Source organism: Edaphosphingomonas fennica, assembly GCF_003034225.1.
GTDB classification, from domain to species: domain Bacteria; phylum Pseudomonadota; class Alphaproteobacteria; order Sphingomonadales; family Sphingomonadaceae; genus Sphingomonas_E; species Sphingomonas_E fennica.
Map to the genome: position 1 here is coordinate 57,672 of NZ_PHHF01000075.1, position 51,180 is coordinate 108,851.

At 67.6% G+C, this 51,180-nt stretch carries 48 protein-coding genes, 1 tRNA gene and 1 other RNA gene (1 of these 50 cut by a window edge); 21 read left to right on the top strand and 29 right to left on the bottom strand.

Annotated features, from left to right (window positions below; translation table 11 throughout):
* From CV103_RS17805 to CV103_RS17855, 11 genes are all read right to left on the bottom strand, one after another.
* A protein-coding gene (locus CV103_RS17805; protein WP_107395703.1) for an AMP-binding protein crosses the window boundary here: on the bottom strand, positions 1-376 show its 5' end (the start). It extends 1,184 nt beyond the left edge of the window; 376 of the gene's 1,560 nt are visible here — the first part of the coding sequence; its start codon is at positions 374-376; the stop codon falls past the left edge of the window.
* 11 nt (positions 377-387) lie between these two features.
* Positions 388-2,022 carry a carboxylesterase/lipase family protein gene (locus tag CV103_RS17810; protein WP_107395704.1) on the bottom strand — a complete coding sequence of 545 codons (1,635 nt, stop codon included), beginning with the start codon at positions 2,020-2,022 and terminating at the stop codon, positions 388-390.
* On the bottom strand, positions 2,022-3,353 hold the full coding sequence (locus CV103_RS17815; protein WP_107395705.1) for a spinster family MFS transporter: 1,332 nt from the start codon (positions 3,351-3,353) through the stop codon (positions 2,022-2,024). Before CV103_RS17815 ends, CV103_RS17810 begins: the two co-directional genes overlap by 1 nt.
* A 5-nt stretch (positions 3,354-3,358) precedes the next feature.
* Positions 3,359-5,686 carry a TonB-dependent receptor gene (locus tag CV103_RS17820; RefSeq protein ID WP_107395706.1) on the bottom strand — a complete coding sequence of 776 codons (2,328 nt, stop codon included), beginning with the start codon at positions 5,684-5,686 and terminating at the stop codon, positions 3,359-3,361.
* Positions 5,687-6,134: 448 nt separating this feature from the next.
* A tRNA-Gln gene (locus tag CV103_RS17825) sits at positions 6,135-6,209 on the bottom strand.
* 56 nt (positions 6,210-6,265) lie between these two features.
* Positions 6,266-7,177, bottom strand: a complete 912-nt coding sequence (locus CV103_RS17830) for a TIGR03619 family F420-dependent LLM class oxidoreductase (protein ID WP_107395707.1) — start codon at positions 7,175-7,177, stop codon at positions 6,266-6,268.
* A complete protein-coding gene (locus CV103_RS17835; RefSeq protein ID WP_015458221.1) occupies positions 7,174-8,883 on the bottom strand; it encodes an FAD-binding protein in 1,710 nt (569 codons plus the stop codon). The genes CV103_RS17830 and CV103_RS17835 overlap by 4 nt, the downstream gene beginning before the upstream one ends.
* Positions 8,884-8,888: 5 nt before the next feature.
* Entirely contained in the window at positions 8,889-9,659 is a 771-nt protein-coding gene (locus CV103_RS17840; protein ID WP_070934833.1) for an SDR family NAD(P)-dependent oxidoreductase, read from the bottom strand.
* A gap of 22 nt (positions 9,660-9,681) precedes the next feature.
* On the bottom strand, positions 9,682-10,578 hold the full coding sequence (locus CV103_RS17845; RefSeq protein ID WP_107395708.1) for a TIGR03619 family F420-dependent LLM class oxidoreductase: 897 nt from the start codon (positions 10,576-10,578) through the stop codon (positions 9,682-9,684).
* A gap of 225 nt (positions 10,579-10,803) precedes the next feature.
* Complete coding sequence (locus CV103_RS17850) at positions 10,804-11,250, bottom strand: nuclear transport factor 2 family protein (RefSeq protein ID WP_107395729.1); 447 nt, start codon at positions 11,248-11,250, stop codon at positions 10,804-10,806.
* A gap of 104 nt (positions 11,251-11,354) precedes the next feature.
* Positions 11,355-12,353 (bottom strand): NAD-dependent epimerase/dehydratase family protein, encoded by a 999-nt coding sequence (locus CV103_RS17855; RefSeq protein WP_107395709.1) that lies wholly within the window; start codon positions 12,351-12,353, stop codon positions 11,355-11,357.
* Positions 12,354-12,506: 153 nt separating this feature from the next.
* Between CV103_RS17855 and CV103_RS17860 the strand changes: the two genes are divergently transcribed.
* Complete coding sequence (locus tag CV103_RS17860) at positions 12,507-12,680, top strand: YegP family protein (RefSeq protein WP_015458226.1); 174 nt, start codon at positions 12,507-12,509, stop codon at positions 12,678-12,680.
* A 3-nt stretch (positions 12,681-12,683) separates the two neighbouring features.
* Here the strand turns inward: CV103_RS17860 and CV103_RS17865 are convergent, their stop codons facing one another.
* Both CV103_RS17865 and CV103_RS17870 read right to left on the bottom strand, forming a co-directional pair.
* Complete coding sequence (locus CV103_RS17865; protein WP_107395710.1) at positions 12,684-13,781, bottom strand: NAD(P)/FAD-dependent oxidoreductase; 1,098 nt, start codon at positions 13,779-13,781, stop codon at positions 12,684-12,686.
* Positions 13,778-14,737, bottom strand: a complete 960-nt coding sequence (locus tag CV103_RS17870) for an alpha/beta fold hydrolase (RefSeq protein ID WP_107395711.1) — start codon at positions 14,735-14,737, stop codon at positions 13,778-13,780. The genes CV103_RS17865 and CV103_RS17870 overlap by 4 nt, the downstream gene beginning before the upstream one ends.
* A gap of 47 nt (positions 14,738-14,784) precedes the next feature.
* On the opposite strand from CV103_RS17870, the gene CV103_RS17875 reads away from it, so the two are divergent.
* The 9 genes from CV103_RS17875 to CV103_RS17915 all read left to right on the top strand — a co-directional run bounded on the left by CV103_RS17875 (position 14,785) and on the right by CV103_RS17915 (position 23,161).
* Complete coding sequence (locus CV103_RS17875) at positions 14,785-15,255, top strand: A24 family peptidase (RefSeq protein WP_107395712.1); 471 nt, start codon at positions 14,785-14,787, stop codon at positions 15,253-15,255.
* Positions 15,256-15,292: 37 nt separating this feature from the next.
* Complete coding sequence (cpaB, locus tag CV103_RS17880) at positions 15,293-16,306, top strand: Flp pilus assembly protein CpaB (protein ID WP_070934843.1); 1,014 nt, start codon at positions 15,293-15,295, stop codon at positions 16,304-16,306.
* A gap of 1 nt (position 16,307) precedes the next feature.
* Complete coding sequence (locus CV103_RS17885) at positions 16,308-17,861, top strand: type II and III secretion system protein family protein (RefSeq protein ID WP_015458231.1); 1,554 nt, start codon at positions 16,308-16,310, stop codon at positions 17,859-17,861.
* Between the two features lie 23 nt (positions 17,862-17,884).
* Entirely contained in the window at positions 17,885-18,514 is a 630-nt protein-coding gene (locus tag CV103_RS17890) for a CpaD family pilus assembly protein (RefSeq protein ID WP_107395730.1), read from the top strand.
* Positions 18,514-19,788, top strand: a complete 1,275-nt coding sequence (locus CV103_RS17895) for a CpaE/TadZ family protein (protein ID WP_070934846.1) — start codon at positions 18,514-18,516, stop codon at positions 19,786-19,788. Before CV103_RS17890 ends, CV103_RS17895 begins: the two co-directional genes overlap by 1 nt.
* Before the next feature lie 5 nt (positions 19,789-19,793).
* Positions 19,794-20,768: a type II secretion system F family protein gene (locus CV103_RS17900; RefSeq protein WP_015458234.1), complete on the top strand. Its 975-nt coding sequence runs from the start codon at positions 19,794-19,796 to the stop codon at positions 20,766-20,768.
* A gap of 16 nt (positions 20,769-20,784) precedes the next feature.
* Entirely contained in the window at positions 20,785-21,777 is a 993-nt protein-coding gene (locus tag CV103_RS17905) for a type II secretion system F family protein (RefSeq protein WP_015458235.1), read from the top strand.
* A 67-nt stretch (positions 21,778-21,844) separates the two neighbouring features.
* The gene (locus tag CV103_RS17910) at positions 21,845-22,612 is read left to right on the top strand and encodes a class I SAM-dependent methyltransferase (RefSeq protein ID WP_107395713.1); all 768 of its coding nucleotides are present in this window, start codon (positions 21,845-21,847) and stop codon (positions 22,610-22,612) included.
* Between the two features lie 57 nt (positions 22,613-22,669).
* Positions 22,670-23,161, top strand: coding sequence for a hypothetical protein (locus CV103_RS17915; protein WP_245896936.1), 492 nt, complete (start codon positions 22,670-22,672; stop codon positions 23,159-23,161).
* A gap of 48 nt (positions 23,162-23,209) precedes the next feature.
* Here the strand turns inward: CV103_RS17915 and ppdK are convergent, their stop codons facing one another.
* From ppdK to CV103_RS17930, 3 genes are all read right to left on the bottom strand, one after another.
* The gene (ppdK, locus tag CV103_RS17920) at positions 23,210-25,876 is read right to left on the bottom strand and encodes a pyruvate, phosphate dikinase (protein WP_107395714.1); all 2,667 of its coding nucleotides are present in this window, start codon (positions 25,874-25,876) and stop codon (positions 23,210-23,212) included.
* 88 nt (positions 25,877-25,964) lie between these two features.
* Entirely contained in the window at positions 25,965-28,319 is a 2,355-nt protein-coding gene (gene glyS / locus CV103_RS17925) for a glycine--tRNA ligase subunit beta (RefSeq protein WP_107395715.1), read from the bottom strand.
* Positions 28,320-28,437: 118 nt separating this feature from the next.
* Positions 28,438-29,310, bottom strand: coding sequence for a glycine--tRNA ligase subunit alpha (locus CV103_RS17930; RefSeq protein ID WP_015458240.1), 873 nt, complete (start codon positions 29,308-29,310; stop codon positions 28,438-28,440).
* Between the two features lie 122 nt (positions 29,311-29,432).
* On the opposite strand from CV103_RS17930, the gene CV103_RS17935 reads away from it, so the two are divergent.
* From CV103_RS17935 to CV103_RS17955, 5 genes are all read left to right on the top strand, one after another.
* The gene (locus tag CV103_RS17935) at positions 29,433-30,341 is read left to right on the top strand and encodes a TraB/GumN family protein (protein ID WP_107395716.1); all 909 of its coding nucleotides are present in this window, start codon (positions 29,433-29,435) and stop codon (positions 30,339-30,341) included.
* A 122-nt stretch (positions 30,342-30,463) separates the two neighbouring features.
* The gene (locus tag CV103_RS17940) at positions 30,464-31,084 is read left to right on the top strand and encodes a 50S ribosomal protein L25/general stress protein Ctc (RefSeq protein WP_015458242.1); all 621 of its coding nucleotides are present in this window, start codon (positions 30,464-30,466) and stop codon (positions 31,082-31,084) included.
* A 134-nt stretch (positions 31,085-31,218) separates the two neighbouring features.
* Positions 31,219-31,659, top strand: a complete 441-nt coding sequence (locus CV103_RS17945; RefSeq protein WP_015458243.1) for a hypothetical protein — start codon at positions 31,219-31,221, stop codon at positions 31,657-31,659.
* A gap of 40 nt (positions 31,660-31,699) precedes the next feature.
* Positions 31,700-32,272 (top strand): aminoacyl-tRNA hydrolase, encoded by a 573-nt coding sequence (gene pth, locus CV103_RS17950; protein WP_015458244.1) that lies wholly within the window; start codon positions 31,700-31,702, stop codon positions 32,270-32,272.
* A gap of 10 nt (positions 32,273-32,282) precedes the next feature.
* Positions 32,283-32,885, top strand: coding sequence for a TIGR02466 family protein (locus CV103_RS17955; RefSeq protein WP_015458245.1), 603 nt, complete (start codon positions 32,283-32,285; stop codon positions 32,883-32,885).
* A gap of 36 nt (positions 32,886-32,921) precedes the next feature.
* On the opposite strand, the gene CV103_RS17960 is transcribed toward CV103_RS17955, so the two are convergent.
* Positions 32,922-33,104, bottom strand: coding sequence for a hypothetical protein (locus CV103_RS17960; protein ID WP_139181775.1), 183 nt, complete (start codon positions 33,102-33,104; stop codon positions 32,922-32,924).
* Between the two features lie 173 nt (positions 33,105-33,277).
* Here CV103_RS17960 and ychF point away from each other — a divergent pair, with 173 nt between their 5' ends.
* The 3 genes from ychF to CV103_RS17975 all read left to right on the top strand — a co-directional run bounded on the left by ychF (position 33,278) and on the right by CV103_RS17975 (position 36,231).
* On the top strand, positions 33,278-34,378 hold the full coding sequence (ychF, locus tag CV103_RS17965; protein ID WP_015458247.1) for a redox-regulated ATPase YchF: 1,101 nt from the start codon (positions 33,278-33,280) through the stop codon (positions 34,376-34,378).
* A gap of 86 nt (positions 34,379-34,464) precedes the next feature.
* The gene (locus tag CV103_RS17970) at positions 34,465-35,718 is read left to right on the top strand and encodes an alkaline phosphatase family protein (RefSeq protein ID WP_107395732.1); all 1,254 of its coding nucleotides are present in this window, start codon (positions 34,465-34,467) and stop codon (positions 35,716-35,718) included.
* An 81-nt stretch (positions 35,719-35,799) separates the two neighbouring features.
* A complete protein-coding gene (locus CV103_RS17975) occupies positions 35,800-36,231 on the top strand; it encodes an OsmC family protein (RefSeq protein ID WP_070934864.1) in 432 nt (143 codons plus the stop codon).
* 114 nt (positions 36,232-36,345) lie between these two features.
* Here CV103_RS17975 and purH read toward each other — a convergent pair whose 3' ends face one another.
* The 4 genes from purH to CV103_RS17995 form a co-directional block, all read right to left on the bottom strand.
* Complete coding sequence (gene purH / locus CV103_RS17980) at positions 36,346-37,935, bottom strand: bifunctional phosphoribosylaminoimidazolecarboxamide formyltransferase/IMP cyclohydrolase (RefSeq protein ID WP_107395719.1); 1,590 nt, start codon at positions 37,933-37,935, stop codon at positions 36,346-36,348.
* 90 nt (positions 37,936-38,025) lie between these two features.
* A complete protein-coding gene (locus CV103_RS17985; protein ID WP_107395720.1) occupies positions 38,026-39,771 on the bottom strand; it encodes a heparinase II/III family protein in 1,746 nt (581 codons plus the stop codon).
* Positions 39,768-40,430 (bottom strand): ribulose-phosphate 3-epimerase, encoded by a 663-nt coding sequence (rpe, locus tag CV103_RS17990; protein WP_015458252.1) that lies wholly within the window; start codon positions 40,428-40,430, stop codon positions 39,768-39,770. Before rpe ends, CV103_RS17985 begins: the two co-directional genes overlap by 4 nt.
* Positions 40,431-40,442: 12 nt before the next feature.
* Entirely contained in the window at positions 40,443-41,078 is a 636-nt protein-coding gene (locus tag CV103_RS17995; RefSeq protein ID WP_107395721.1) for an NUDIX hydrolase, read from the bottom strand.
* Positions 41,079-41,177: 99 nt separating this feature from the next.
* Between CV103_RS17995 and mscL the strand changes: the two genes are divergently transcribed.
* The 3 genes from mscL to CV103_RS18010 all read left to right on the top strand — a co-directional run bounded on the left by mscL (position 41,178) and on the right by CV103_RS18010 (position 42,573).
* A complete protein-coding gene (mscL, locus tag CV103_RS18000) occupies positions 41,178-41,597 on the top strand; it encodes a large conductance mechanosensitive channel protein MscL (protein WP_015458254.1) in 420 nt (139 codons plus the stop codon).
* Positions 41,598-41,632: 35 nt separating this feature from the next.
* Positions 41,633-41,982: a transfer-messenger RNA gene (gene ssrA / locus CV103_RS18005) on the top strand.
* Between the two features lie 318 nt (positions 41,983-42,300).
* A complete protein-coding gene (locus tag CV103_RS18010; RefSeq protein WP_015458255.1) occupies positions 42,301-42,573 on the top strand; it encodes a hypothetical protein in 273 nt (90 codons plus the stop codon).
* 88 nt (positions 42,574-42,661) lie between these two features.
* Here CV103_RS18010 and pnp read toward each other — a convergent pair whose 3' ends face one another.
* The 8 genes from pnp to infB all read right to left on the bottom strand — a co-directional run.
* Positions 42,662-44,986, bottom strand: coding sequence for a polyribonucleotide nucleotidyltransferase (pnp, locus tag CV103_RS18015; protein ID WP_107395722.1), 2,325 nt, complete (start codon positions 44,984-44,986; stop codon positions 42,662-42,664).
* Positions 44,987-45,183: 197 nt separating this feature from the next.
* Positions 45,184-45,453 (bottom strand): 30S ribosomal protein S15, encoded by a 270-nt coding sequence (gene rpsO, locus CV103_RS18020; protein WP_015458257.1) that lies wholly within the window; start codon positions 45,451-45,453, stop codon positions 45,184-45,186.
* 5 nt (positions 45,454-45,458) lie between these two features.
* Positions 45,459-46,355, bottom strand: a complete 897-nt coding sequence (gene truB / locus CV103_RS18025) for a tRNA pseudouridine(55) synthase TruB (protein ID WP_107395723.1) — start codon at positions 46,353-46,355, stop codon at positions 45,459-45,461.
* A gap of 57 nt (positions 46,356-46,412) precedes the next feature.
* Complete coding sequence (locus CV103_RS18030) at positions 46,413-46,850, bottom strand: DUF6491 family protein (protein ID WP_015458259.1); 438 nt, start codon at positions 46,848-46,850, stop codon at positions 46,413-46,415.
* A gap of 33 nt (positions 46,851-46,883) precedes the next feature.
* Entirely contained in the window at positions 46,884-47,444 is a 561-nt protein-coding gene (locus CV103_RS18035) for a GNAT family N-acetyltransferase (protein WP_070934873.1), read from the bottom strand.
* Positions 47,437-48,018: a thymidine kinase gene (locus tag CV103_RS18040; RefSeq protein WP_107395724.1), complete on the bottom strand. Its 582-nt coding sequence runs from the start codon at positions 48,016-48,018 to the stop codon at positions 47,437-47,439. The genes CV103_RS18035 and CV103_RS18040 overlap by 8 nt, the downstream gene beginning before the upstream one ends.
* Positions 48,019-48,302: 284 nt before the next feature.
* On the bottom strand, positions 48,303-48,731 hold the full coding sequence (gene rbfA / locus CV103_RS18050; protein WP_070934877.1) for a 30S ribosome-binding factor RbfA: 429 nt from the start codon (positions 48,729-48,731) through the stop codon (positions 48,303-48,305).
* Positions 48,732-48,790: 59 nt separating this feature from the next.
* Positions 48,791-51,180: translation initiation factor IF-2 (gene infB, locus CV103_RS18055; protein WP_245896937.1), on the bottom strand; the 2,390-nt coding region annotated here is incomplete at its 5' end.

Genomic DNA, 51,180 nt, shown 5'->3' on the forward strand with positions numbered 1-51,180 from the left:
CGGCGATGCGGGCCGCCAGCGGCAGCAGGTCCGCGCTGGCGATCAGCAACGACGCTTCCGATTGCGCGACCATGGAGGCCAGTTGCGGCGCGGTAAGGCGCGGGTTGAGCGTGTGGCACACCGCCCCCATGCCCATGACGCCATACCATGCCTCGACATGCGCGCGGCTGTTCCACGCGAGCGTGGCGACCCGATCCCCGAAGCCGATGCCGAAGCCCGCCAGGATCGAGGAGACCGCCAGGGCCCTGTCCCTGACCTCGGCATAGCTCAGCCGGTCGATCGTGCCGTCGTCGCGCGCCGTGACGATCTCGCTCTCCGGGTGCCATTTGGCGGCATGATCCAGGAACTTGTCCAGCGTCAGCGGATAGTCCTGCATGCTCCCCTGCCTCACTGGCAATCTCCGCTCTTGGCCGGGAGGACGGGGGAGGCAACGCCGGTATTCCAGTTCCAGGCGAGATTGCCGGCCGCGCGCCGACGGCAGACCGTGGCCTCGTGCAGAGCATACATGCTGGGGAACAGATAGGTGCCGGGCTGCAGTTTTCCGGCAAAGGCCATATAGTGCGCGCCGTCGCCATAAGGTTGCCAGTCCGGCTGGCCCGGCGCCGTGGGGCGGCCGGTCGTGGCGAAGGAGGCCCAATAGGCCATCATCGCATCGGACAGGCGGCGTTCCGCCAGCGTGTCGGGAATCTTCGGCCAGAAAGCCGGCGTCTGGCGGGCCGTGCCGAATACATAGGGAAGCTCGGCCGCATGGAAGGCGTGCATTCCGTTCTCGTCCGCCGCCGGATAGCCGTGATCGAACAGATAAAGGTAGGAATCCGCGCCGGCCCTGGCCTGCTTGATGGCGAGCCGGGTCGAGGTCCAGCCGTAGAGCGCGTCCCGCGTGGTGGCCAGCATGCTTTCGGCCACCGATGTCGCGGGATAAAGCCGCAGGAACGGATCGGCGAGATCGCCATATCGGCCGCGGATCGCCTCCTCATAGGCCGCCGCATCGGCGGGCGCGGGCGGCAACAGGAAGCGCAGCGTCCGGATTTCCCCGCTGTTGAAGCCCGCCATCAGCGGGACGCGCGCCTGCTCGCCGCGATCGAAGGTGTCGACGAGCTGGCGGGTCAGGATCTTGCCGTCCACCACGCCCCACGGCCCATAGCCGGCAAGGATGGCGGCCTGGGTCAGCTTCTCCGCCTCCATGGCGCGCAGTCCGGCGAGGCTAGGCGCGCCGAGCGCCTGCATGACCTGGGTGCCGGCCGCCTCGGCCGAAGGGGTGCCGTGGCGCTCCGCCTTCAGTTCGGGCGTCGTGATCATATAGGCGCTCTCGGCGATCGCCTTGTGGAACAGGCCCCGGGCCCGCGGGCTCGCCATCAGATACATCACGCTGAGCGCGCCGGCGGATTCGCCGGCGATGGTGACGTTGGCGCCATCGCCGCCGAAGGAAGCGATGTTGCGCCTGACCCATTGCAATGCCGCGATCTGATCGAGCAGGCCGTAATTGCCCGAAATGCCCTCGCCGGATTCGGCGCTGAGCTCGGGATGGGCGAGATAGCCGAGGATGCCGAGGCGGTAGTTGATCGATACGACGATCATCCCCTTGGCCGCGAGCCGGGCGCCGTCATACATCGGCTCATGGCTGTAGCCCGTGGTCAGCGCGCCGCCGTGGATCCACACGAAGACGGGGAGGCCGCGCGCCTTCTGGGGCGCCCAGATGTTGAGGGTCAGGCAGTCTTCGCTCATCCGTTCGGGCGGATTGGCATAGATGCTCTGCGCGCGGGGCCGGGGCTGCACGCAGGCCGGGCCGAAGGCGCGCGCATCGCGCACGCCCTGCCATGCCGGCAGCGCCACCGGCGCCTTCCAGCGCAGATCGCCGATCGGGGCGCGGGCATAGGGAATGCCACGGAAGACATCGACCTTGCCGGCTTCCATCCCTTCGACGGCGCCGTCGGGCGCCCGCACGACGGGTCCGGCATCGGCCGCGCCGGCGAGGAGAAGAGCGCCGAGAAGGAAAATGGGGGCACGCCGAAACATGCGCATCAAAGGTCTCCGGCTTCTTGCGCGGCGCGGCGGATGGCCCGCGCCAGCATGAAAAAGAGCAGCACCGCCAATCCGTAGAATGGCACGAGGGTGAGGAAGGCGAGCTGCAGCGAATTTTCGGGATGGGCGGCGCGGAACCAGTCGCTGGCGGCGCCCAGATAGGTCGGGCCGAGGCCCAGCCCGATCAGGTTCATGACGAGCAGGAGCAGCGCGCCCGCCATCACGCGCTCGTTGGGGCGCACCTCTTCCTGCACCAGCGCGACGGCCGGTGAGAGGTAGAAATAGTTGAGCGCCATCGGGATGACCGCCAGCAGCATCGCCATCCGCCAGCCCGGCGCCAGCACGAAACCGACGAAGAACGGTACCGCGAGGATCAGCCCGACGGCCGGGATGAGGGCGTAGGCCCGCTTGTCGCGCGACGCCAGCCGATCGACCAGCCGGCCCGAAAGGAAGATGCCGCCCCCCATGGAGACGAGGATGAGCAGCGAATACCACAACGCCACCTCCTCCATGGTCATGCCCTTCTCCTCCATCAGGAACAGCGTGGCGAAATTGGCGGTGGCATAGGTGATGAACTGGTTGGCTCCCGTGGCGAGCGCCACCAGCCGCAGCACCGGATTGGCGAAGAACATCCGGCAGGTCGCCATGAACGGCGCCATGGATTGCGGGCCCTGCCCGGCGGCGGGAGCATCGAGACCGCCGCGCACCGGCTCGCGAACCGTGAGCCACACGATCAGAGCCGTCACGACACCGACCGCGCCAAGCACCAGGAAGGCGTCGCGCCAGCTATAGGCGGCGGCGATCGACGCGCCGAACGCGACGCCGAGCGCATTTCCCAAGGGCGGGCCGAGATTGTAGAGGCCGAGCGCCGTGCCGCGCGTGCCGGGGCGGAAATAATCGGAGATGATCGCATAGGAAGGCGGCACGCCGCCCGCTTCGCCGATGCCCACCGTCATCCGGGCGATCGCCAGTTGCGGATAGGTCGCCGCGAACCCGCAGGCGACCGTCGCCGCGCTCCACAGCGCGCAGGCGAAGGACAGGACGCGCACGCGGTTGGAGCGATCGGCAAACCAGGCGACCGGGATCGAGATCAGGCAATAGAAGAGCGCGAAATAGAGCCCGCTGATCAGCCCGATCTGGCCGTGGCTGAGGTGCAGCTCCTCCCTTATCGGCTTCGCCAGGATCGACAGCAGCTGCCGATCCAGGAAATTGAGGACATAGACGAAGCAAAGCGCCGCCAGAACGAACCAGGCGCGAGCGCCCGGCTGCGTTCCGGCGGCGCCCCCGACCGGGTTTGCGACCCCCAGGGATTCAGATGCGCCGGCCGGCATGGGGATCAGAGCCCGTATCCGAGGCGGATGCCCACCGTTCGCGGCCGCAGCGTGCCGACCCGGCTTGCCATGAAGGCTTCGGGATGGATGTAGACGGCCGAGTGGTTGTCGAACAGATTCTCGACATAAAGCTGGGCCGACCAGGCCTGCCGCTTCACGCCCAGGCTCATATTGACGTTCACATATTCGTCGGTCTGGCCGAAGGTCGCCAGCGGCAGGTTGGGGTTGCCCGGCGTGTTCGGGAAGGTGTTGTTGTACGATCCCACATATTGCACGTTCACGGCCAGGTTCGCCTTCATATCATCGGCAAGGTCGAAGCCGTAATTGCCATAGATCGCCCCCTGAAGTCGCGGCGCGGACAGGCGGTGGCCCAGCACCGCGCCGGAAATGGCGGCTTCCTCGGGCGTCAGCTTGGTGATCTTCGAATCGTTATAGGCGGCGTTCAGGCCCAGATAGACGTCCTTGGCCGGGATGATGCCCATCTCCACCTCGAAGCCCTTGCTGCGGGCCGCGCCGACGTTCGTCGCGAACTGAACCGAATCCGAAACGCGGTTCGCCTGCGCCTGGATGTTGCTCCAGTCGATCAGGTAGAAGGCCGCGTTGATGGTGACGCGGCCGTCCAGCCAGCGGCCCTTGGCGCCAAGCTCATAGCTTTTGAGATCGTCCGAAGTCGCGCCGTAGGGAATGATGATGTCGTTGGGGTCCACCAGGCTCGGCCGGCCCGCGAAAGCATTGACGATCGGCGCGCGGAAGCCGGTCGAGAAGGTGGCGTAGGTCGTCAGCGTCTCGACCGGCTTGAAGGTGGCGCTGGCCTTCCAGGAGGGTTTCGATCCCTTGGCCTTGACCCCGGCGACCGCTTCATAAGGCGTGAACGTGTCGAAATGCCCCGGAATATTGTAGAGCGCATAGGTGAAATAATTGTAGCCGGCCGCCGTGGCGAGATAGCCCCCGGCCTCGGTGAAGCCCTGGGCCGAAATGCGGCCGTAGCGCATTCCCCCGGTCAGCCAGAAGCGATCGGAGAAGCGATAGGTCAGCTCGCCGAAGCCTGCGAGCTCCTCGCTGATCTGGTGCGTATACTGTTTCTGATAATATTGGTCCGGCAGCCCCGTCAGGTTGCGCTCCGCGAGAAATTCGAGCGACGAGCGATACAGATAGTCCACGTCGCGGCGACGGTGGAGGTAGAAGCCGCCGAGGACGAACTGGAACGGGCCGTCGAGGGTCGAGGCGAGGCGCGTTTCCTGGACGAACACCTTGTCATAGGCATTGGCATCGAGGCCGAAGGCGATCGGCGCGCCCGGATAGCTGCCCGCCGGGAACGACCCGGACAGGTCGGCGTAGAAGCGCTGGTCGAAATCCGAATAGGTGCTGGAACTGGTCAGCTTGGCGAAATCGAACTCATAGTCGATCGTCGCGTTGAGGATCGTCTGCTTGCCGGTGAAGCGATCCGGCTGATCGGAATAGCGCTTCTCCCGGCCCAGCGTCGGATCGGTGAGCGACGAATCCTTGGGATCGCTATTCTCGTAGGAACCCAGCAGGCGGATGGAGAGGCGATCGTCCGGCCTCCACAGCACGATCATGCGACCGCCATAATCGACCAGCGTGTTGGAGTTGTGGACGCCCGTCCCGACATTGTCGAGATAGCCTTCCTCGTGCCGGTAGAAGCCGACCGCGCGAACGGCGAGCTTGTCGCTCACCACCGGCACGTTGAGCATCATGTTATAGCGCTGCCGGATGGAATCCGATCCGGTCAGGCCGAGATCGACCAGCGCCGAGGTCTCGAAATCCCCGAGGTCGGGGCTCTTGGTGAGGATCCGCATCGCGCCCGACAATGAGCCCGATCCGAAAAGCGTACCCTGCGGGCCGCGCAGGAACTCGACGCGCTCCACGTCGAAAAGATTGGGATCGACCACGGTGGTGTTGCCGATCGTCGATACCGGCAGCTCGTCGATATAGACCGCGACCGAGCTTTGCAGGTTAGCGTTATAGCCGTTGGTGGCGATGCCACGCGCGGTGAAATTGTTGAAATTCTGGGTCGGGCGGTTGAGGATGACGCCGGGCGTCTCGCGGGCGATGCCTTCGAAGCCGACGATCCCCTTTTCCGTCAGCTGGCGCTGCTGGAAGGCGGTGACGCTGACCGGAACGTCCTGGAGGCGCTCTTCGCGGCGGGTTGCGGTGACGACGATATCCTCGGCCCGGATAGCCTGATCGCCGTTGTCATGCGCCAATCCCGACGCGGCACGCTCCGCCTCGGGCAACGCATCCTGCGCCCATGCCGGAGACGCAAGCAGCGCGACGGCGACCGCGGAAACCGACACTAAGCTTTTGGTGTACATGCTTTTCCCCTCCCCTTGATGCCGTCGCTTGCCGGACGGCTTTCGATGGGAGGCACTATGCGTTGCGACCGTCAGCCTGTCAATATTCACTCTCTCGCGTGTGAATATTGACAGGCTGACGGTGTGAATCCCTATCCACGCACCGGCCAATAGGTGCAGGAGCCGGCGTTCGGCGTGCGAGGCAGGAAGCTCACCGAAGGAGACGCAAGGCCATCCGGGCAAGCGAGGAACCCAACACGGTTCCGGCAACGCGATTCGGAAAGGTTGACGCGGAAACACGCCGCGTAAGGGCCTGCCGGAAGATCAGCGGCCCTGGGCTTCGGCGTGGTGAGGATGACGCTCGGACCGGAAATGAAACCGCTTAGGGGCGCATGGGCGAGGCTAGGGCACATGCCCGCAACCGATCATTTTCGAGGCCTATCACCCTGAAATAAGGCGATGATCAATCTGGCTGGGGCGGCAGGATTCGAACCTGCGAATGCCGGTACCAAAAACCGGTGCCTTACCACTTGGCGACGCCCCAGCATCACAAGCGGGCGCCCTTATAGCGGGCGATCGCGGTCTGGGAAGGGGGTTCGATCAGGGGGTGAGCGATGCCTTGAAGGCGGCCAGTTTTTCGACCAGCGCCTCCGCTCCGGCGCGGTCGCGGGCGAAGTGGAGGGGGAAGAGCTCGATCTCGGTGACGCCGGCTTCCACCATCGCGCGGGCATTATCGAGCGTGCGGTCCATGTCGGGACGGCCGTTGGCGCCCTTCGCCGCGCGGGGCACGGCGCGAATCATCAGGCTGGCGGGATCGCGGCCGCGTTCCGCGAAGGCATCGCGCAACCGGGCGATGCCTTCGGCGATCGAGGGCACGTCCGCCTGGATCGGCAGCCAGCCATCGGCATGGTCGGCGATGCGCGCGACGTTGCGTTCGCTGGGTGCGATGCCGAGCATGATCGGAATGCGCTGCTGCACCGGGAAGGGCCGGCTGTGGATGCGATCGAAGCTGACCGTCCTGCCATGATAGGCGGCCGGCGCATCGCGCCACAGCGCGCGGGCCACCTCGATCTGCTCGATCATCAGGCCGAAGCGCCCCTCCCACGGCACGCCGCTCGCCTCATATTCCTCCTTCTGCCAGCCGACGCCGAGGCCGATCGAGACGCGCCCGCCCGACAGCACGTCCAGCGTGGCGAGCTGCTTGGCCAGCAGCACAGCCGGGCGCAGCGGCGAGATGAGGATCGCCGTCTGCAGCCGCACCCTCTTGGTCGCCTGGGCGATGGCGGAAAGCAGCGCGATCGGTTCCCACCACGGCCAGTCGAGCGGCATGGGAAAGGGGCCGTAGGGATAATTTTCCAGCGCCTCGCCCATCACGACATGATCGGTCAGCGTCACCCCGTCGATGCCCATCTCCTCCGCCACCGCCAGCCAATCGATCGCGGCGCGGATATCGCCGCCGAACAGGGTTTCGAGGCCGATCAGACCCAGGCTGACGCGGATGTCGCGCTTCATATATTTGCCTTCGCGATGTGGCGCGCCGCGCGGCGGCCGGAAAAGACGCAATCCGCATAGGACAGGCCGGAGACATAGGTCTGCGAGGCGATGCCCACCGCCGTGCGGCCGGCGGCGTAGAGGCCGGGGATCGGCCTGCCCTCGCCATCCAGCACCTGCCCCGTATTCTCCTCCACGCGCAGGCCGCCGAAGGTGATGACGGGCAGCGGCAGGAAGCGGCTCGCGATCGAGATGTCCATCGCGTAGAACGGCCCGGTGGCGATCGGCTGCATGTCCTCCGGCTCCTTCTCGAAGGGGTCCGGCTCCTGACCCGCGGCCGCGCGGTTGTAGCGCGCGACCGTCGCCGCCAGCGCATCGCGATCCACGCCGATGCGATCGGCCAGCGCCGCCAGCGTCGGCGCCTTCTTGTAGTTGAATAGCAGGTTGAGCAGCGTCACATCGCGCTGGAAGGGCACCAGCACCGGATCGAAGGCCTGGCGGAAGGCCTGTTTGCGCGCGGCGGCATCATAGATCAGCCAGCCGGTGCCGCCATGATGATCGACGATATGCTCGCCCATCGTCGCGCCATAGACGGTCTCGTCGACGAAGCGTTCGCCCTTGGCATTGACGACGATCGCGTCGGACCAGGCCTTGGGCGGGTTGATGAAGCGCCAGGCGGAAACCTTGCCCATCAGCGCGGTCGATCCGCCGGCCGTCATCCCCATGACGATGCCCGATCCCTGATCGCCCAGCGTGCCGTTGGGCATGCCCGCCGCATAGGCCGGGGCATAACGCTGCACCATCTTCGGGTTCATGATGAAGCCGCCGGTGGAAAGCAGCACGCCTTCCCTCGCCCGGATCCAGCGGGTTTCGCGGCCATGCGCCTCGATGCGCATCGCCTTCTTCAGATAATGGTTGCCGATGCCGATGGTGATCGCGGCAAAGGGGATGGACGGCGGCAGCATCGCCAGGAAATGGTTGGCCCGGCGGATATATTTGGTGAAGGCGGCCGCATCCTTCGATCCCGGCGGGATCGAGAGCACCTTGAGGCCGACGACCCGGCCCGAGGCATCGATGGCAAGCTGCCGCGCCTCGGTGAGCGGGCGGAACTTCAGCCCCAGCCGAAGCGCGGAATCGCGCAGGGGATTGTAGATGCCGATGCCGACGCCCCATGCCTTCTTGCCGTTGGCGATATGGGCGCGGTGGCCGCGCGCGGCGGGCTTCGCCACCTTGCGGTAGCGGGCGACCAGCGAATTATCGGGGTGGTAGAGGAAGCGATCGAGCGGCGGATAGCTCGCCTTCTTCTTCCACACCGCGCTGTTGAGCTTGCCGCCATGGTGGAGCAGCCAGTCGACCGTGGAGACGCTTTCGTCGACGAACTTGCGCAGCGTGGAATCGGCGACGACCTCGCCCGCCTCCATCTTGAGATATTTGTACATCTCCTCGGGGCTGTCGTCCTCGCCGGCCTCCTTCTGGATCACCGTGCCGCCGCCCGCATAGAAGATGCCGCCATTGGCGGCGGTGGACCCGCCGCCTTCATAACGATCGACGGCGATGACGGAGACGCCGCGTTCCAGCGCCTCCACCGCGGCGGCGACGCCGGCCCCGCCGAGGCCGGCGATCACCAGATCGGCCTCCTCATCCCATGCGTGGGAGGAGACGTCGTCGAGGATCAACGGATCCTCGACATCCAGGCCGACTTCCTGCGCCTTCGCCGCGACCGCCATTCCGATCAGACCCCGAAGCCGCCCGAGACCGAGATCGTCTGCCCGGTGACGTAGCGGGCGCGGTTCGATGCGAAGAACACCGCCGCCTGGCCGATATCCTCCGGCTGGCCCCAGCGCTTCAGCGCCAGCAGCTTGTGGGTCTCCTTCACCCAGGCTTCGTCGAACACGCCCTGCTTGGTCAATTCGTGGAACATGCCCGCGTCGATCACGCCGACCAGCACCGAATTGGCGCGGATCTCATATTTGCCTTCTTCCTTGGCGATGCCCTTGATCAGGGCCTCGTTGGCCGCCTTGGGCGCCACCGAAAGCCCGTCCATCGCCGGCCACCAATCATGCCCGGCCGAACCGAGATGGACGAAGGAGCCGCCGCCATTCGCGCGGAAATGCTCGATCAGCACCTGCGATGCGGTGAAGAAGCCGAACACCTCGACCTCGATGGCGTTGCGATAATGATCCTGGGTCCATTCGGCGATGTGGATCTGCGGCACCAGCGGCCCGGCGCCCCACACCATCGAATGGACGCGGCCATGTTCCTTGGCGGCGGCGGCCACGGCGGCCTCGACCTGCGCCTTGTCCCGCACGTCGACCTGGTGGATCGACGCCTTCACGCCATGCGCGCGGATCGCCTCCGCCGTCTTTTCCGCCACGTCCTTCTTGGACCGGTAGCAGATCGCGACGTCCGTGCCCGACTTCGCGAATTCCACGGCGACGCCCTGGCCGATGCCGCCGCTGCCGCCGAACACCATCACCGCGCCTTCGGGAAAATCCTTGCTCATCCTTGTTTCTCCTGCGTTCGTTTCAATTCGCCTGGGCGATCACGCGCTCGGCATAGCGGCTGATCGCATCCTTCTTGACCTGCAGCTCGCGGAAGTCGGCGCCGTCGTCGGTGAAGCGTTCGACATCCCACGGCGTCGGCAGCCAGGGCATGGCCGAAAGATGGCCGCCCACCGCGTCCAGCGCCGCCACCGCGTCCGGGGTCAGCGGTTCGGCCAGCGACAGGATCGGGGTGAAGCCTTCGCGTGGCAGGCCCTGCTCGGCGCGAAGCGCAAGCATCCGTTCGACGATGGCGACATTGTCCGCCAGCGTCATCGGCAGGCCGAGCCAGCCGTCGTTGCGCGCGGCGCGGCGCAATGCGGGCGGCGAGGAACCGCCGCACAGCACGGGGATGGGCGATGCCGGCGCGGGCCGCATGAGCACGTCGCTGAACTGGAAGATATCCCCCGCGTGGCTCACGCTTTCGCCGGTCCACAGCTTGCGCATCACCGCGATCAGCTCGTCCAGCCGCTTGCCGCGCGTCTCGAACGGCACGCCGACCGCATCATATTCCTCCTTCAGCCAGCCGGCCGATACGCCGCACAGCACGCGGCCGGGCGCGAAGGCATCCACGGCCGATATGGCGCGCGCGGCGGTGAAGGGATCGCGCAACGCCGCGAGATAGATGTTGGTGGCGAGCTTGATCCGCGATGTGGCCCCGCCGATCACGCCCAGCGTGACCCAGGGATCGGGCCAGGGCGTCTCGATCGGCCAGAACCATTCGCCATTTTCCGAATAGGGATATTTGGTCGCGAACTTCGTCGGCATGACGAGATGGTCCGCAACCGTGACGCCGTGGAAGCCGCAGGCCTCCGCATGCTGGGCGAGCGGCACGAGTTGGTCCACCTCGGCCACGCCCATCAGCACCAGCCAGAACTTCATGGCCGCACTCCGCCCGCATCGCGGGATCGCGTCAGCGGCCTTCCGATCTTTTCCATGCGCCTCTCCCCCGGCATGCGCCTTTGCGCACTTCCGACATCCGAACGATGCGGCTTTTGTCGTCGAGGGTCTAGAGGAGAGGCGGCTTGCGAAAAAGAAGGGACGCCAGTTTGCGAAAAGCGATGGCCCGATCCGTCAATTCGGGCATCCCCGCCAAGCCCCGCGGGATCAGCCGGTGATGCCGTTGCCGGGCTTCACCGCCTTCAGCTCCGTCCAGTCGATCAGCAGCGTGCGCGCCGCGATCTTCCAGCGGCCGTCCTCGCGGCGGAACGCATCCTGATAGCGGATCGCCCACATGTCGTTGGTGGCCGTGCCGTCGGCATTGACGGTGATGTGGTTGGCGTAGCTCTTGGTCTCGCCGGATGCGCTGTCGCCCACGATCGTCACGGCCTGGGACGTGACCTGATGCAGCGTGCGCGCGAACATCTGGCCCAGCATCGCGGGAATGGTGCGGATGCTCGCCAGCCCTTCCATCCGGTTGAACGGGGTGACGATCACCGCATCCTCGGTGAACAGGCCGGCAAAGCCCGCCTCGTCCCCGGCATCGCCGAAGTTAGTGTAGTTTTCGACGAGCGCGCGGATCGCGGCGCGATCCTGTTCCTGCGTATCGGTCATGGCGGGCATCCCTTTTCGTTTCCCGCCATCTTCCGGCCGATGCCCGCCGAGGCAAGCGCCTCGGGCCGCATATGGCCCGATCGCCGCCGAATGAATGGCCCTAATCAGATAGAGTGATAGGCGCGATACCAATCGACGAAGCGCGGCACGCCGACATCGATCGGCGTGGTCGGCGCATAGCCGAGATCGTCGCGGATGGCCGAGATGTCCGCGTAGGTTTCCTTGACGTCACCCGGCTGCATCGGCTGGTAATCGCGGATCGCGGGGCGACCGCATGCCGCCTCGATCACGTCGATCAGGCGGCCCAATTCCTCCGAGCGGTGATTGCCGATATTGTAGAGGCGGTGCGGCGCGCGGCTGCCCCCGGCCTTGGCCTGGCCATCGTCGGGCGGCGGATTGTCCAGCGAAGCGACCACCCCGGTCACGATATCGTCGATATATGTAAAGTCACGCCGCATATCGCCGCCGTTGAACACGCGGATCGGATCGCCCGCCAGAATGGCGCGGGTGAACAGCCACACCGCCATGTCCGGCCGCCCCCACGGCCCGTAAACGGTGAAGAAGCGCAGGCCCGTGAGCGGGATGCGATAGAGATGGGCGTAGGTCTCGCTCATCAGCTCGTCCGCCTTCTTGGTCGCGGCATAGAGCGAGACGGGGTGGTCCACCCGGTCCTCGACCCGGAAGGGCAGGCTTTCGTTCGCGCCATAGACCGAGGAGGAGGAGGCATAGACCATCGGCACGCCGGGCCGCTCGCGCGCCACCTCCAGCATGTTGAGATGGCCGACCAGATTGGACTGCGCATAAGCGCGCGGATTTTCGATCGAATAGCGCACGCCCGCCTGCGCGCCGAGATGGACGATGCCCGATATCGCCGCCCCCGCCAGCGCGCGCGCCAGCGCCTCATGATCGGCGAAGTCGATCTGGGCGAAACGGAAGGCATCGCCGAAGCGGGTTTCGAGATCGGCGATCCGATCTTGCTTCAGCGCTACCGGATAATAATCGTTGAGATTGTCGATGCCGATCACGCGATCGCCGCGCGCCAGCAGCCGGGCCGCCACCTGCTGGCCGATGAAGCCCGCCGCACCCGTGATCAATATCGTCATCGCCGCTCCGTCCCAAAGCTTCGCCCCTTCTAGGGACGGGACGGGCGCGGGCGCAACCAGCCGGTTGGACAGGCGGGATATTCGCGATACTGTGCCCGCGCCGTAACGATCCGGCCGATGGCCTCGGCCATAGACTTCGGGAGGACGAAATCCATGAAGTTCACCGTCTACAAGGACAAGGCCGGCGAATATCGCTGGCGGCTCGTGCATGCCAACGGCAACATCCTGGCGACCGCGAGCGAGGGCTATTCCGCCAAGGCCTCCGCGCTCAAATGCATCGAGAATGTGAAGAATTCGGCCAGCGCCGAAGTGGTCGAGGAATCCTGATCCTCAGCCGAACCGGGCGGGGGAATAACGCTCCGCATCGATAGCGTGCACGGCATCGGGAACGGCGCCGCCGGTGAGCAGCGCCGCACCCAGCCATGCCGCCGCCGGTGCCGTCTGAATGCCGAACCCGCCCTGCCCTGCGAACCAGAAGAAACCGGGTGCGCGATCGTCGAAGCCGTAGACCGGCGCGCGATCGGGCGCGAAGCTGCGCAGGCCCGCCCAGGCATGCTCGCGCGCCAGCACGCGGCCGATGCCCAGCCGCTCGAAGCGATCGATCGCCACCGCAACGTCGATCTCCTCCGGCGCGGCGTCGCAGGGCGCGCTCGGCACCTCGTCATGCGGCGAGAGCCATAGCCGCCCGCCCGCTTCCGGCTTGAAATAGAATCGGCCGAGCGCGTCGATCACCAGCGGCAGATCGGCGGAGGCCGGCGGATCGATCGCGATCTGCACCATGGTGCGCCGGAAGGGCGTGATCGCGATTCGCCGGGCGCCGGCCATCGCCGCCACGTCCGTCGCCCAGGCGCCCGCCGCATTGACGACGATATCGGCCAGCACGGGCCCGGCGCGGGTTTCGATCCGCCAGCCGCCCTGCACCCGATCCATCGCCCGGACGGCGGCATCGGCCAGCAAGATTGTGCCCGCGCGGCGCGTCCGCGCCAGATAATCGGCATGCAGCGCCGCCACGTCGATATCGGCGCAGGTCGGTTCGGCAAGCCCCGCGTCCCAGCCGGGCGCGAGGCCGGGCAGGACGGCCGCGAGCCCGGCGCGATCCACCGGGTCCAGCGCGACGCCGGTGCCCGCGAACGCCGCCGCCATGCGCGCAAGCTCGGCCGCGCCCTCCCCGTCGGCGATATGCAGCGCGCCGCGATCCCGGAGAAAACCGCCGTTCCAGAGGTAGGCGCCCGATGCCGTGGTCAGCGGCTGCACCGCCGGCCCGCCATAGGTTTCCGACCAGAAGGCGGCCGACCGGCCGGTCGCATGATAGCCCGGCCGGCTTTCCGCCTCGATCAGCACCACCCGCCTTCCCCCGCCGCCGACTTCGGCGGCAAGCGACGCGCCCGCCATGCCCGCGCCGATGATGGCGATATCGGCCCGGATCATCGCGCATGCTCCGCGAGGAAAGCGTCGATCATCCCCAAGGCGGCCCGGCGGATATCGTCCCGCTCGCGCAGCAGCTCATGCGCGGCCGCCGGGAACCAGCGCAGCTCGGCATCCGGCATGCGGGCGGCGGCCCTGGCGATCGCGCGCGCATCGACCAGCCGGTCCGTGGGCGTCGCCAGGATCAGCGTCGGCGTCGCCACGCCTTCCAGCGTGCCGGGCGCGGCCAGCGCCGCCATCGATTCGGCCCCGGCGCGCAGCCACCCCCAGCTCGGCGCGCCCAGCGCAAGCTCGGGATGCCGATCCCGCCACCAGAGTTCATCCGCATATTGCGCAAGATCATGGGTAAGGTTGCGCTGCCGGTGGGAGGGGCCGTCGCCGTCACCCAGCCTTTCCGTCCATGCCGCACGTCCGGCAAGGCCCAGCCGGCAGGCCGCGCCCGCGATCCAGCGGACGGCCCAGCCCGGCAGCGGCCCGGCGGCATAGCCCAGCATCGGCGCCAGCAGCACGGCGGCATCGATCTGCGGATGCCGTTCCGCCAGCAGCCTGAGGAGGAGATGCCCGCCCATCGAATGGCCGACCAGCACATGCGGGCCGGGCGTGCCGGCAAGCCATGCCGCCACGAATCCGTCCAGATCCTCCACCCAGCGATCGAAGCTTTCGGCATGGCCGACGGCCGGATCGGCAAGGAATCGCCCCGATCCGCCCTGGCCGCGCCAGTCGAAGCCGGTGACGGCCCAGCCGCGATCGTGCCAGTGGCCGATCGCCTGCAGATATTTCTCGATGAAGTCGCCCCGGCCGGACTGGAACAGCAGGCTGCCGCGCGCGGCCCCGCCGGCGGGCGCCGGCCAGTCGAAGCAGCGCAGCGCCCAGCCGTCCGATGCCCGCCAGGAATCGATCCTCATCCCCACGGGCAGGCTCCGCCGGCCGCCGCTGTCGATATTCCGGGGCGCATCCATCGGCGCTGGTTACGGTTTGGCAAGGGTCCGCGTCTAGCCTCTTGGCCATGGGGGTAACGGGAATCATCATCCTTGGCGCGCTGGCAGCAGGGCTGCTCTACGCCGCGTGGGGCGACATCGCCGCGCGCACCATCCCCAATTGGCTGAATGCCGCGATCGCCATCGGCGCGCCGGCCTGGTGGCTGGCCCAGGGCCTGCCGTTCTGGCCGGGCATGGCAATCCAGCTGGGGCTCGCCCTGCTGGTCTTCATCGTCTTCGCGGGCTGCTTCGCGCTCAACATGATGGGCGGGGGCGACGTGAAGCTGCTGGGGGCGCTGGCGCTGTGGCTGCCGCCGCTGCCGCTGGTGCGCATGCTGGTGGCGATGGCGCTGATCGGCGGGGTGCTGACGATCGCGATGGTCGTCCTCCACCGCGCCCGCCGCGCGGAAGGCCAGCCGGAAATCCCTTATGGCGTCGCGATCTCCCTCGCGGCGCTGTGGGTGATGGCCAACGATATCTTAACCACCCCCGTTGCATGACGGGGCACCGTAAAGGGCCGAAGGGATCACGGGCGTCATGGATGTGAAGAAGCTTGCACTGCTGATCGGTGCGCTCCTCCTGGCAGGTGTTTCGGCCTTCGCGGCCAAGACCATGTTCACCGGCGCCGCCGCGCCGCAAGCCGCTGCGGCCATCGCTCCGCAGCCGACCGGCCCGGAAGTGCTGGTCGCCACCCGCGCGCTGCCGGTGGGCACGATCATCGAACCGGACAGCTTCCGCTACCAGCCCTGGCCGAAGGACCTGGTGGAGAAAGCCTATTTCATCAAGGGGCAGAGCGATCTCGCCTCGCTGACCGGAACGGTGGTGCGGGTGCCGATCACGGCCGGCGCGCCGATCACCCAGGGATCGCTGGTCAAGCCCGGCGATCGCGGCTTCCTGGCCGCCGCGCTGGGGCCGGGCATGCGCGCCGTGACCGTCTCGGTCTCCGCCTCCTCCGGCGTCGCCGGCTTCGTCTTCCCCGGCGACCGCGTCGATCTGGTGCTGACCCAGGACGTGACGGGCGGGGGCGACGGGCCGCCGCTCAAGGCGTCCGAAACGATCATCCGCAATCTGCGGGTGCTGGCGACCGACCAGCGCACCGACAATCAGGTGGGCGATGACGGCAAGACGGTGGTCGTCACTTTCTCCACCGTCACGCTCGAGGCGACGCCCAAGATCGCCGAGAAGATCGCCGTCGCGCAGACGATCGGCCAGCTCTCGCTGTCGCTCCGCTCGATCGCGGACAACACCTCCGAACTGGAGCGCGCCATCGCCGCGGGCGAGGTGAGCGTGCCCGAAAATGCCGATCCGAAGGCGGAAAAGCAGATGCTGCTCGCCATCGCCAACCGGCCGATCGATACCGACACCACCGTCACCGTCGGCGCAGACGTGTCGCGCTTCCAGCGCCGCACCGTGCCCGCCAAGGCCGATTCCGGCCAGCAGTCCGGCGGCCAGCCTTCCGCCGGCGGCAATTATGCGCCGCGCGTCGCGGGGCCGGTCGTGCGCGTCGCACGCGGCAACACCGTCACCGAAGTTCCCGTGGGGGGGAAATAAGATGCTAATTTCGAAGAGCAGCCACCACGCGGTGGGGCTGGCGCTGGCCGCCATGCTGGCCGCAGGGCTGGCGCTGGCCGACGCGACGCCGCTGGCGGCCGCGCCGTCCGCCACCGCGCCCACCGATCGGATCACGCTTTCGGTCGGCACCGGGCAGATGGTGAAGCTCGCCGGTCCGATGACCGACCTGTTCGTCGCCAATGACTCCATCGCCGACGTGCAGGTGCGCTCGCCCACCCAGCTCTACATCTTCGGCAAGGGCGCGGGCGAAACCACGGTCTACGCCACCAACAAGGCGGGCCAGGTGGTCTATTCCACCAATGTCCGCGTCGGCGCGAACTTCTCCAACGTCGGCCAGATGCTGAAGGTGGCGATGCCCGACGCGCAGATCGCCGCCATGCCGATGAACGGGATGGTGCTGCTGACCGGCACAGTCGCCACGCCGGGCGATGTCGAGGAGGCGCAACAGCTCGTCCAGGCCTTCGTCGGCAAGGACACGCAGGTCTTCAGCCGGCTGAAGACGGCCACGCCGATGCAGGTGAACCTGCAGGTCCGCATCGCCGAGGTGAATCGCGAATTCGCGAAGAGCGTGGGCATGAACCTGCTGAGCCGCGACAGCTCCGGCGGGTTCCTGTTCGGCATCGGCCAGGGCAAGCCGGGGACGATCACGACCATCACCAAGCCGGACGATCCTTCCGGGCTTCCGATCGGCAGCACATCTTACACCTTCAATTACAAGGACACGGGCACCACGCTCGGCTTCGCCGGCCACCTGCTGGGCCTGGACCTGCTGGGCACGCTGGATCTTGCGGAAAATGACGGTTTCGTCACCACGCTCGCCAATCCCAACCTGACGGCGCTTTCGGGCGAGACGGCAAGCTTCCTGGCGGGCGGCGAGGTGCCGATCCCGATCAGCCAGGCGCTGGGCACCGTATCGGTGGAATATAAGCAATATGGCGTGAGCCTGGCCTTCACGCCCACCGTGCTGTCCGACGGGCGCATATCGTTGCGCGTGCGGCCGGAAGTGTCGCAGCTTTCGGCGGCGGGTTCGGTGATGCTCAACAATTTCAGCATTCCGGGCTTCACCACCCGGCGGGCGGAAACCACGGTCGAGCTCGGCTCCGGCCAGGCCTTCATGATCGGCGGCCTGCTGTCCAACACCAGCAACAATTCCATCGACAAGGCGCCCTTCCTGGGTGACCTGCCGATCCTGGGCGCGCTGTTCCGTTCCAACTCGTTCAAACGCAACGAGACCGAGCTGGTAATCATCGTCACCCCCTATCTGGTGCGCCCGACCTCCGCCAGCGAGGCGCGGTTGCCGACCGACGGCCACAAGGCGCCCACCGATGCCGAACGGCTGCTCGGCTCCCAGACCTTCATGGGCAAGAGCGGCGAGCCGCGGCCGGGGCCGGTGCAGACGCCGCCCGTCACCGTGGCGCCCGGCGTCGGCGGCAACCCCGCCGCCCCGGCCGTCTCCGTCCGCCCCGGCGCTTCGGCAACGGGCTCCTCCCGCAAGAGCGCCGCGGCCCCCGCGCCCGGCTTCTCGTTCAATTGAGGCCCGCGATGGAAGGCAGAACCATGCGTCACATCCTTGCCACCGGCCTGCTCTCGCTGGCGATCGCCGGCTGCGGACCGGTCAATCGCGGCGTCGAATCGGTGAACCAGCCGGTCGTGAGCCGCGCCGATTATGTGTTCGACGTGAACGCCGATGGGCTGGCGTCGCCCGATAGCGCCGAAGGGCGCCAGCTGGACGCCTGGTTCGCCGCGCTCCGGCTGGGCTATGGCGACAGCATCGCGCTCGACGACCCGGCCCCTTATGGGCATGAGGGCGCCCGCGCGACGATCGCCGCCATCCTCGCGGATCATGGCATGCTGCTGGGCAATGCCGCGCCGGTGATGCCGGGATCGCCCGTCGCCGGCTCCATCCGCGTCGTCGTCAGCCGGTCCCGCGCCGAGGTGCAGGGCTGCCCGAACTGGAGCCGCCCCTCCCAGCCGGAATTCGCCGCGTCCACCATGTCCAACTATGGCTGCGCGGTGAACGCCAACCTCGCGGCCATGGTCGCCAATCCGGAGGATCTGGTGCGCGGCCAGGAAGCGTTCGGTTCCGATGCCCGCAGCGTCACCAAGGCGATCCAGTCCTACCGCCAGAAGGCCCCGACGGGAGCCGAAGGTCTCAAGTCCGAATCGACGACGAAAGGCAGCAAATAATGAACGCGCCCTTCCACGCCCGCGGCAGCGCGCTACGCGATCCCTTCTCCGCCTTCGTCTGCGACGAGGCCACGGCCGAGCTGCTGCGCCTCGTCGTCGCCGAAATGGGCTGGGCGCCCGAAAAGGTGAACAAGGGCGGGCTGCGCAATGCCGTCCAGTCGCTCTCCGTATCGGCCAGCCCCGGCATCCTCTTCGTCGACATGACGGAATCGGGCGATCCGCTGAACGACATCAATTCGCTGGCCGAGGTGTGCGAACCCGGCACGGTGGTGATCGCCGCCGGCCAGGTGAACGATGTCCGCCTCTATCGCGATCTCGTCGCCTCCGGCATCCAGGATTATCTGCTGAAGCCGTTCAATCCGGACCAGCTGCGCGATGCCTTCGCGCAGGCGCAGATGACGCTGGCCGGCCCGCGCGGCGGCGAGCAGGTGGTCGATCGCCCGCATCTTTCGGCCGCCGTGATCGGCGTGCGCGGCGGCGTCGGCGCCTCCACCCTCGCCTCCTCGATCGCCTGGCTGTTCGGCGAACGCTCCGGCCGCACCACCGCGCTCCTCGATCTCGACGTCCATTTCGGCACCGGCGCGCTCGCGCTCGATCTGGAACCGGGCCGCGGCCTTACTGACGCCATCGAAAATCCCAGCCGCATCGACGGCCTGTTCATCGAACGCGCGATGGTGAAGGCCAATGACAAACTGGCCGTGCTGTCGGCCGAAGCGCCGATCACCCAGCCGCTGCTGTCCGACGGATCGGCCTTCCACCAGTTGCAGGAGGAATTGCGCGCCGCCTTCGAATGCACCGTGGTCGATCTGCCGCGCGCCATGCTGATCCAGCATCCGCACCTGATCCACGATCTGCAGGCGGTGCTGGTGGTGACGGAATTCACCCTCGCCGCGACGCGGGATACGATCCGCATCCTCGCCTGGCTGAAGTCCAACGCCCCGCAGGCGCGGGTCATCCTCGTCGCCAATCGGGTGCCCACGGTCGGCGTGCCGGAAATCGCGCGCAAGGATTTCGAAAGCTCGATCGAGCGCGCCGTGGATTTCGTGCTGCCTTACGACCAGAAGACGGCCGCGCAGGCCGCCAAGCTGGGCAAGCCTCTCGCCGAGGTCGGCAAGACCGCCAAGATCGGCCCGATGGTGAACGAGATCGCCACGCGCCTGATCGCGGTGGTCGACGGCAAGGAAGCCGCCGACCAGCCATCCGGCAAGTCGCTGCTCGGCAAGCTGGGCGACATCAAGTCGCTGCTGCCCGCCAAGAAGCAGAAGCAGGGCTGAGCCCGATGGCGCTGGCGCCGATCCTGATCTTCGCGGCCGGCATCGCCGGCGTGCTGCTGCTGCTCTTCGCGGCCTTTTCCGGCCCGTCGACGGCCAAGGCGCAGACCCGCCGGCTGGCCGAGATCCGCGATCGCCACAACAAGAGCGGCGCCGGCGCGGTCGAAGCCCAGATGCGGCGCATCATCGCCCAGCGCGAAACCAGGCTGGACCTGGCCTTCAGCCGCTTCATCCCCAATCCGGCCCAGCTCCAGAAGCGGCTGGACATGACCGGCAAGGCGTGGACCGTCGGCAAATATGCGCTGACCTCGCTCGCCATCGCCTGCGTGGTCGCGCTGCTGATCCTCACGCGCGGCGCGCCGATCCTGCTCGCCATCTTCGTCGGGCTGGTGGTGGGCCTGGGCGTGCCGCACATGCTGGTGGGAATGCAGATCAACAAGCGCGTCGCCGCCTTCAACGCCAAGTTCCCCGACGCGATCGAGCTTCTGGTGCGCGGCCTGCGCTCGGGCCTGCCCATCTCCGAGACGCTGGGCGTGGTCGCCAGCGAGGTGCCGGGGCCGGTGGGCATCGAATTCCGTTCGGTCTCCGACAAGATGAAGATCGGCCGGACGATGGACGCCGCCCTCCAGGAAACCGCCGACCGGCTGGGCACGCCCGAATTCCAGTTCTTCACCATCACGCTGCAGATCCAGCGCGAAACGGGCGGCAACCTTGCCGAAACGCTCGCCAACCTGGCGGATGTGCTGCGCAAGCGGGCCCAGATGAAGCTGAAGATCAAGGCGATGTCGTCGGAATCCAAGGCATCGGCCTATATCATCGGCGCGCTGCCCTTCATCGTCTTTGCCCTGATCTGCTACATAAATTACGATTATATGGGCAAATTCTTCGTCGACGAGCGGCTGATGATCGCGGGCGGCGGCGGCCTTATCTGGATGAGCATCGGCGCCTTCATCATGCGCCAGATGATCAATTTCGAAATCTGATCGGGGAAGCGGGGACATGGAAGCGCAAGGCCCGACGCTGATGGGGGTGGATGTCTACATGGTGGCGACCCTGCTCGCCGCCGTGGCCACCTTCGCGCTGCTCGTCGCCATCTATGCCGCCACCACGGTGCGCGATCCGATGGCCAAGCGCGTCAAGGCGCTGAACGAGCGGCGGGAGCAGCTGAAGGCCGGCATCACCGCTTCCACCGGCAAGCGCCGGGTGAAGCTGAACGCCACCAACGAAACCGCCGATCGCATGCGCAGCTTCCTCAATTCGATGAAGGTGCTGCAGGACGAGCAGCTCAAGCAGGCGCAGATCAAGCTGATGCAGGCCGGCATCCGATCCAAGGATGCGGCGATCGCGGTGATCTTCGGCCGGCTGGTGCTGCCGGTGGTGATCGGCGGCGGCGTGTTCCTGGCGATCTACGTCTTCGGCTGGCTGGGCGATTGGAGCCCGTTCAAGAAATCGCTGATGGCGGCGGGATCGCTGCTGCTCAGCTACAAGGCGCCCGATCTCTACGTCCAGAACAAGATTTCCAAGCGCACGGCCGCGATCCGCAAGGGCCTGCCCGACGCGCTCGACCTGCTGGTGATCTGCGCCGAGGCCGGCCTTACAGTGGACGCCGCCTTCCACCGCGTCGCCAAGGAGCTGGGCAAGGCCTATCCCGAGCTGGGCGACGAATTCGCGCTCACCGCGATCGAGCTCGGCTTCCTCACCGAACGGCGCGCCGCCTTCGAGAATCTCGCGATGCGCGTCGATCTGGATTCGATCCGCGGCGTCGTCACCACCATGATCCAGACGGAGAAATACGGCACGCCGCTGGCCTCCGCGCTCCGCGTGCTTTCCGCCGAATTCCGCAACGAACGGATGATGCGCGCCGAGGAAAAGGCCGCCCGCCTACCCGCGATCATGACGGTGCCGCTGATCTGCTTCATCCTGCCGGTGCTGTTCGTCGTCATCCTCGGCCCGGCGGCCTGCTCGATCTCGGACAACCTCATCAACCGCTGATATGGGGAACCCGGCGGCGGGGCCGTGCGCTCTGCCGCCGGGAACCAGACCAGGCGGAGCGCATCCCGTGCCATCGATCCATGACGCCGCCGCCCGTGGCTATTCGGCGCGGGCGGAAACCTATCGGAGCGGCCGGCCCGATTATCCCGCGGAGGTCGCCGGCTGGCTCCGCGACGTGATCGGCCTCGCGCCCGGCCGTGTCGTCGTCGATCTGGGCGCGGGCACGGGCAAGTTCCTGCCATGGCTGCGCGGGACCGGGGCGCGGACCATCGCGGTCGAGCCCGTGGCGGCGATGCGGGACAAGCTGGCCACCGACAATCCCGACGTCGAATGCCTCGCCGGCACCGCCGAGGCCATTCCCCTGCCGCCGGCGTCGGCCGACGCGGTGATCTGCGCGCAATCCTTCCACTGGTTCGCCAATGCCGCCGCCCTGGCCGAGATACGCCGCGTGCTGGCGCCCGGCGGCATGCTGGGGCTGATCTGGAACGTGCGCGACGAAAGCGTGGACTGGGTGGCGCGGCTGAGCGCGATCACCGATGCCCATCAGGGCGATGCCCCCCGCTACAAGTCGGGCGCGTGGCGCAACCTTTTCCCGGCCGAGGGATTCGCCGCCGTCGGCGAGGCGCATTTCCGCCACGCGCATATCGGCCCCGCCGATCAGGTGGTGCTGGACCGCACGCTTTCTACCAGCTTCATCGCCGCCTTGCCGCCCGCCGGGCAGGAGGCGGTGGCCGCTCGGGTCCGCGCGCTGATCGCCTCGACACCGGCCCTGGCGGGAGAAGAAACCGCCTTCCCCTATGAGACCGCCGCCTTCGCCTTCCGCAAGACGGACTGACCGCGACGGAACGTCGGACGGCGGCAGCCGTTGGCCTCCACACGATCAGGAGAGGCGATGACGATGCTCAGCTTTTCGCCAAATCAATGGGCGGTGCTCGCGCTGGTGCTGGTGCTCGGCTGGCTGCTGGGGCTGCTGTCGCGATCCGGCGGCGCGAAATGGCGCCATCTCTACGAACAGGAACGCAGCGATCACCAGGCGACGATCGCCGATCGCGATGCCCGGATCGCGGCGGCCAACGCCCTGATCGCCGAGCTGGAACGGACGGCGCCCGCCATCGGCGCGGGCACGGCCGGCGCCATCGCGGCCGCCGCGCGCGGCGGCGTGGACGACCTCACCCGCATCCACGGCATCGACCGCAACGAGGAAGTTCGCCTGAACGAGGAAGGCTATGCCCGCTTCCGGGACATCGCGCGGATGAGCGATGGCGACGAAGCCGCGCTCGAAGGCCGGATGGGTTATGAGCCCGGCCGCATCGCCCGCGAAAACTGGCGCGGGCAGGCCGCCGCCCTCGCGGAGGGCCGGGCGCCGGAATATCGCCAGGCCTGAGGACCGCCCCTCCCCGCCCGCCGATCGGACGGAGAGGGGCGGCGCATCTCAGCCCTTCTTCTTCAGCGCCGCTTGCGCGGCGGCAAGCCTTGCGATCGGCACGCGATAGGGCGAGGCCGACACGTAATCGAGGCCGGTTTCCTCGCAGAAGGCGATCGACGCGGGATCGCCGCCATGCTCGCCGCAGATGCCCAGCTTGATGCCGGGCCGCGTCTTGCGGCCGCGCTCCGCCGCCAGCTCGATCAGCTCGCCCACGCCTTCGACATCCAGGCTCACGAACGGATCGCGGGCATAGATGCCCTTGTCGACATAGGTGGTGAGGAAGCGGCCGGCGTCGTCGCGGCTGACGCCCAGCGTCGTCTGCGTCAGATCGTTGGTGCCGAAGGAGAAGAATTCGGCGACCTCGGCGATCTCGCCGGCCTTGAGCGCGGCGCGCGGCAGCTCGATCATCGTGCCGACCAGATAGTCGATGGTCCGGCCCTTCTCGGCGAACACCGCCTTGGCGGTGCTGTCGATCACGTCCTTCATAAGCTCCAGCTCGCGCTTCGTGGCGACGAGCGGGACCATCACCTCCGGGATCGGCGCCGCGCCGCTCTTCTCCGCGACGGCGACGGCCGCCTCGAAGATGGCGCGGGCCTGCATCTCGTAGATTTCGGGGTAGGTGACGCCGAGGCGGCAGCCGCGATGGCCGAGCATCGGGTTGAATTCATGCAGCTCCGCCGCGCGCCGCTTGAGCGCCTCGACGCCGACGCCGGCCGCCTCGGCCACCTCGCTGAACTCCTCCTCCGCATGGGGCAGGAATTCGTGCAGCGGCGGATCGAGCAGGCGGATCGTCACCGGCAGGCCGGCCATGATCTCGAAGATCTGGACGAAGTCGCCGCGCTGTTCGGGCAGCAGCTTCTCCAGCGCGACGCGGCGGCCCTTCTCGTCCTCGGCCAGGATCATCTGGCGCACCGCGGTGATGCGCGCGGCATCGAAGAACATATGCTCGGTGCGGCACAGGCCCACGCCTTCCGCGCCGAAGGTGCGCGCGGTCTTGCAGTCCAGCGGCGTTTCCGCATTGGCGCGGACCTTGAGGCGGCGCACCTTGTCCGCCCAGCCCATCAGCACGCCGAAATCGCCGGCCAGTTCCGGCTCCACGGTCGCGACCTTGCCCACCATCACCTCGCCGGTCGATCCGTCGATGGTGATGACGTCGCCTTCCTTCACCTCGCGCCCGCCGACGCGGAACAGCCGCGCCTTGGCGTCGATGGCGAGGCTGCCCACGCCCGACACGCAGGGGCGGCCCATGCCGCGCGCCACCACGGCGGCGTGGCTCGTCATGCCGCCGCGCGCCGTCAGGATGCCCTTGGCGGCGTGCATGCCGTGGATATCCTCCGGCGAGGTTTCGACGCGGACGAGGATCACCGCATCGCCCAGCTCGGCGCGATGCTCGGCGGTGTCGCTGTCGAACACGGCGATGCCGGATGCCGCACCCGGCGAGGCGGGCAGGCCCTTGGCGATCACGTCGCGCGGGGCGTTGGGATCGAGCGTGGGGTGGAGAAGCTGGTCGAGCGCGGCCGGATCGACGCGGGCGACGGCCTCCTCCTCGCTGATCAGCCCTTCATTGGCCATGTCCACCGCGATCTTCAGCGCGGCCTTGGCGGTGCGCTTGCCGTTGCGGGTCTGGAGCATCCAGAGGTGCCCGCGCTCCACGGTGAACTCGATATCCTGCATGTCGCGATAATGCGTTTCCAGCAGGTCGAACACCTTGGCGAGCTGGCCGTAGACCTCCGGCATCGCCTCTTCCATCGACAGCGGCTTGGCGCCGGCGGCCTCGCGCGCGGCCCTGGTCAGATATTGCGGGGTGCGGATGCCCGCCACCACGTCCTCGCCCTGCGCGTTGATCAGGAATTCGCCATAATAAGCCCGGTCGCCCTTGGAAGGATCGCGGGTGAAGGCGACGCCGGTGGCCGATGTGTCGCCCATATTGCCGAACACCATCGCCTGCACGTTGACGGCGGTGCCCCAGTCGGCCGGGATGTCGTTCAGCCGGCGATAGACCTTGGCGCGTTCCGACTGCCACGATCCGAACACCGCGCCCACCGCGCCCCAGAGCTGCTCATGCACGTCCTGCGGGAAGGGCTTGCCCCACTGCTCCTCGACGATCGCCTTGTAGCGCTTGACCAGCGCCTGCCAGTCGGCGGCCGAAAGCTCGGTATCGAGGCTGTAGCCCTTGTCCTCCTTGGCGATCTCCAGCGCTTCCTCGAACGCGCCGTGATCCAGCTCCAGCACCACGTCCGAATACATCTGGATGAAGCGGCGATAGCTGTCCCAGGCGAAGCGATCGTCGCCGGAAATCGCGGCCAGCCCGGCCACCGTCTCGTCATTGAGGCCGAGGTTGAGCACCGTGTCCATCATCCCCGGCATGGAAGCCCGCGCGCCCGAGCGGACCGACACCAGCAGCGGATCGGCGGCGACGCCGAACTTCTTGCCCGTCACCGCCTCGATATGGGCGATGCCGTTCGCGACTTCGGCCCTCAGGCTTTCGGGGAAGGACTGGCCCTCCTCATAATAACGCGTGCACATCTCCGTCGAGATGGTGAAGCCCGGGGGCACCGGCAGGCCGATCGAGGCCATTTCCGCCAGGTTCGCGCCCTTGCCGCCCAGGAGGTTGCGATCCCCCTTGCCGCCATCCGAAACACCGCCGCCGAAACGGTAGACGTATTGCGTCATCAACTCTCACCCTCGTTGAGCCGCCGCCGAAGTTGAGGAAGTTGAGGATTGCGATTGCGCTTCCTCAACCTCCCCCGGCGGAGGCGCTTCAGCCCTCGATCCTCGAGAAATCAGCCACTTCATGCACCGCCGCGCGGATGCGTGAGAGCAGCCCCAACCGTGCCGTCCGTTTGGCGGGGTCGGCATCGTTCACCGTCACCTTGTCAAAGAAGGCGTCGATCGGCCCGCGCAGGCCGGCCAGCGCCTGCATCGCGCCCTCGAAATCCTCGGCCGCGATCGCGGCCGCCGCCTTAGGCTCGGCCACGTCGAGCGCGGCGACCAGATCAGCCTCTTCCTTTTCGGGCGTGTAGGACAGCCCCTTCCCATCCGTCATGCCAGCGAAGGCTGGCATCTCGTGCGGCCGAACGCCCGCGCCTTCGCCCGAGGCCCCAGCCTTCGCTGAGGTGACGGGCAGGGATTCAACCCCCTCCTTCTTCAGGATGTTGGCCGCGCGCTTGTAGCCGGCCAGCAGGTTGCGCCCATCCTCGGTGGAAACGAACGCTTGCAGCGCCTTCACCCGGGCGAGCAGGCGGACGAGATCATCCTCCCCGCCGAGCGCGAATACCGCGTCGATCAGGTCATGCCGAACGCCGGCCTCACGCTGCTGAACCTTGAGGCGGTCAGCGAAGAATGCACGCAATTCACCGAGAACTTCATCCGGGAGGATGTCAAAGCGAATGAGCTCTCGCTGAGTTCGCTCAGTTTTTTCATCGGACAGAAGGGTGCTGCTTTCCTTCCAACGATGGGTGATGCGGGCACCCTTATCAATGGCGCGCCACACCGTAAGCTCGGCTCCGCTTTTGTCGCTGATACCATAGACTTCGCTAGGATTCCCTGTTTTGGTTATCCAAGCGGCCAGACCGCCAGCGAGCATCGATTTAACTGGCAAGCGTATGTCGCTGGTTTGAAGCGTACGAATAACACCCAGACCAGCACGTCGAATCGCAAAGGGGTCTTTAGAGCCCGTAGGCTTTTCACCCAAAAACCAGAACGCAAGTGCTGTATCCAGCTTGTCTGCAAGGCTGACGGCCACCGTCACCGGCGCGGTGGGCACTTCGTCGCCCTGCCCGACCGGCTTGTAATGGTCGCGGATCGCATCGGCCACCGCATCGGGCAGCCCCTCGGCGCGGGCGTAATAGCCGCCCATGATGCCCTGAAGCTCGGGAAACTCGCCGACCATGCCGGTGACGAGATCGGCCTTGGCGAGGCGCGCGGCCTGTTCGGCGAGGTCGGCCAGCGCCTCTTTCGTCATGCCAGCGGAGGCTGGCATGACGACACCGGATTCCACCAGCCAGCGCGCCAGCTTCGCCACGCGATCGACCTTGTCGGCGACGGTACCGAGCTTTTCGTGGAAGACGATCTGGTCGAGCTTCTTCGCATTTTCGGCGAGCGGGACCTTGAGGTCCTGTTCCCAGAAGAAGCGGGCGTCGGAAAGCCGCGCGGCAAGCACCTTGCCGTTGCCGGCGGTGATCGCGGCGCCGCCATCCTTCGCATCGATATTGGCGACGCAGATGAAGGCGGCGGCGAGCCGGCCGGCCTGATCGTTCAGCACGAAATATTTCTGGTTGGTGCGCAGCGTGAGCTGGATCACCTCGCGCGGGACTTCCAGGAAGGCCGCGTCGAACCGGCCGAGCAGCGGCACCGGCCATTCGGTGAGGCCGGCATTTTCCGCCACGAGCCCTTCGTCCGGCACCACGGCGAGGCCGGCCTCCGCCGCCAGCGCGGCGGCACGATCGCGGATGATCGCCTGCCGTTCCTTCGGGTCCAGGATGACATGGGCGGCGCGCAGCTTGGCGGCATAATCGCCGGCATTGCCGATCGTGATCTCGCCCGGATGGTGGAAGCGGTGGCCGAGCGTCGCGGCGCCCGAACGGATGCCATCGACCGCGCAATCCACCACATCGTTGCCGAACAGGGCGACGATGCCCTGCAGCGGCCGCACCCAGCGCAGCGATGCGCTGCTGGCCGATGCCGCGCCCCAGCGCATCGACTTGGGCCAGGGGAAGGCGGCGACGATCGCGGGGATCGCCTCGGCCAGAACCTCGGCGGTCGCGCGGCCGGGCTTGTCGATCACCGCGAACAGCACGGCATTGCCCTTGGGATCGGTGCGCTCGACCAGCTGGTCGCGGGTGAGGCCGGTCTTCTTGAGGAAGCCTTCCAGCGCCTGCGCCGGCGCATCGGCGCGGGGGCCCTTCAGCTCCTCGCTCACCGCCGCCGTTTCCACGGGCAGGCCGCGCGCGATCAGCGCGAGCCGGCGCGGCGCGGCATAGGTTTCGATCCCATCGGCCTTGAGGCCGGCCCTGGCGATCTCGCCCTCGAACAGGCGGGCGAGATCGGCGCAGGCCTTTTCCTGCATCCGCGCGGGGATTTCCTCGGAACGAAGCTCAAGCAGGAAATCCATCATGCCCGAACTCCCTTTTCCGCCACCCCGGCGAAGGCCGGGGCCTCGTGCGGCCCGCGCTCCGAGAGGCGGAGGGAAATGCCAGCCGGCGCTGGCATGGCGCGATTGTGGAAAGCCATCCTCACGCCTCCCACCCGTTGTGGCGCATCCACGCCTCGCAGCAGCCCTTCGCCAGATCGCGCACCCGGCCGATATAGGCCTGCCGCTCCGCGACCGAGATCACGCCCCGCGCCTGCAGCGTGTTGAAGATGTGGCTGGCCTTGATCGCCTGGTCGTAGGCCGGCAGCGGCAGCGGCTTTTCCCGGTCCAGCAGCGCGCGGCATTCGTCCGCCGCCTGGGTGAACTGGCGAAACAGCACCTCGGTGTTCGCCGCCTCGAAATTATAGGCGGAGAATTGCCGTTCATTCTCCAGGAACACGTCGCCATAGGTGACGCCGTCGTCGTTGAAGGCGAGGTCATAGACCCGGTCGACGCCCTGGATATACATGGCCAGCCGCTCGAGCCCGTAGGTCAGCTCCCCCGCCACCGGCTTGCAGTCGAACCCGCCGACCTGCTGGAAATAGGTGAACTGCGTCACTTCCATGCCGTCGCACCAGACTTCCCAGCCCAGCCCCCAGGCGCCGAGCGTCGGGCTTTCCCAGTCATCCTCGACGAAGCGGATGTCGTGCAGCAGGGGATCGATGCCGATCGCCGCCAGCGATCCCAGATACAGCTCCTGCAGGTTGGGCGGGCTGGGCTTCAGGATCACCTGATACTGGTAATAATGACCCAGCCGATTGGGGTTTTCGCCATAGCGGCCGTCGGTGGGCCGGCGGGAGGGCTGCACATAGGCCGCCTTCCACGGATTGGGGCCGAGCGCGCGCAATGTTGTTGCGGGATGGAAGGTGCCGGCGCCCATTTCGACATCGTAGGGCTGGAGAATCACGCAGCCCTGCTTGCTCCAATAATCATGGAGCGTCAGAATAAGCCCTTGAAAGGAAAGTTTTTCCGGCATTGATCCCCGATATTTCTTCGCATCTGCAAAAATCGCGGCGGACCCTAGCGGCGCGAAGGCATAGCGGCAAGCTGCTTGACCCCGGCTTGCGGGCGGCCCGCCGACACCGGATAAGGCGGGCCATGACGCTCATCTCCAGGCTGCTCTCCGCCGTCCTCGCCATCACGCTCGCCGCCTGCGGCCCCGCCGCCAGCCCGCCCGCAGCCGCGCGGGTGGCGCAGGAAGGCCATCCGGCGCTGTGGAAGCTCGCCGACGAGGATACGACCATCTACCTGTTCGGCACCATCCATGTGCTGCCGGCCGGCTATGAATGGCGCGATGCAGCAATCGACGCGGCGATCGACCGGTCGGACGCGCTGGTGATCGAGGCGGTGATCGACCGGACCGATCCTGCCAAGGCCTTCGCCCTGCTCAGCCGGCTGGGGACGACGCCCGGCCTGCCGCCGCTGCTGGATCGCGTGCCCGCCGACAAGCGCGAGCAGCTTGCCGCGCTGATCGCGCGCAGCCGCCTGCCCCAGCCCTTCCTCGACGGGATGGAGACGTGGAGCGGCGCGCTGATGCTGATGCCGGTGCTGATGAGCGACCTGGGCCTCGACGGGGGCATGGGCGTGGAGGAGCAGCTCGAGGCGCGTTTCAAGGCGGACGGGCGGCCGATCGAGGGGCTGGAGACGGCCGAGCAGCAGCTCCGCGTGCTCGATGGCCTGCCGGAGGACGTGCAGCGCCAGTTCCTGGTCGCGATGATCGACGACGGCACCGCCCAGAAGGCGGAGTTCGATGCGATGCTGGCCGCCTGGTCGCGCGGGGACGAGGCGGCGATCGCGGCGACCTTCGACAAGGACGTGCGCGTATCGCCCGAGCTGCGCGCAGCCCTGCTGGTCCGCCGCAACGCGGCTTGGGCGGATTGGCTGAAAGCGCGGCTGGACCGGCCGGGCACGATTTTCGTCGCGGTGGGCGCCGGCCACCTCGCCGGCCCGGATTCGGTGGTGCGGATGCTGGAGGCGAAGGGGCTGAAGGTGGAGCGCGTGCAATAAAGGGCGGCCGTCCCGTCCGCTTTTGACTCTTGCCCCCCGCTCGGCTATGCGCGCGCCTCCCGTTCCGGTCATCCCTGGAGGCGGTTCGGGCAGATTCAACCCAAGCGAACTGGAGACATGATATGAGCGACACGCTCACGCTGTCGGCCGAGACGCGCGACCGGGCAGGCAAGGGAGCCTCCCGCGCCATCCGTCGTGAAGGCCGCGTCCCCGCCGTTATCTACGGCAACAAGCAGGAACCGCTCTCGATCCATCTGGAAGAGAAGGTGCTGGTGAAGGCCCTGCATACCGGCCACTTCATGAACAGCGTCGTGCTGATCGACGCCGGCGGCCAGCAGATCCGCACCCTGCCGAAGGACATCCAGTTCCACCCGGTCACGGACCGTCCGCTCCACGTCGATTTCCTGCGCATCGGCGAGCACACCACCGTGCACGTCAACGTGCCGGTGACGTTCACCGATGAAGATGCCGCCCCCGGCATCAAGCGCGGCGGCGTGCTCAACATCGTCCAGCACGAGATCGAGCTGATCGTCGACGCGGCCGAGATCCCCGACGAGATTTCGATCTCGCTCAAGGGCCTCGATGTCGGCGCCTCGATCCACATCTCCGAAGTCGCGCTGCCCAAGGGCGCGAAGCCGGCGATCGCCGATCGCGACTTCACCGTCGCGACGATCGTCGCGCCGTCCGCGCTGAAGAGCCAGGAAGGCGACAACGAGACGCCCGCCGAAGGCGAAGGCGAATAACGATCGAGCCGGCGCGGCCTTCGTCCGATCGCATCGGGCGAGCCGCGCCGGCAAATCGGCTTGCGACATTTTCCTGCCCGTCGGATGATGCGATCCGACCGGAAAATGATCCTTTCAGGAAGCGGGAGAACAGCATGCGCGGTGCCAGGATTGCTTTGGGGGCCGCGTGCCTCGCCCTCCTGCCCCAGACGCTGCTGAGCGGAACCGCATTGGCCCAGGCCAAGCCCGCGCCCGCCGCCAAGCCCGGCGATCGCGACGCCTTCTGCTTCATCGCCACCGCCGCCAGCCTTGCGGCGATGCGCCAGAACGAAGCCAAGCTGACCGAGGACAACAAGAAAGCGCTGCCCGCCCTGGTGCAGGCCGTGCCCTTCTTCGCCGGCCGCGTGACCAAGCGGGTTTCGGGCGATGCCCTCACCAAGGTGCTGCGCGACGAGGAAGCCACCTTCCGCGCCAGCAATCGCGGCGTGGAGGCGGTGAACTGCCTCAACATCTTCAGCAGCGGCATGAAGACGATCATCGAGGCGACCCAGCCCGGCGCCACCAAGGCTTCCCCCGCGCCAGCGCAAAAGAAGTAACGGCCGCCCCCGCGCGGCCGACGATCGCGGAATTCCACTGATGCCACAATTATGGGTCGGCCTGGGCAATCCCGGCGCGCAATATGCGATGCATCGCCACAATGTGGGCTTCATGGCGGCGGACGCCATCGCCGAAACCCACGGCTTCGGCCCGGAGAAGAAGGGCTTCCAGGGCTGGGTGCGCGAAGGGCGGATCGGATCGCACAAGATCCTGCTGCTGAAGCCCGCCACCTTCATGAACGAAAGCGGCCGCGCCGTGGGCGAGGCGATGCGCTTCTACAAGCTCGATACCGGCGACGTCACCGTCTTCCATGACGAGCTCGATCTCGCGCCCTTCAAGGTGAAGGTGAAGACCGGCGGCGGCACCGCCGGGCATAACGGCCTGCGATCGACCGAGGCGCATATCGGCAACGCCTTCCGCCGCGTGCGCATCGGCATCGGCCACCCCGGCCACAAGGATCGGGTGACGGGCCATGTGCTGGGCAATTATGCCAAGGCCGAGATGGACGACCTGGCCGGGATGCTGGGCGCCATCGCCGGCGAGGCGCGCTGGCTGGCCGATGGCGACGACGCCCGCTTCATGAGCGAGATCGCGCTGCGCCAGCAGGATTGAGGAAATATCGATGCCCAGCCGTTCGCTGTTCGCGACCCGCTTCTACGAGGACAATATCGGCGACGACGCGCTCGTCGCCGAGCTGGAGGATGCCGTGCGCGCGCTGGCGGCGGAGGATGCGGCGGGGCGCCGCTGGTCCCGCGAGCATGGCTATCGCGGCTATACGAGCTACGCCTCGCTCGCGGATCTGCCGCTGCGCGATCCGCGCTTCGCCGATCTGGTGCGCATCCTCAATCGCCACGTCGCCCGCTTCGCCCTGGATTGCGCCTTCGATCTCGGCGGGCGCAAGCTGAAGCTGGACAGCTTGTGGGTGAACCTGCTGAAGCCCGGCGGCATGCATTCGGGCCATATCCACCCGCACAGCGTGGTTTCCGGCACCGTCTATATCGCCATCCCGCCCGGCGCGGGCGCGCTGAAGCTGGAAGACCCCCGCCTGCCCATGATGATGGCCGCCCCGCAGCGCACGGCCGACGCGCCCGAGGATCTGCGCACCTTCGTGCGCGCCGTCCCCGCGCCGGGCACCATCTTCCTCTGGGAAAGCTGGTTGCGGCACGAGGTGCTGGCCGGCGACGGCAAGCCCGACCGGATCAGCATCAGCTTCAACTATCGCTGAGCGCCGATCGCCGCCGGCCCTAGCGGGCGCGCGAGGCTAGCGCCGGGGATTGCCGAAATCGGTGGCTCCGCCCTGGGCGCCGGCGCCGCCTTCATGGCTGGCCTCGCCGCCGTCCACGGCGCCAGCCCCGGTCCTGCGGCGGATGGCGGCGCGTTCCGCTTCCACCCGTTCCTCGATCAGTTCCTCTTCGGCGCTGGCCGGCTTCCTGCTTTCACCCATTTCATGCTCCTGCATGGCTGGAACGCCCCTCAGGCGACCAACGAAACAGGGTCCGGCCCGTTCCGGCGATGCGGCGAACGGTGACGGAAGCTGGATTTCGCGCCGCGAACCGCCTATCGGCTGTCGCGATCCTCGGGCCGATCCCGGCCCCTTCCAAGACACAAGGTATCTCCATGGGTTTCCGCTGCGGCATCGTCGGCCTCCCGAACGTCGGCAAGTCCACCCTGTTCAACGCGCTGACCGAGACGGCGGCGGCGCAGGCGGCCAATTATCCGTTCTGCACGATCGAGCCCAATGTCGGCCAGGTCGCCGTGCCCGATCCGCGCATGGCGGAAATCGCCAGGATCGCCGGATCGGCCAAGATCCTGGAGACGCAGCTCGCCTTCGTCGACATTGCCGGCCTGGTGCGCGGCGCATCCAAGGGCGAAGGGCTGGGCAACCAGTTCCTCGCCAATATCCGCGAGGTGGACGCCATCGTCCATGTGCTGCGCTGCTTCGAGGATGGGGACATCACCCATGTCGAAGGCAAGGTCGATCCCATCGCCGATGCCGAGACGGTCGAGACCGAGCTGATGCTCGCCGATCTCGAATCGCTGGAAAAGCGGGTGCCCGCCTTCGCCAAGAAGGCCGCGCAGGGCGACAAGGAAGCCAAGGCCGCGGCCTCGGTGCTGGGCCAGGCGCTGGACCTGCTGCGCGACGGCAAGCCCGCGCGGCTGACCGAGCCGAAGGACGAGGATGAGAAGCGCATCTTCGAGACCGCGCAGCTGCTGACCGCCAAGCCCGTGCTCTACGTCTGCAATGTCGAGGAAGCGTCCGCCGCCAACGGCAACGCGCATTCCGCCCGCGTGTTCGAGAAGGCGGCCGCCGAAGGCGCCAGGGCGGTGATCGTATCCGCCGCGATCGAGGCGGAGATCGTCGGCCTCGACCCCGCCGACCGGGCCGATTTCCTGTCCGACCTCGGCCTCCAGGAAACCGGCCTCGCCCGCGTGATCCGCGCGGGCTACGATCTGCTCCACCTCATCACCTTCTTCACCGCCGGCCCCAAGGAAACCCGTGCCTGGACCGTGGAGAAGGGCGCCAAGGCCCCGCAGGCGGCCGGCGTGATCCATACCGATTTCGAACGCGGCTTCATCCGCGCCGAAACCATCTCCTATGCCGATTACGTCGCCTACAAGGGCGAGGCCGGCGCGCGCGAGGCCGGCAAGCTCCGTTCCGAAGGCAAGGAATATGTGGTGCAGGACGGCGATATCATGCTGTTCCGCTTCAACGTCTGATCCCGAACGGGCATATCGCGATGATGGCGGCCGCCGGTGCCGTCATCATCGCGTCGCATTGACGCGTCACAGCCCAGCCCATGTCCATGAAATCCGTTCGTTTCCTGCCCGCCCTTGCCGCCTCCCTCGCTCTCGGCCTGCTTTCGGCCTGCGCCCATGTCGCGGCCGGGCCGGTGCCGGTTGCCGCCGCGATCGAGGAACGGGCGCCCGTCACCATCCTGGTTTCGATCGACGGGTTCCGGCCGGACTATCTCGATCGCGGGCTGACCCCGAATCTGAACGCGCTGGCGGCGGGCGGGGTGAAGGCGGCGATGCGGCCGTCCTTCCCGTCCAAGACCTTCCCCAACCATTATGCGATCGTCACCGGGCTGCGCCCCGATCGCAACGGCATCGTCGGCAACAAAATGGAAGACCCGCGCCGGCCGGGCGTGACCTTCACGCTGGGCGACGCCAAGCAGGCGCTCGACCCCTTCTGGTGGGATGAGGCCGAGCCGATCTGGGTGACGGCCGGCGCGCAGGGCGTGCGCACCGCCACCCTGTTCTGGCCGGGATCGGAAGTGGCCATCCACGGCCGCCGGCCGGACGACTGGTGGCGCTATGACGAGAATATCCCCAACAGCCAGCGGGTGGATGCGGTGATCGACTGGCTGCGCCGCCCGGCGGCGAAGCGGCCGCGCCTGCTGACGCTCTATTTCGACACGGTCGACACCGCCGGCCACGCATATGGGCCGGCGGCGGCGGAGACCGACGGGGCGATCGCCGAGGTCGACCGGCGGATCGGCGATCTCGTGGCCAATCTCGCCGCCATCGGCCAGCCGGCCAATATCGTCGTGGTTTCCGATCACGGCATGGCCGCGACCAGCGACGACCGGGTGATCCGCATCGACCGCATCGTCGATCCCGCCACGATCCGGCTGGTGGCGGACGGCCCCTATGCCGCGATCGATCCGGTGGCCGGCAGCGACGCCCGGTTGGCGGGCGAACTGCTCAAGCCCCACGATCATATGCAATGCTGGCGGAAATCGGAGATTCCGGCCCGTTTCCACTTCGGCGCCAATCCGCGCGTGCCGGCCTATCTGTGCCTGGCCGATCCGGGCTGGCTGATCTTCGCCGCCCAGCCCGCATGGCCGGCCAAGGGCGGCAATCACGGCTATGACAGTGACGCGCCGGACATGCGCGCCACCTTCATCGCGGCAGGACCCGGCATCGGCGGGCGCGGCACGCTGCCCGTTTTCGACAATGTCGACGTCTATCCCCTTCTCGCCCGCCTCGCCGGCATCCGCCCGCGCGAGACGGACGGCGATCCCGCGACGCTGGCCGGGATCGTGGCCGGGCGCTGACGTCCCTTCCGGGGGGACTTTCCTCCGTAACGCATCGCCCGCATGATGCCGCCTCCATCGATCGATGCGAGGAGACAAGCGATGAAGATCGTAAGGCAGGGTTCGGCCGCCTGGTCGGGCGGATTGAAGGACGGGCGCGGCGCGATCAGCACCGAAAGCGGCGCGCTGGATGCCTATCCCTATGGTTTCGCCTCCCGCTTCGAAGGGCAGAAGGGATCGAATCCGGAGGAGCTGATCGGCGCCGCCCACGCCGCCTGCTTCACCATGGCGCTGTCGCTGATCCTGGGCGAGGCCGGGCTGACGGCCGAGAAGATGGAGACCAGCGCCAAGGTGACGCTGGAGAAGCAGGATCAGGGCTTCGCCATCACGGCGAGCGCGCTGACGCTCAAGGCGAAGATTCCCGGCGCCAGCGACGCGCAGTTCCAGGAGCTCGCCGCCGCCGCCAAGGCCAATTGCCCGGTCTCCAAGCTGCTGAAGGCGGATATCAGCCTGGAGGCGACGCTGGAGGGGTGATCCCGGATCGCCGGGCGGAGTCGGGATGGCGCGCCGCTCGCGGTGGCGCGCCTCGACTGCGCTCGCGACGATGCGGCTGTCAGGTCAGGCGCTTCCGCCTGACCTGAGCCGGCCTCAGTGGCGGAAGTGGCGCATGCCGGTGAAGACCATGGCGAGGCCGGCCTCGTCGGCCGCCGCGATCACCTCCGCGTCGCGGATCGATCCGCCCGGCTGGATCACGGCGGTGGCGCCCGCCTCCACCGCCGCCAGCAGGCCATCGGCAAAGGGGAAGAAAGCGTCGGAGGCGACGGCCGAGCCGATGGTGCGCGGTTCCGCCCAGCCGGCCTTCTCGGCCGCGTCCCTGGCCTTCCACGCGGCGATGCGCGCGGATTCGAGGCGGTTCATCTGGCCCGCGCCGACGCCGGCGGTCGAGCCGCCCTTGGCATAGACGATCGCGTTCGACTTCACATGCTTGGCCACCGTCCAGGCGAACAGGCAATCCTCCAGCTCCTGCGCGGTCGGCTGGCGCTTGGTCACCACCTTCAGCATGTCGCGCGTCACGCGGCCATTGTCGCGCGACTGGACGAGCATGCCGCCGGCGATCGACTTCATCGTCAGGCCGGGGCGCGCGGGATCGGGTAGCTCGCCGGTGATGAGCAGGCGAAGATTCTTCTTCCGGGCGAAGACGGCGCGCGCCGCCTCGTCGGCGGCAGGCGCGGCCACCACTTCGGTGAAGATGCCGGAGATCGCCTCCGCCGTCGGCCCGTCCAGCGGGCGGTTGACGGCGATGATGCCGCCGAAGGCGGACACGCTGTCGCAGGCGAGCGCGGCTTCATAGGCCTCGATCAGCGTATCGGCGGATGCGACGCCGCAGGGATTGGCATGCTTCACGATCACCACGGTGGGCGGGCCGTCGCGGAATTCGCTCACCAGCTCCAGCGCGGCATCGGCATCGTTGTAATTGTTGTAGCTCAGCTCCTTGCCCTGCACCTGCTCGGCCTGGGCGATGCCCCGCGCGGACGGGCCGGTGGGGAGGTAGAGCGCCGCCGACTGGTGCGGATTCTCGCCATAGCGCAGCTCCGCGCCCTTCTTCAGCGGCACCGACAGCGCCTGCGGGAAGGATTCGCCCAGATCGGCGAAGGCGAACCAGGAGGCGATCGTCGCGTCATAATTGGCGGTCGCGGCGAAGGCGGTCGCGGCGAGGCGGCGGCGCAGCGCGAAGGAGGTGGCGCCGGCCTTCTCGCCCATCTCGGCGATCAGCGCGCCATAATCGGCCGGATCGGTGACGATCGCGACGAAGGCATGGTTCTTGGCCGCCGAACGGACCATGGACGGGCCGCCGATATCGATATTCTCGATCACCTCGTCGCGTTCCGCGCCCTTCGCCACGGTCTGCGCGAAGGGGTAGAGGTTGACGACGACCAGATCGATCATGCCGATCGCATGGTCGGCGGCGGCGGCCATGTGCGCGGCATCGTCGCGCACCGCCAGCAGGCCGCCATGGACCTTGGGGTGCAGCGTCTTGACGCGGCCGTCCATCATCTCCGGGAAGCCGGTGAGGTCGGAAATGTCGCGCACCTCCAGGCCCGCCTCGCGCAGCGCCTTGGCGGTGCCGCCGGTCGAAACCAGCTCCACGCCGTGGCGGGCGAGCGCGCGGCCCAGATCGGCGAGGCCGGTCTTGTCCGATACGGATAGGAGGGCGCGGGTGATCTTCACGTCGGTCATGGGGCCAAGAATCCTGATGGGGAATTTGGCGCACCCGTTACGGCAATGGCGGCCGCGATTCCACCCGAGTCTTGCCCCGGCGGGGCTGAATCAGCCCGCGCGCTTGAACTGCCAGCTCACCGTGGAGCCGCCGGCGGCGGCCTGCCCTTCGATCACCAGCTGGTGCGTCGGGCAGGGCTGGCCGGTGGGATCGATCCACAGGCTCTCCTCCAGCGTCAGCGTGCCGCCCCGGCAGCGGAATTGCCACGGGCGGCCATCGCCCACCCGCAGCAGGGCGCCGAGGCCGTCGGCCGTCTGCGTCACCTCGATCCCCGGCGCGAGGTGGAAGCGGACGGCGAAATGGGCGGCCGCCCCGCGCCGCCGCCGGCCGGCGGGCAGCAGCACGTCCTCGCCGCGCAATTCGCGCCCGTCGGCGGCCAGCGCAAGCTGGCGCTGGTGGACGAAGCCGAAGCGGCGGACATAGCCGTCATGGCTGGCCTCCACCCGGCTGCCGCCGTCATTCTCCTGCCGGTCGAGCTCCACCTCGCCGACCCCGCGTCCCAGCGAGCCATCGGCATGGATGGCCGTGGAATTGCTGTCCGCCATCACCAGCGTAGAATGGGCGGCGGTGGACCGTAGCGCCTCGGCCAGCGCATCCGGCAGGCGCTGGCCGCCCCGGCCGCCGCCGCAATTGACGATCAGCCGCTGGCCGGCATCGGAAAATTCGAAGCCCAGCGTGGAGGCGCAGCCGCCCTGCGCCAGCCGCGACACCGGCGGCGGCGCGGCATCGATCACCACCACCGCCTGGCCGCAGGCGAGCCGCTGATAGCCCCAGTCCCGCGCCTGGCGAAGCGGGCGGGCGCGCACCGTGGAGGCTTCGACCGCGGCGGAAATGCGCTCGGCGGAAACGGGGGCGCCGCCCTGCCAGCTGGAAAGCGCGCCATCGCCCATGACGACGCCAAGCAGCGCCGGCACCGCGCGCGCCAGCGCATCCTCCACCAGCGGCGATACATCCCGCCGGCGGGCGAGATAGACGCTGCGCAGGTGGGAAAGCAGCTCGATCAGTTCGAGCTGGGCGACCGGCGAGCGGTTGGCGAGGCCGCCGTCGCCATAGAGCGCCTGCGCCAGCGCGCGGCCCAGCCCCGCCTCGCCATGCGCCAGCCGCTGCTCGCCGCCGGGAATGAGGAGGCCGGCCGCGACGACGCCGCACCAGGCGGCGATCCGCGCCGGCCCCTGCGGCGCCTTGTCCGCCCCGCGATCGAGGTGGCGGGCGCCCCGCGCCAGGCTGTTCAGCACCGCCGATCGATAGACCAGATCGCCGCTGGAAAGGATGAAGGGCGCGTAGGACGCCCAGAACAGGATGCGCCGCCCCCACAGGTCCGCGCGCCAAGCGGGCTCGGCGACATGGTTGCCGAAGGCGGCCAGCCACTGCTTCAGCAACTGCTCCGCAACCGGCGCGCCGCGTTCGCGCGGGGCGGCGGCGGCCAGATCGCGCAGCCAGGCGAAGCTGTGGATGTGATCGGCGAAATCGGCCGACACGCCGAGGTTGGAGAAATCGAGCGAGGCGAGCGCGATCGCCTCGCCGCGATGGAGGATGCCGCCTTCCAGGATCGCCTGGCCCGCATGGGCATCGCCCACGATCGGATCGGCGGGCACGGCCAGCAGCTTCAGCGGATAGCGGCCGCGCAGGCGGAGCGCGTGGAGCGGCGTTCGCCACGCCAGCTTGTGCAGGCGATTTGCGAGACGTTCTGCCAAGGAAAGCCCCTGATCACCGGCCACGCGGATAAGCCGCTTGCCGGGTTCGATCCCGTCCTGCCCGTCGATCGCGGGCGGATCGATCGGGCGGGCCCTGCTCACGCCGCCTTCAGCGCCGCGATGTTGGAGGCGTAGGCCGATGGCCCGCCCCGGAAGGTGGCGGTGCCGGCCACGAAGACATCGGCCCCGGCATCGCGCGCCGACCGGATGGTGCCGACGTCGATGCCGCCGTCCACCTCCAGGTCGATCGGCTTGCCCAGCTTGTCGATCATCTTGCGGATCGCCTCGATCTTGCGGAGCTGGCTGGAAATGAAGCTCTGCCCGCCGAAGCCGGGATTGACGCTCATCACCAGGACGAGATCGATCTCCTCCAGCAGATAATCGAGCATCTTGGCCGGCGTCGCGGGATTGAGCGAAACGCCCGCTTTCTTGCCGAGCGCCTTGATCCGCTGGACGGTGCGGTGCGTGTGCGGGCCGGCTTCGGGATGGACGGTGATGATATCGGCGCCCGCCTCGGCAAAGGCATCCAGATAGGCATCGACCGGAGAGATCATCAGGTGGACGTCGAACGGCTTGGCCGAATGGGGGCGCAGCGCCTTCACCACCGCTGGGCCGATGGTGATGTTGGGCACGAAATGCCCGTCCATCACGTCGACATGGATCCAGTCCGCCCCGGCCGCGTCGATGGCGCGGACCTCCTCGCCAAGCTTCGCGAAGTCGGCGGACAGGATGGACGGAGCGATACGGACAGGCGCGGTCATGGGCATATTCGCTTAATGACCCCGGAGCATCGGGGCAAGCGGCGTCGCTGGCGCCTGCCGCCCATCCGGCAAGGTTGACCCGATCAGCCCGGCGCCAAGCAGCAGCAGCAGCTTCACGTCCATCATCACCCTCGCGCGGCGGCGTTCGGCCACGAAATCCGAGACCTCGTCCAGCGGCACGCGGTGGACGACGATATTCTCGCCCTCCACCCCGCCGCCGGGGCCGACGCGCACCAGATCGCGCGCGACAATCAGGGTGAAGGTTTCGGAAACCATGCCCGGCGAGGCGGCGAAGCAGCCCGCATTCTCCAGCCGGCCGGCGCGATAGCCCGTCTCCTCCTCCAGTTCCCGCCCGGCGGCGGCCTCGATCGGCTCGCCCGCCACATCGTCGCCCACCAGCCCGGCGGGCAGCTCGAGGCAGGGCGCGCCCAGCGGCACGCGATATTGCTCCACCAGCAGCACATGGCCGTCGTCCACGGCCAGGATCACCGCGGCGCCGATGCCCCGCGCGCGGCCGACATATTCCCATTTTCCCTTGCGGCGCGCCTCGATGAAGCGGCCCTGCCACAGGATTTCCGCGGGCTGATCGGCATCGTCCGGCCGCGGATGTCCGGCAGCAGAATGTTTTTGGACAGGATCGTGATTCATGCTTCGATCGTTAGGCGAGCGGCCATGCCGTCGCAACGGCGGCCTTGCCATGACGGCACCGAAACGGGAAAGTCGATCGACCAGCAGGGAGACGGGTTCATGCTCAAGGAATTCAAGGCATTCATCAATCGCGGAAACGTGCTCGACCTCGCGGTCGCGGTGATCATCGGTGCCGCGTTCAGCAAGATCGTATCGTCGCTGACCGACGACATCATCATGCCGGTCGTCGGCAAGCTCTTCGGCGGGCTCGATTTTTCGGGCTATTTCATCCGCCTTGGTGAGATTCCCGCCAATTTCGCCGGATCGGCCAACAGCTATGCCGATCTCAAGAAGGCCGGCGTGCCGCTGCTCGGCTATGGCGAGTTCATCACCGTCGCCGTCAATTTCCTGATCGTCGCCTTCATCATCTTCCTGATCGTGCGCGCCGTGAACCGCGCCATCCCGCTGGAAGGCCCCGCCGACACGCCCGACGTGGCGGTGCTGAAGGAGATCCGCGACGAGCTGAAGAAGCGGCCCTGAAGCCTGCCGGAACAATCCGGTCCTGCCGCCCGCCGGGCCTTCTCAACGCCATCGCGCCGCACTATATGGGTGGTGCCGGGTTCGCCCGGCTATGGCGATAAATGATGTCGTGGAATAGATGCAGCGGACCCGGGGGCGGTACCCGGCGGCTCCACCAGAAACCCCTCGCCGATCCGGCAAGGGGCTCCTGACGGGGCCGAACTAGGATCGACGTGTGTTCAAAGACGATGTTTTTGCCCGGCCTGAATGCGCCGTAAAACCGTTCAAACCTACAAGTGCCAACGACAACGAGGCGCTCGCGATTGCCGCGTAACCTAGTCCTCACGGACGAAGTTACAAAGCTTTAGCGCGGTTCGGTCCGCACCGGGCAACAGAAGCGGAATCCAGCGGCACGGGGAGCGCCGGGCAACAGAAGCTCCCCACTTCCTATCCGGCGGCATTCCTCGCGCCGATTCCCCTTTATATTTCAGCGGCTCTCCCGGCGCTTTCGCCGGCGCCCGCCAACGTCCCATCCGGCTTTCCGCAACGCTTCGTCGCGATTCCGGGAACTGCGCGCGCTTTCAACGCTTACATCCTTTCGTCGCGCAACGATGCCGCGGCGAAACGAACGGCGGCCGACGGCCCCGTTCGGACTTTTGGTGTCGCGATTGCGCGTTGCAGGAGGCGCAACCGGAATCGCGCTGGGACGAAGCAGGGGATTTGCATGAATCGCATGATCAAGCTCACCGCCATCGCGGCTTTCGCCGCGCTTGCCGCCTGCGGTGGCAAGGGCGATGACTCGTTGGCCGCCAATGTCGAGCAGGCCTATGACAACCAGGCCGACCAGCTCGATGCGATCGCGGACAACACCACCAACGACGCGCAGGCCGATGCCATCGAGGATCAGGCCGACACGCTTCGCCAGGAAGGCGATAACCGGGCCGACGCGATCGACGCGGCCGATGTGAACGCGGCCGCCACCCACAACGGGCTGTAACCTTCCCCGCAATTCCGGGAACGGACCGGCGGAAACAGAAAAGGGGGCCGATGGCCCCCTTTTCCATATTCCGATCCGGGAAAGTGGATCAGTCGTCGTCGCGCTTCAGGAAAGCGGGCGCGAATTCCGGCGCGGGGCCGTCATCATTGTCCCGCTCGCGGCGCGGACCGCGATCGCCGCGATCCCGGCGCGGGCCGCGATCGCCACCCTCGCGGCGGCGGTCGCCACGATCACCCCGATCGCCGCGATCACCCCGGTCGGCACGCGGACCGCGATCGCCGCCTTCGCGCGGCTCGCGCGCGGGGCGGGTATCTTCCAGTTCGGCGCCGGTTTCCTGATCGACGACGCGCATCGACAGGCGCACCTTGCCGCGCTGGTCGACTTCCAGCACCTTGACCTTCACTTCCTGGCCTTCGGACAGGACGTCCGACACCTTGGCCACGCGCTCGTTCTTGATTTCCGAGACGTGGACCAGGCCGTCGCGGCCGCCCATGAAGTTCACGAAAGCACCGAAATCGACGAGGTTCACCACCTTGCCGGTGTAGACCTTGCCCACTTCCGGCTCGGCGACGATGCCGATGATCCAGTTCTTCGCGGCCTCGATCTTGTCGAGGTCGGACGAGCTGATCTTGACGGTGCCGTCATCCTCGATGTCGACCTTCGCGCCGGTCTGGGCGACGATCTCGCGGATCACCTTGCCGCCGGTGCCGATCACGTCGCGGATCTTCTCCTTCGGCACGGTCATCGTCTCGATGCGCGGGGCATGGGCCGAAAGCTCGGTGCGGGTGTGATCCAGCGCCTTCGCCATCTCGCCCAGGATGTGGGCGCGGCCGTCGCTCGCCTGGTGGAGCGCGACCTTCATGATCTCCTCGGTGATGCCGGCGATCTTGATGTCCATCTGCAGGCTGGTGATGCCTTCGGACGTGCCGGCCACCTTGAAGTCCATGTCGCCCAGATGATCCTCGTCACCCAGGATGTCGGACAGGACGGCGAAGTCCTTGCCTTCCAGGATCAGGCCCATGGCGATGCCGGACACCGGGCGCTTGATCGGCACGCCGGCATCCATCAGCGCCAGCGATCCGCCGCAGACGGTGGCCATCGACGACGAGCCGTTGGACTCGGTGATGTCGGACGTCAGGCGGATCGTGTAGGGGAATTCCTCCTTGGTCGGCAGCACGCCATGCAGCGCGCGCCACGCCAGCTTGCCATGGCCGACTTCGCGACGGCCCGGCGCGCCGAAGCGGCCCACTTCACCCACCGAATAAGGCGGGAAGTTGTAGTGGAGCATGAAATGCTCGTAGCGCAGGCCGTTCAGCCCGTCGATCATCTGCTCCGCATCCTTGGTGCCCAGGGTGCAGGTCGAGATCGACTGGGTTTCGCCGCGGGTGAACAGCGCCGAGCCATGGGCGCGCGGCAGGAAGTGCGCTTCCGCCACGATCGGGCGGACGGTCTTCGTGTCGCGGCCGTCGATGCGGCGGCCATCCTTGAGGATCGCGGTGCGGACGATCTCCGCCTCCAGCTTCTTGACGAGCTTGGAAGCGACCATCTGGTCCTGCGGGCTCGCATCGGCGAAGGCTTCCTTGGCCTTGGCGCGCGCCGCGTTGAGCGCGTTCGAGCGATCGGACTTGTTGATCAGCTTGTAGGCGGCCGCGATATCCTTGCCGACGAGCTTCTTGAGCTTCGCCTTCATGGCGCTGGTATCGGGCTGGGCGGCCAGTTCCCACGGGTCCTTGGCGGCGGCTTCGGCGAGATCGATGATCGCGTCGATCACCTTCTGCATCTCGCGATGGCCGAACATGACGGCGCCGAGCATCACGTCTTCCGAAAGCTCCTTGGCTTCGGATTCGACCATCATCACCGCATCGTGGGTGCCGGCGACGACGAGGTCCAGATCGCCCTCGGCGACCTGCGCGTCGGTCGGGTTCAGGATATATTCGCCATCCTTGAAACCGACGCGGGCGGCGCCGATCGGGCCCATGAAGGGCACGCCGGAAAGGGTGAGCGCGGCCGACGCAGCGATCATCGCCAGGATATCGGGCTCGTTCTCGCCATCATAGCTCAGCACCTGGGCGATGACGTTGATCTCGTTGTAGAACCCTTCCGGGAACAGCGGGCGGACCGGGCGGTCGATCAGGCGGGAGACCAGCGTCTCCTTCTCGGTCGCGCCGCGTTCACGCTTGAAGAAGCCGCCGGGGATGCGGCCCGACGAGAAATACTTCTCCTGATAATGGACGGTGAGGGGGAAGAAATCCTGCCCTTCCTTCACGCTGCGCGCAGCCGTGACGGCGCAGAGCACAACGGTTTCGCCGAGGGTCGCGACCACCGCGCCGTCGGCCTGGCGGGCGACACGGCCCGTTTCCAGAGTGAGCGTCTGGCCGCCCCACTGGATTTCCTGCTTCTTGATGTCGAACATCTCTTTTCCTTCCTGCCGCCGGCCCTATGCCGGCGGGGCCTGTAGCGGGGCCGGCATCCGGCCCCATGGTCGGGCGTCCTGCCCGAAACCGGATCACGGCCGTATGCCGGATCCGGGAGGATGTTCCGGGGCGAAATCCTGATCCCCGAAACGAGAAACGGCCCCGCGAGGGGGCCGTTCCGGTCAGTGGCTTCAGCTCACTTGCGAAGCCCGAGCTTGGCGACGATGTCCGCGTAGCGGCCCGCATCTTCCCGCTTGAGGTAGTCGAGAAGGCTGCGACGCTTGTTGACCAGCATCAGCAGACCACGACGCGAATGGTTGTCCTTGGCGTGGGTCTTGAAGTGCTCGGTCAGGTTGGCGATGCGCTCCGAAAGGATCGCGACCTGGACTTCGGGGCTGCCGGTATCGCCTTCGCCACGGGCGTGGGTGGCAATCAGCTCGGCCTTGCGTGCAGCGGTAATCGTCATTCAATTCATCCTTCGACATCGCGAATGTTGAAGCCGCGCACCACCCGTATCTCCGGGCCGGAAACCTCCACGAGGGCGACGGGGACTTGGCCCGATACCGCCAGATGAAGGCCTTGGTGCTTGGCGATCCCGATCAACTTCCGCCCCTCGCGGAGCGCCCTTGCCTGATCGGGACTGACCGCGAGAGCCGGGATGTCGTCCAGCCCCGCCGTCAATGGCAGGAGTATGTCTTCAAGCGCGTGGCCCTTAGCGGATTCCTCCAGCTTGTCCAGCGAAATCGCCTGATCCAGGGTGAATGGCCCCGCCTTGGTCCGCCGCAACATGGTGACGTGGCCAACGGTATCAAGGGCATAAGCGATATCGCGGGCGAGGCTGCGGATATAGGTGCCCTTGGAGACGCGGGCGGAAAGCGTGGCGCCCGCCCCGTCCCATGCCGAAAGCCGGAGATCGTGGATCGTGACGGCGCGGGATTTCAGCACCACCTCCTCGCCGGCGCGCGCCAGATCATAGGCCCGCGCCCCATCCACCTTCAGCGCCGAGAAAGCGGGCGGCACCTGATCGATCGGACCGGTGAAGCGCGGCAGCACCGCCTCCGCCGCCGCGCGCGACGGCCGGACATCGGAGGTGGCGATCGCCTTGCCCTCGGCATCCAGCGTGTCGGTCTCCGTGCCGAAGCCGATGGTGAAGTCATAGGCCTTGTCGGCGTCCAGCATCCGCCCCGAAAGCTTGGTCGCCTCGCCCACCGCGATGGGGAGCACGCCGGAGGCAAGCGGATCGAGCGTGCCGCCATGGCCCACCTTGTGCTTGCCATAGCCGCCCTGGCGCAGCACCCGCTTCACCGCCGATACCACCTGCGTGGAGCCGATGCCCACCGGCTTGTCGATTATGATCCATCCGTCCATCGGCGGGCGTCTAGACCATTTTCCGCGCGCGGGGACCGGAAAATGCGGTTGGCGCCGTCAGCCCTGATCGTCCTCGGGCGGATCGCTTTGCGGCGCCTTGCCGCCATGATGGTGCGCATGGGTCTTCCCGCGCGCCGGCGGGGGCGCCGGGCTGGCGACGAGGCTCTTCAGCGGACAGCGCCGGCCACGGACGACGATGGTGGAGAAGCGATCGAAGCTGCTCGTGCCGCCGGTGTCGAAGCCGATCACCTCCGCCAGATCGAGATCGAGGCAATTGCCCATCAGCTCGGCCTTATACCAGCGGCCCCGTATATCCTGGATGTAGAGCGTATCGCGCCCTTCCACCCGATAATCGTTGATCGATTCCGATCCCAGGAACGGGATGGCAGCCTCACGCGCGGCAGGCGCCGCCTCCGGATCGGGCGCCTGCCCCGCCATGGCGGGGGACGCCAGCATCAGCGCGAGCAGGGCGACGGTGCAAGGATGCCGTGTCATATCCTTCCTCCGGCGACCCGCTTATCGCGGCCGTCATGAACCGGCGGTGAAACGGGCGCGCCATTCGTCCGCGAGGATCGAGTAGAGGACGGTATCACGCAAATGGCCGTTCCAGGTGATTCGTTCCTGGCGCAGCACGCCTTCCTTCACCCCGCCCAGCTTCTCCACCGCCGCCATCGACCGGCCGTTGCGCGCATCGATGCGGAATTCGATGCGGCGGAAACCGCAGGCGATCGCATGATCGATCATCAGCCGCTTGATCCGGCCGTTGAGGCCGGTGCCGCGCGCGGCGGGCGCGATATAGCTGTTGCCGATCTCCAGGAGGCCCTTGCCCGCATCGACGCCCAGATAGGCGGTCATGCCGATCACCGCATCGTCCTGCAGGATGGCGAAGCCCAGCCGCGCCGGATTGGCCATCAGCGCATCGAAGCTCGCATCGAAATGATCGGGATCGTAGGAGACGTTGTAAATCGCCCAGATGTCCGCATCGGCCGCGCAGGCCGCGCGCAGCGCCTCGCGGTGGCGTTCCTCCAGCGGCACCAGCCGCGCATCGCCCTCGACGAGGGGAACCAGCAGGCGGGCGGCGTCAGCCATTGCGCATCCTTTCCATGAAGTGGCGGCGGCAGAGCGCGACATAACGGTCGTTCCCGCCGATCTCGGTCTGCGCGCCCTCGCGCACCGCGCGGCCCATGGCGTCGGTGCGCAAGTTCATCGTCGCCTTGGCGCCGCACTCGCAGATCGCCTTGATCTCGACCAGCGCATCGGCCAGCGCGAGCAGATGGGCGCTGCCTTCGAACAGCTCCGCCCGGAAATCGGTGCGCAGGCCGTAAGCCAGCACGGGAATGCCCAGATCGTCGCAGATCGAGGCGAGCTGGAACACCTGATCGCGGGTCAGGAACTGCGCCTCGTCCACCAGCACGCAGGCGAGCGGGCGGCGCGCCAGCTCGCTTTCCACCTCGCCGCGCAGGTCGGTCGCGACATCGAAGGGGAAGGCTTCCGCCTCCAGCCCGATCCGCGAGCTGATCCGGCCCGGCGCATAGCGATCGTCGATCGCGGCGGTGAACAGCATGGTTTCCATGCCGCGCTCGCGATAGTTGAAATCGGCCTGCAGCAGCGTGGCGGATTTCCCCGCATTCATCGAGGCGTAGTAGAAATAGAGCTTGGCCATCGCGCTGCCCTTAAAGCGGTTTCCGCCCCTGCGAAACCGGCCAGATGGCCTGTCCCGCCCCGGCCCGTCCGTCGCAAAACTGCAACCCCGCCGTCATCATCCTTATCCTTCCGCCATGGCAGAAGGGCGCGGGGACGAAGAACAGGGAGGCAAGGGACATGATGTTGTTGGAGCTTGCGCGCCGCATCCGGCTCATCATCACCGCGACCGGCGTGGTCATCGGCTGGGCCGCCGGCGCGCAGTGACCGGCTGACCGCCGGGCACGGGGCCGGGCAAGGGCCGGGTCAGCCGTCCCGGTCGGCCTCGCCGTCGCCGCCGGCATCGTCCGGGTCGAGATCGCGGGCGATTTCCGGCCGGCGCAGCAGCGCATCGATGTGGCTGCCCTCGTCGAAGCTCTCGTCCGCCAGGAATTTGAGCTTCGCGGCATATTTGGTGTTCACCCGGCGCGCCACCTCGCTCTGGAGATAGGCGGTGTTGGTGCGCAGCGCCTTCAGCACCTTCTCCTCGTCCGCGCCCAGCAGCGGCTTCACGAAGGCGGTGGCGTGGCGCAGGTCGGGCGACATGCGCACCTCCGTCACCGATACGGTGTGGCTGGCGAGCACATCGTCATGCACGTCGCCGCGCATCAGGATGTCGGCAAGCGCATGGCGCACCTGCTCGCCGACCCGGAGCACGCGGACGGACTTGCCTTCGGGGGTTTCGTTGCGGCGCATGGCGCGGCCTTTTCACAAGCTGGGCGCCGGCCCGGCGCGAACCGGGCCGGCGCGAACGATCACAGGGTGCGCGCGCGTTCCTCGACCTCGAACGTCTCGAGGAAGTCGCCCGGCTTGATGTCGGTCGATCCTTCCAGCGTGACGCCGCACTCCAGGCCGGCGCGGACCTCCGGCACGTCGTCCTTGAAGCGACGCAGCGAGGCGATCGAGCCGTTGTAGATGATGACGTCGTCGCGGGTGAGGCGGGCGCGGAGCGCCTTGCGGATATAGCCTTCCACGACGAGCAGGCCCGCCGCCTTGCCATGCTTGCCGGCGGAGAACACCTCGCGGACCTCGGCGCGGCCGACGACCGTCTCGAAATATTCCGGCCCGAGTTGGCCGGCCATCGCGGCGCGGATCTCGTCCAGCAGATCGTAGATCACGTCATAATATTTGAGCGCGACCCCATCCCGCGTGGCGATTTCCCGCGCCTTGGCGTTGGCGCGGACATTGAAGCCGATGATCGGCGCCTTGGAGGCGGCGGCCAGCGTGACATCGCTTTCCGTGATGCCGCCGACGCCCGAGTGCAGGATGCGCACCTGGATATCGTCGGTCGAGATCTTGTTGAGCGAGCCGATGATCGCTTCGACCGACCCTTGCGTGTCGGCCTTCACCACCACCGGATATTGCTGGGCCTGCTTGTCGCGCAGCGCCGAGAACATCGATTCCAGGCTGGCCGGGGCCGCCGTCGTCCGCTTCTGGTGGATGACGCTGGCGCGATAGGCCGCGACCTCGCGGGCGCGCGCCTCATTCTCGACCACCGAGAGCGGATCGCCCGCGCCCGGCACGCCGGAAAGGCCCAGCACCTCGACCGGGGTCGAGGGGCCGGCTTCCTTCACCTGCTGGCCCTTGTCGTTGACCAGCGCGCGGACCTTGCCGCTTTCGGCGCCGACGACGAAGATGTCGCCCACCTTCAGCGTGCCGCGGCCGACGAGGATCGTGGCGACGGGGCCGCGGCCCTTGTCCAGCTTGGCTTCCACCACCGTGCCTTCGGCCGGGCGATCGGGATTGGCCTTCAGCTCCATCACCTCGGCCTGGAGCTGGATCTTCTCGATCAGCTCGTCGAGGCCGGTGCGCTTGAGCGCGGAGACTTCCACCTCCTGCACGTCGCCGCCCATGCTTTCGACCTGGACGTCATATTGCAGCAGGGCCTCGCGCACGCGCTGCGGATTGCCGCCCGGCTTGTCGACCTTGTTGATCGCGATGATCATCGGCACGCCGGCCGCCTTGGTGTGGTTGATCGCCTCGATCGACTGCGGGCGGATGCCGTCGTCGGCGGCGACCACGATCACCACGATATCGGTGATGTTGGCGCCGCGGGCGCGCATCTCGCTGAACGCCTCGTGGCCGGGCGTATCGAGGAAGGTGATCTTCGATCCGTCCTTCACCGTCACCTGATAGGCGCCGATATGCTGGGTGATGCCGCCGGCCTCGCCCGAGGCCACGTCGGTGCCGCGCAGGGCATCGAGCAGGCTCGTCTTGCCGTGATCGACATGGCCCATGATCGTCACGACCGGCGGGCGCGGCTTCAGCGTATCGGGCGCGTCCACGTCGTCGGCGGTGACGATGTCGACGTCGCTTTCGGATACGCGCTTGATGTTATGGCCGAATTCCGTGACCAGCAGCTCGGCCGTATCCTGGTCGATCGACTGGTTGACGGTGACGGGCATGCCCATCTTGAACAGCGCCTTCACCAGGTCCGCGCCGCGTTCGGCCATGCGGTTGGCAAGCTCGCCCACCGTGATGGTTTCCGGCACGATCACGTCGCGCACCTGCTTGGCGGCGGGGCCGCCCATCTGGTGGGCACGCTTTTCCTTCTCGCGGGCGCGCTTGAGCGCGGCGAGGCTGCGCGCACGCGCGCCGCCGTCGCCGTCGTCCAGCGCGCGGGTGACGGTGAGCTTGCCCGACTGGCGGCGGTCATCGCCCTTGCGATCGCGCGAAGGCTTGGCCGGCTCGGGCCGCTTGGGCGCGACGACGGGCGTGAAGCGACGCGGCGGCGGGGTGGACGAAGCGGGCGCCCGTTCGCCGGCCGGGGCCTCCGCGGCGGGCGCCGCAGTCGCGGCCTGGGCGGCCTCCTCGGTTTCCCTGGCGGCGCGCGCGGCGGCTTCCTCGGCCTCCCTGGCGGCGGCCTTGGCGGCCTCCTCCTCGGCGCGGCGATTCTCCTCGGCGCGGCGGCGCTCCTCTTCGGTCGCCTCCTGCTTCTCGCGCTCCTCGCGGCGACGCGCTTCCTCGAGCGCGGTCATACGCGCTTCCTCGGCCTCGCGCAGCAGGCGTTCCTGCATCTCGCGCCGTTCGAGCGGCGTCATCGGCCGCATCGAGGCCGGGCGCGGCGTCGGCGCAGGCGCGGCGGCGCGCGGCGCGGCCGGCTTCGGGGCAGGCGCTGGCTTGGCGGCCGGCGCGGGGGTGGGCG

Coding starts and splice junctions, on each gene's coding strand:
- CV103_RS17865 (WP_107395710.1), bottom strand. CDS start 13,781: ATGATCCGGGCCGATATCGCCATCATCGGCGCGGGCATGGCGGGCGCG.
- purH (WP_107395719.1), bottom strand. CDS start 37,935: ATGACCGACGTGAAGATCACCCGCGCCCTCCTATCCGTATCGGACAAG.
- CV103_RS17945 (WP_015458243.1), top strand. CDS start 31,219: ATGCGCGGTGCCAGGATTGCTTTGGGGGCCGCGTGCCTCGCCCTCCTG.
- pnp (WP_107395722.1), bottom strand. CDS start 44,986: ATGTTCGACATCAAGAAGCAGGAAATCCAGTGGGGCGGCCAGACGCTC.
- CV103_RS17930 (WP_015458240.1), bottom strand. CDS start 29,310: ATGCCGGAAAAACTTTCCTTTCAAGGGCTTATTCTGACGCTCCATGAT.
- CV103_RS18030 (WP_015458259.1), bottom strand. CDS start 46,850: ATGACACGGCATCCTTGCACCGTCGCCCTGCTCGCGCTGATGCTGGCG.
- mscL (WP_015458254.1), top strand. CDS start 41,178: ATGCTCAAGGAATTCAAGGCATTCATCAATCGCGGAAACGTGCTCGAC.
- CV103_RS17810 (WP_107395704.1), bottom strand. CDS start 2,022: ATGCGCATGTTTCGGCGTGCCCCCATTTTCCTTCTCGGCGCTCTTCTC.
- ppdK (WP_107395714.1), bottom strand. CDS start 25,876: ATGACGCAATACGTCTACCGTTTCGGCGGCGGTGTTTCGGATGGCGGC.
- CV103_RS17840 (WP_070934833.1), bottom strand. CDS start 9,659: ATGAGCAAGGATTTTCCCGAAGGCGCGGTGATGGTGTTCGGCGGCAGC.
- CV103_RS17850 (WP_107395729.1), bottom strand. CDS start 11,250: ATGACCGATACGCAGGAACAGGATCGCGCCGCGATCCGCGCGCTCGTC.
- CV103_RS18010 (WP_015458255.1), top strand. CDS start 42,301: ATGAATCGCATGATCAAGCTCACCGCCATCGCGGCTTTCGCCGCGCTT.
- CV103_RS17875 (WP_107395712.1), top strand. CDS start 14,785: ATGGGGGTAACGGGAATCATCATCCTTGGCGCGCTGGCAGCAGGGCTG.
- CV103_RS17820 (WP_107395706.1), bottom strand. CDS start 5,686: ATGTACACCAAAAGCTTAGTGTCGGTTTCCGCGGTCGCCGTCGCGCTG.
- CV103_RS17970 (WP_107395732.1), top strand. CDS start 34,465: ATGAAATCCGTTCGTTTCCTGCCCGCCCTTGCCGCCTCCCTCGCTCTC.
- CV103_RS17885 (WP_015458231.1), top strand. CDS start 16,308: ATGCTAATTTCGAAGAGCAGCCACCACGCGGTGGGGCTGGCGCTGGCC.
- ychF (WP_015458247.1), top strand. CDS start 33,278: ATGGGTTTCCGCTGCGGCATCGTCGGCCTCCCGAACGTCGGCAAGTCC.
- CV103_RS17860 (WP_015458226.1), top strand. CDS start 12,507: ATGAAGTTCACCGTCTACAAGGACAAGGCCGGCGAATATCGCTGGCGG.
- CV103_RS17905 (WP_015458235.1), top strand. CDS start 20,785: ATGGAAGCGCAAGGCCCGACGCTGATGGGGGTGGATGTCTACATGGTG.
- CV103_RS17935 (WP_107395716.1), top strand. CDS start 29,433: ATGACGCTCATCTCCAGGCTGCTCTCCGCCGTCCTCGCCATCACGCTC.
- CV103_RS17855 (WP_107395709.1), bottom strand. CDS start 12,353: ATGACGATATTGATCACGGGTGCGGCGGGCTTCATCGGCCAGCAGGTG.
- CV103_RS17845 (WP_107395708.1), bottom strand. CDS start 10,578: ATGAAGTTCTGGCTGGTGCTGATGGGCGTGGCCGAGGTGGACCAACTC.
- rpsO (WP_015458257.1), bottom strand. CDS start 45,453: ATGACGATTACCGCTGCACGCAAGGCCGAGCTGATTGCCACCCACGCC.
- cpaB (WP_070934843.1), top strand. CDS start 15,293: ATGGATGTGAAGAAGCTTGCACTGCTGATCGGTGCGCTCCTCCTGGCA.
- CV103_RS17900 (WP_015458234.1), top strand. CDS start 19,794: ATGGCGCTGGCGCCGATCCTGATCTTCGCGGCCGGCATCGCCGGCGTG.
- CV103_RS17915 (WP_245896936.1), top strand. CDS start 22,670: ATGACGATGCTCAGCTTTTCGCCAAATCAATGGGCGGTGCTCGCGCTG.
- rbfA (WP_070934877.1), bottom strand. CDS start 48,731: ATGCGCCGCAACGAAACCCCCGAAGGCAAGTCCGTCCGCGTGCTCCGG.
- CV103_RS17815 (WP_107395705.1), bottom strand. CDS start 3,353: ATGCCGGCCGGCGCATCTGAATCCCTGGGGGTCGCAAACCCGGTCGGG.
- CV103_RS17960 (WP_139181775.1), bottom strand. CDS start 33,104: ATGGGTGAAAGCAGGAAGCCGGCCAGCGCCGAAGAGGAACTGATCGAG.
- glyS (WP_107395715.1), bottom strand. CDS start 28,319: ATGATGGATTTCCTGCTTGAGCTTCGTTCCGAGGAAATCCCCGCGCGG.
- CV103_RS17835 (WP_015458221.1), bottom strand. CDS start 8,883: ATGGCGGTCGCGGCGAAGGCGCAGGAAGTCGGCCTGGATGTCGAGGAT.
- pth (WP_015458244.1), top strand. CDS start 31,700: ATGCCACAATTATGGGTCGGCCTGGGCAATCCCGGCGCGCAATATGCG.
- CV103_RS17975 (WP_070934864.1), top strand. CDS start 35,800: ATGAAGATCGTAAGGCAGGGTTCGGCCGCCTGGTCGGGCGGATTGAAG.
- rpe (WP_015458252.1), bottom strand. CDS start 40,430: ATGACCGCGCCTGTCCGTATCGCTCCGTCCATCCTGTCCGCCGACTTC.
- CV103_RS17870 (WP_107395711.1), bottom strand. CDS start 14,737: ATGGATGCGCCCCGGAATATCGACAGCGGCGGCCGGCGGAGCCTGCCC.
- CV103_RS17830 (WP_107395707.1), bottom strand. CDS start 7,177: ATGAAGCGCGACATCCGCGTCAGCCTGGGTCTGATCGGCCTCGAAACC.
- CV103_RS17995 (WP_107395721.1), bottom strand. CDS start 41,078: ATGAATCACGATCCTGTCCAAAAACATTCTGCTGCCGGACATCCGCGG.
- CV103_RS17955 (WP_015458245.1), top strand. CDS start 32,283: ATGCCCAGCCGTTCGCTGTTCGCGACCCGCTTCTACGAGGACAATATC.
- CV103_RS17940 (WP_015458242.1), top strand. CDS start 30,464: ATGAGCGACACGCTCACGCTGTCGGCCGAGACGCGCGACCGGGCAGGC.
- CV103_RS17890 (WP_107395730.1), top strand. CDS start 17,885: ATGCGTCACATCCTTGCCACCGGCCTGCTCTCGCTGGCGATCGCCGGC.
- CV103_RS17895 (WP_070934846.1), top strand. CDS start 18,514: ATGAACGCGCCCTTCCACGCCCGCGGCAGCGCGCTACGCGATCCCTTC.
- truB (WP_107395723.1), bottom strand. CDS start 46,355: ATGGACGGATGGATCATAATCGACAAGCCGGTGGGCATCGGCTCCACG.
- CV103_RS18035 (WP_070934873.1), bottom strand. CDS start 47,444: ATGGCTGACGCCGCCCGCCTGCTGGTTCCCCTCGTCGAGGGCGATGCG.
- CV103_RS18040 (WP_107395724.1), bottom strand. CDS start 48,018: ATGGCCAAGCTCTATTTCTACTACGCCTCGATGAATGCGGGGAAATCC.